This is a genomic window from Nostoc sp. DedQUE05 (assembly GCF_034530955.1).
GTDB lineage: Bacteria > Cyanobacteriota > Cyanobacteriia > Cyanobacteriales > Nostocaceae > Nostoc.
In genome coordinates this window covers 1-57,671 of record NZ_JAVRCB010000024.1, presented here as the reverse complement: position 1 = coordinate 57,671, position 57,671 = coordinate 1, and the positions used below count along the sequence as shown (strand labels likewise).

27 protein-coding genes and 3 pseudogenes (1 of these 30 running past the window's edge) are annotated in these 57,671 nt (G+C 41.4%); 21 read left to right on the top strand and 9 right to left on the bottom strand.

Annotation, left to right across the window (positions count from 1 at the left end):
* Together RMZ42_RS18720 and RMZ42_RS18715 are read right to left on the bottom strand one after the other, a co-directional pair.
* On the bottom strand, nucleotides 1-424 hold the 5' portion of the coding sequence (locus RMZ42_RS18720; RefSeq protein ID WP_322672796.1) for a DUF928 domain-containing protein. It extends 314 nt beyond the left edge of the window; only the first 424 of its 738 coding nucleotides appear in the window; its start codon is at nucleotides 422-424; its stop codon lies beyond the left edge, outside the window.
* Nucleotides 425-666: 242 nt separating this feature from the next.
* Nucleotides 667-5,649, bottom strand: a complete 4,983-nt coding sequence (locus RMZ42_RS18715; protein ID WP_322672795.1) for a CHAT domain-containing protein — start codon at nucleotides 5,647-5,649, stop codon at nucleotides 667-669.
* Between the two features lie 620 nt (nucleotides 5,650-6,269).
* Between RMZ42_RS18715 and RMZ42_RS18710 the strand changes: the two genes are divergently transcribed.
* Nucleotides 6,270-6,590: a hypothetical protein gene (locus RMZ42_RS18710; protein WP_322672794.1), complete on the top strand. Its 321-nt coding sequence runs from the start codon at nucleotides 6,270-6,272 to the stop codon at nucleotides 6,588-6,590.
* Nucleotides 6,591-6,703: 113 nt separating this feature from the next.
* Here RMZ42_RS18710 and RMZ42_RS18705 read toward each other — a convergent pair whose 3' ends face one another.
* Both RMZ42_RS18705 and RMZ42_RS18700 read right to left on the bottom strand, forming a co-directional pair.
* On the bottom strand, nucleotides 6,704-7,030 hold the full coding sequence (locus tag RMZ42_RS18705) for an anti-sigma factor antagonist (RefSeq protein WP_322672793.1): 327 nt from the start codon (nucleotides 7,028-7,030) through the stop codon (nucleotides 6,704-6,706).
* A gap of 226 nt (nucleotides 7,031-7,256) precedes the next feature.
* Nucleotides 7,257-9,479, bottom strand: a complete 2,223-nt coding sequence (locus tag RMZ42_RS18700) for a sensor histidine kinase (RefSeq protein ID WP_322672792.1) — start codon at nucleotides 9,477-9,479, stop codon at nucleotides 7,257-7,259.
* A gap of 851 nt (nucleotides 9,480-10,330) precedes the next feature.
* Here RMZ42_RS18700 and RMZ42_RS18695 point away from each other — a divergent pair.
* The 4 genes from RMZ42_RS18695 to RMZ42_RS18680 are packed head-to-tail and all read left to right on the top strand — an operon-like array spanning nucleotide 10,331 to nucleotide 13,026.
* Nucleotides 10,331-11,065: a DUF3865 domain-containing protein gene (locus RMZ42_RS18695; RefSeq protein WP_322672791.1), complete on the top strand. Its 735-nt coding sequence runs from the start codon at nucleotides 10,331-10,333 to the stop codon at nucleotides 11,063-11,065.
* A 19-nt stretch (nucleotides 11,066-11,084) separates the two neighbouring features.
* Nucleotides 11,085-12,179, top strand: a complete 1,095-nt coding sequence (locus tag RMZ42_RS18690; protein ID WP_322672790.1) for an aromatic ring-hydroxylating dioxygenase subunit alpha — start codon at nucleotides 11,085-11,087, stop codon at nucleotides 12,177-12,179.
* 51 nt (nucleotides 12,180-12,230) lie between these two features.
* On the top strand, nucleotides 12,231-12,437 hold the full coding sequence (locus tag RMZ42_RS18685) for a hypothetical protein (protein ID WP_322672789.1): 207 nt from the start codon (nucleotides 12,231-12,233) through the stop codon (nucleotides 12,435-12,437).
* Nucleotides 12,415-13,026, top strand: a complete 612-nt coding sequence (locus RMZ42_RS18680; protein ID WP_322672788.1) for a hypothetical protein — start codon at nucleotides 12,415-12,417, stop codon at nucleotides 13,024-13,026. Before RMZ42_RS18685 ends, RMZ42_RS18680 begins: the two co-directional genes overlap by 23 nt.
* 106 nt (nucleotides 13,027-13,132) lie before the next feature.
* On the opposite strand, the gene RMZ42_RS18675 is transcribed toward RMZ42_RS18680, so the two are convergent.
* Nucleotides 13,133-13,501 carry a Dethiobiotin synthetase gene (locus RMZ42_RS18675; RefSeq protein WP_322672787.1) on the bottom strand — a complete coding sequence of 123 codons (369 nt, stop codon included), beginning with the start codon at nucleotides 13,499-13,501 and terminating at the stop codon, nucleotides 13,133-13,135.
* A 209-nt stretch (nucleotides 13,502-13,710) separates the two neighbouring features.
* Between RMZ42_RS18675 and RMZ42_RS18670 the strand changes: the two genes are divergently transcribed.
* From RMZ42_RS18670 to RMZ42_RS18625, 10 genes are all read left to right on the top strand, one after another.
* Nucleotides 13,711-13,947 carry a hypothetical protein gene (locus tag RMZ42_RS18670; RefSeq protein ID WP_322672786.1) on the top strand — a complete coding sequence of 79 codons (237 nt, stop codon included), beginning with the start codon at nucleotides 13,711-13,713 and terminating at the stop codon, nucleotides 13,945-13,947.
* A gap of 526 nt (nucleotides 13,948-14,473) precedes the next feature.
* Nucleotides 14,474-14,719 carry a photosystem I iron-sulfur center protein PsaC gene (gene psaC / locus RMZ42_RS18665; protein WP_012411495.1) on the top strand — a complete coding sequence of 82 codons (246 nt, stop codon included), beginning with the start codon at nucleotides 14,474-14,476 and terminating at the stop codon, nucleotides 14,717-14,719.
* A 565-nt stretch (nucleotides 14,720-15,284) separates the two neighbouring features.
* Nucleotides 15,285-17,156, top strand: coding sequence for a glutamine--fructose-6-phosphate transaminase (isomerizing) (gene glmS, locus RMZ42_RS18660; protein ID WP_322672785.1), 1,872 nt, complete (start codon nucleotides 15,285-15,287; stop codon nucleotides 17,154-17,156).
* A 264-nt stretch (nucleotides 17,157-17,420) separates the two neighbouring features.
* Nucleotides 17,421-19,094, top strand: coding sequence for an AIPR family protein (locus RMZ42_RS18655; RefSeq protein ID WP_322672784.1), 1,674 nt, complete (start codon nucleotides 17,421-17,423; stop codon nucleotides 19,092-19,094).
* Between the two features lie 32 nt (nucleotides 19,095-19,126).
* A complete protein-coding gene (gene cas6 / locus RMZ42_RS18650) occupies nucleotides 19,127-19,471 on the top strand; it encodes a type I-MYXAN CRISPR-associated protein Cas6/Cmx6 (protein WP_322672783.1) in 345 nt (114 codons plus the stop codon).
* Nucleotides 19,449-20,573: a type I-MYXAN CRISPR-associated Cas8a1/Cmx1 gene (gene cas8a1 / locus RMZ42_RS18645; protein WP_322672841.1), complete on the top strand. Its 1,125-nt coding sequence runs from the start codon at nucleotides 19,449-19,451 to the stop codon at nucleotides 20,571-20,573. The genes cas6 and cas8a1 overlap by 23 nt, the downstream gene beginning before the upstream one ends.
* A 56-nt stretch (nucleotides 20,574-20,629) precedes the next feature.
* Nucleotides 20,630-21,076, top strand: coding sequence for a hypothetical protein (locus RMZ42_RS18640; RefSeq protein WP_322672782.1), 447 nt, complete (start codon nucleotides 20,630-20,632; stop codon nucleotides 21,074-21,076).
* 35 nt (nucleotides 21,077-21,111) lie between these two features.
* Nucleotides 21,112-21,612 (top strand): hypothetical protein, encoded by a 501-nt coding sequence (locus RMZ42_RS18635; RefSeq protein WP_322672781.1) that lies wholly within the window; start codon nucleotides 21,112-21,114, stop codon nucleotides 21,610-21,612.
* Between the two features lies 1 nt (nucleotide 21,613).
* Complete coding sequence (cas5, locus tag RMZ42_RS18630; protein WP_322672780.1) at nucleotides 21,614-22,255, top strand: type I-MYXAN CRISPR-associated protein Cas5/Cmx5/DevS; 642 nt, start codon at nucleotides 21,614-21,616, stop codon at nucleotides 22,253-22,255.
* Nucleotides 22,256-22,302: 47 nt separating this feature from the next.
* Nucleotides 22,303-23,525, top strand: a protein-coding gene (locus RMZ42_RS18625) for an ISAzo13 family transposase (protein WP_322672840.1) whose coding sequence is annotated in 2 segments (ribosomal slippage) — nucleotides 22,303-22,783 and nucleotides 22,783-23,525 — 1,224 coding nt in all. Because the reading frame shifts where the segments join, the coding sequence is not laid out codon by codon here.
* 709 nt (nucleotides 23,526-24,234) lie between these two features.
* On the opposite strand, the gene RMZ42_RS18620 is transcribed toward RMZ42_RS18625, so the two are convergent.
* Both RMZ42_RS18620 and RMZ42_RS18615 read right to left on the bottom strand, forming a co-directional pair.
* Nucleotides 24,235-24,399: a hypothetical protein gene (locus RMZ42_RS18620; RefSeq protein WP_322672779.1), complete on the bottom strand. Its 165-nt coding sequence runs from the start codon at nucleotides 24,397-24,399 to the stop codon at nucleotides 24,235-24,237.
* Entirely contained in the window at nucleotides 24,396-24,635 is a 240-nt protein-coding gene (locus RMZ42_RS18615) for a hypothetical protein (RefSeq protein WP_322672778.1), read from the bottom strand. Before RMZ42_RS18615 ends, RMZ42_RS18620 begins: the two co-directional genes overlap by 4 nt.
* Nucleotides 24,636-24,913: 278 nt before the next feature.
* Here RMZ42_RS18615 and RMZ42_RS18610 point away from each other — a divergent pair, with 278 nt between their 5' ends.
* Nucleotides 24,914-26,815 (top strand): TnsD family transposase, encoded by a 1,902-nt coding sequence (locus tag RMZ42_RS18610; RefSeq protein ID WP_322672777.1) that lies wholly within the window; start codon nucleotides 24,914-24,916, stop codon nucleotides 26,813-26,815.
* A 103-nt stretch (nucleotides 26,816-26,918) separates the two neighbouring features.
* Here the strand turns inward: RMZ42_RS18610 and RMZ42_RS18605 are convergent, their stop codons facing one another.
* Nucleotides 26,919-27,113, bottom strand: a complete 195-nt coding sequence (locus RMZ42_RS18605; RefSeq protein WP_322672776.1) for a hypothetical protein — start codon at nucleotides 27,111-27,113, stop codon at nucleotides 26,919-26,921.
* A 144-nt stretch (nucleotides 27,114-27,257) separates the two neighbouring features.
* Between RMZ42_RS18605 and RMZ42_RS18600 the strand changes: the two are divergent.
* The 5 genes and pseudogenes from RMZ42_RS18600 to RMZ42_RS18580 all read left to right on the top strand — a co-directional run.
* Nucleotides 27,258-27,395, top strand: a pseudogene (locus tag RMZ42_RS18600) (transposase); the annotation flags it as partial.
* 1,562 nt (nucleotides 27,396-28,957) lie between these two features.
* Complete coding sequence (locus tag RMZ42_RS18595) at nucleotides 28,958-40,288, top strand: non-ribosomal peptide synthetase (protein ID WP_322672775.1); 11,331 nt, start codon at nucleotides 28,958-28,960, stop codon at nucleotides 40,286-40,288.
* Nucleotides 40,285-54,471, top strand: a complete 14,187-nt coding sequence (locus RMZ42_RS18590; protein ID WP_322672774.1) for a non-ribosomal peptide synthase/polyketide synthase — start codon at nucleotides 40,285-40,287, stop codon at nucleotides 54,469-54,471. The genes RMZ42_RS18595 and RMZ42_RS18590 overlap by 4 nt, the downstream gene beginning before the upstream one ends.
* A 113-nt stretch (nucleotides 54,472-54,584) precedes the next feature.
* Nucleotides 54,585-54,872 (top strand): annotated as a pseudogene (locus RMZ42_RS18585) (pyrroline-5-carboxylate reductase family protein); the annotation flags it as partial.
* A gap of 104 nt (nucleotides 54,873-54,976) precedes the next feature.
* Nucleotides 54,977-56,986 carry an ABC transporter ATP-binding protein/permease gene (locus RMZ42_RS18580; RefSeq protein WP_322672773.1) on the top strand — a complete coding sequence of 670 codons (2,010 nt, stop codon included), beginning with the start codon at nucleotides 54,977-54,979 and terminating at the stop codon, nucleotides 56,984-56,986.
* 223 nt (nucleotides 56,987-57,209) lie between these two features.
* Here the strand turns inward: RMZ42_RS18580 and RMZ42_RS18575 are convergent.
* A pseudogene (locus tag RMZ42_RS18575) lies at nucleotides 57,210-57,431 on the bottom strand (transposase); the annotation flags it as partial.
* Between the last annotated feature and the right edge of the window lie 240 nt (nucleotides 57,432-57,671).

The following is a 57,671-nucleotide window of genomic DNA, read 5'->3' as shown; positions in this document are numbered from 1 at the left end:
GAGAAACATTTGCTGGTAATTCCAGTTTAATGATGCCAGGAGTACTAGGCAGTTTAAAAGTTGTCAGATAAACCTGATTTCCGGCTTCATCTGTCAAAGCCAATTCTCCAGATTGGGCAGTATTTTCAGGAATGTACCAATATAGTGTTGGATTGGCTGCAACCGTTTTCCCAAAATTATTTTTTGACGGCATCAAAGGCGTTATCGGTATTCCTCTCTCATCGATACAAGAAGAGCCACGCGTTCCTCCACCCAATGTTTGAGAGGGCGCTCCTCGGTCATCTACAGGTGGGAATTTGAGACTGACTTTCCACTCCACGTTGGATGGCGATCGCCGTGATGGCAAGCCAGCAAAAGTGACAATGGTGGGAGAAAGTGCGCTAACAAGGATCGCTAAAAACAGAAAAGATTTTGGTAAATTCATGATCCACGTAAAGACTTCTATTGAATGTAAATCTTTGAAGCAGTAAATCAGTCTTTTCAGAAGTATACTTGAGTGCTGTTAGCGGATAGCTAAAGTTTAGCCCGTGCTGAGTCAAGAGGCAGAGCCTCTTGGAACTCGTTCCCAGCCTTCAGGCTGGGAACGAGGGTACAATAAGTCTTTGGGCTTTACAAGCGTGCCATTCCGCTCCCAGTTAATTGGATAATTTATTTTCTGGAAGTCCCTTACCAGGGATTGCCGACGAGCGTGAAACCGCTCCAATAATAAGGATGAGCAAATTCTTTGTCTCCTATCTGTCTTAACTCCTGCGGTAAAGGAAAACTCTGACTCGCTGTTACCAACTGACCCTTCTCTAGTCGCACCTGGCCCTTGAGCATCGCTACCTGTGCTTGCCGTAGAGCCTCGGCTTTGATGGGAGTTTCTTTCAATTTCTCGTAGAAACTTGTCATTAGTCCCATTGTGCTTTCATCGTTGACAGACCATAGACTGCCCATCGCTGATTTCACTCCTGCTAACACCGCCAAACCTGCAAATCCCAACTCCGCTTCTGGGTTGCCTAATGCTGTACGACAGGCACTCAAAACCAATAGTTCCACTGGTGGCTGACTTAACTTCAACTGCTGCAATTGGCTAATTAGTAATTTGCTATACCAAAACTCAATATAGGATTTATTGATATTACCAGGCTGAAAGTTGGCATGGGTAGAGAAATGGACAATACCAAACGTCTGTAAAGCGCGGGCTTGTTTGAGCTTTTCCACTGTGAAGTTTTCGTTGAGGAAAGACTTACCAGACCACAATTGACTAACGATTAAAGACAACTCTACTGAAGCTGCTGGTAAGGGCTTTTGATCGGGGAAGCGATCGGCTCCCATCGCTAAGACTTGCTGATTTCTCACATCCGCATAGCGAGTGTCAGTAAGTGATAGGCTGGGCATAAGACCAACGCTGTATCTTTCCACAATAAACCCTTGTCCGTCATGCAGGGCGGCGATCGGCAGGGAGCGTAAACCCGCGTCCATCAAAAAGCTGAGATTCGTGATTTTTTGAGCTTGTAAATCCTTTTCCAAAGGCCCAAGCAGCCACTTATAGAGCTTTTGAGCCAAAGCTAGATATGGGGGAGAGCGTTGAATGTTAGTGATAGCTGCTTGGAATTCTTGAGCGTTTTTGAGGACTTGCTCTCGCGTCGCTCCCTTAATCTGCCGTCTGATTGGTGTTCCAGAGGAAGTGACCATCACTAGTTCGAGCTGGTAGTTACCTTGAGCTTGTTGCGTAGTGGGTTGTACTTGCTGTCGGCGCTGCTCCAAACTTTGAGAATTGAACTCCCAGATAGGTTGTGGTTGCTTAACAGTCTCCTCTTGTTGAGATTTGGAGTCTTGCTCGGTTTTGGGTTGAAATAAGACATAAATCAGGGCAGGTTTAATGCCAGTGGCTTGTTCAATTCGGCGCAATATAGCCTGAGCCTCTTTTAGGGTTTTGATGCGGGCATTGCTGATGCCCAAATGGTTCTCAAAGGTCTTGGTGAAGGCTTCCTCCAGTTCTGGTAGGTTGGTGTCAGTTGCTGGTGTGGAGGCAAAGGTTACTTGTAGTGGCTGCGTAACAGGGAAGGGATTGCTGAGATCGACGGGATTAAAATTAACAAGTGGAGTCTCAGTTGCAGGTGGAGGGGGGATAATAGAGATTTTCCCGCCAACGATCGCACCAGCTGTACCATTTACCGAGGCATTGCCAATCTGAAACGGATTTAAGTTGCCTCCCCCATGCCGGATCGTGATGTCTCCGCCACTGTTACCGCCAAGGCTGGAAATGCTAGCCAGACTGCTGTTGCTGTCGGTGAAGGTGTCTGTGACTCGGAAAAATTGTCTAGCGGTAATATCTATGTCACCGCCTCTACCGTTTTTCCCACCTTGGGCGTTAATCTGGGTAGCTTGAATGTCACGGCTGGAGTCAAGGGTGATATTGCCACCGTTGCCGAAACTACTGCTGGAATCAATTGCGCCAGTGGTAATATTGGTGGCAGCTTTGGCGATGATGGCACCACCGTTAACTCCTGAACTGTTCAGGTTGCCCGTAGAAATGGCATCGCCGCTTTCGAGAGCGATCGCTCCTCCATTCCCAGTTGTAGAACTAGTATTGAGAGTTCCTGCACTGGTATTGATATTGCCATTGATACTGCTTATTCTAATCTCTCGACCTTGATTTACCACATCGCCAGTGGTAATGTTTTGGTTGGCTTGCAGGTTAAGGGTGGCATTGTCGGCTCCTGTGAGTTGAAATCCACTAGTGTTGATGGAACCTGAGCCAAAGGGCGATCGCAAAGTAACCGGATCGTTGAAAGTCACATCACCTGCCAAGGTAATGCTACCGCTGCTGTTATCTCGCCCGATCGATATTTGAGAAAAGCCATTTTGCCAGGTGTTTAATTTACTGGCATTTAGATTTAAACGGGCATCGTTAATGTTGCCACCCAAGGTAATGCCTAAGCTAGGAGTACGAGGCTGCAACTGAAGGATACCAGTACCTTTGATTTGGGTGGAGCCAAGAAAGTTCATTTCATCAGCAGTGAGGGCGATCGTACCACTGCCTGTTCCAGTGGGGTTAATCGAACTGTTCTTAATGCTAATTCCTTCTGTGCTGTTTCTACTAGCACCTTCTAAGGTTATATTTCCTGTTGCCGTCGATTCCACTTCTGCGCCGTCTTCCAGTAAAATGCCGAAGTTACGATTTCCCTCTCCATTACCGCCAGTACCCATGAAGCTGATATTTCCATTGGTTGAACTGACTCTGGAATTGCGACCGATATATATCCCCTCACTAATATCAGTCCCGACTCCGGCAATCCCCTCTAGAGCAATTGTCCCCGTTTTAATCGCGGTGATGGCGCTACTGTTTACTTCAATACCGTCGTTGTCCCTACCTCCTCTGGCGTTACTAGTACCTTGGAGTGTAATCTTCCCAGTACCCGTGGAACTTACCAGGCTATTGTTAAGCTGAATCCCGTTGTTGTTGTTTCCATTCCCGTAGCCTATGCCTGTTAAGCTGATATCTCCATTTTCAGCCATGATGCTGCTATTATTCAGCAAAATGCCTTTCTGCTCGCTAGCATCAGCGTTGTTTCCCTGACCTTTAATTGAAATATTGCCACTTCCAGAATTGAGAGTAGCTCCATTAAGGCTGACTCCAATGGGATTTGCTGCTGTTCCTTGTGCCGGTTCGTTTAAGGGGTTACTACTACCGCCCAGAACTATATTGCCTCCATTAGAATTGATCGCAGCACCGCTTTTGAGGGCGATCGCTCCTCCATTGATACCGTCTCGATTTGCATTGAGGGTGACATCCAACTTCCCCACACCACTGGCTGTTAGCTTGGCATTTGAGTTGATAAAAATACTGTTATTAGCTTCTAGCGTTAGATTTGTATTGGCAGTACCCGTTGTGCCGATGTTGGCATTTATGTTGATATTGCGATCGGCAGCTAATTTCAACGAAGAACCGCTACTCCATGAGATTGGATTGCTGACTGTAATATCTCCTTTACCAGCCAAGCCCGATGTTGTCGAAACGGTAACATTACTCAAAGCTAGTTGATTTTGTAGCCTAGTCGAGTTGAGATTAGAAGAGGTTGTGGTGGTGTCAGCAAATATACCACTACCGAAGGTCATACTGGCGGTATCTGTTGCGCTGCTGATGGTGATATCAGTCGGATCTAGCAGAAGCGTGCCGACTTCTCCCGCAGGCGAGCGCAAATCAACTAAGCCTTGAAATAAGAGCAATCCCTTGCTAGATACTTCTACTAACCCGCCATTGCCATTAAGCCCGCCGATGGCGTCGATCTTACCAAAGAACTGAGTGTTATTATCTGACCAAACGATCGCCCGACCGCCATCACCGTTTCGCAGGGCGTTAGCATTAATTACCGAATCACTGCTAACAAACGTCTGTGAGGCATTGGGCAAAATACCTTGACCTTTGTAGTCTCCCCCAATCCGAACGATGCCGCCACCAGATGTGCCAGAGGCATTAATGTTAGCACCAATCAATCCGACGCGATCGCCCAAGACGTTTACTGTACCACCTGTCTGCATAACTCCTGTATTAGAAACATCTAGGGTTCCAGAAGCGATCGTAGTTCCTGCGGCAGTTGGGATAGTTGTACCAGATCGTGTTAACTGTACTGTGCCAGCATCTAAATTAGGTCTTACACCCAGATTTAGTCCCTTAGCCCCTTGGGTTAACAGCGTTGGCAAATCCAGAGGGTTAATTGCTAGGTGTTGGTCTGTTGTATTTCTTGGTAGTTCTAGCTCTAAACTCAGCAGGTTTCCCGCTTGAGAGATCCGAATCAGGTTTGTCCCTGGTACTGCTGCAAGAGTGATATTGCCGCCAGGTGCGCTCAATGTAGCCGTATTGATAATACTTCCACCGATTAAAGCCAGATTGTATCCTTCTAAAACTGACAAACTACCAGCATTGATAATAGTCCCAGGATTGGCGAAATCAAAGGCAAACCCGGAGGGATTACCATTTAAATTTGAGTAATCATTTTTACCGACTGCATTAAACCAAAAACGATTGTCAAAACCAATTGCTGTAGCAGTCGTTACTGTAAAATCAGCCGGAAGGTTAATTTGGGCATTCGGCCCAAAAATGACTCCTGCTGGATTCATAATGAATAAGTTGGAATTTCCTCCAGTTACCTGAATCAATCCATTGATGGTTGAAGGATCTCCACCGACAACTCGTGTGAGAATATTGTGAATATCGGGATTCGCGAGAAAATTGGCAATCTGCTCTTGATTGAGTCCAAATTTCTCTAAGCTATGAAATAGATTCGCCCGATCGCCAGAAAGTTTACCTCCTTGGATATCGATGCGATTACCCTCTTGAGTTACAACTGTCCCTGTCCCATCATTAGCTGGAACAATCGATTGTCCAAGTACGGGTTTGGCAGCAATGCTCCCTAACCAGAAGCATAGGGTGAGCGCGATCGGCAATGCAGCATTCTGACTTCTAAACACCAGTTGCTTTTGCTGACAAAGACGCTGTAAGTAGCTTGTTTCCCTAAAAAAGTACAAGTGCGCAATTACCGACGCTCGATGACTCGCTACCGCTGACGCTCGATGACTCGCTAACGCTGCGCTAACGCTAACGCCAACGTACTGCCTTACCAACGGACTATTTCCTTTTGACTTTTGATTTTTTCTGTTCACTGCCAATTCCCCAAGCTTAAAGTTGATAATTCACTTGGAATAAAAGCCATCATCTATGAGCATTATTGCTATGTGCGATCGCCATAATTCTAGTGGTGCGCTACACAAACTTTTCCTCGTAGCCAGCAGAGGGGAAAGAACACTTGCGAACTATCTTCTTTTTGTCCAAAGTCCAAACAGTAGATATCTTTAAAATAGTATCATTCTAATATATAAAAATATTAGAGAATCTTTTTACACAAAAATATGAGCAACATACTGAATTATCTTGAAGACAATCCTAAAAAACAAAGTTTTTGATTAGTTGGGAGTATGAACAATTACAACAATTAATTTTAAATACCCAATGATTGTATCATGAAAAACAAGCTTTATTAGAATTGAAAAAAGTGAAAATTATTGTTATACGAGGAGGTCGTAAACCAAAACTATCTATTAAATAACAAATTATTTTAAAAGGCTCGACCTTAACTTCTCACGACGAATACATACTGCGTTGTCTTGTAGTTTAAAAATTTACTTTATAAATTGTCTCTTAATTAACGTAACCAATAATTAGTGATGAGCAGATGGGGTCATTAGCTTCATCCACTGTTACATTTCATACCTTAAAACCAAGTATGTCTTTTTGGAATTTAGCACGCGATGTGAAACAACAAATCGCTACGAATATCCAGCGCAACGATCTATTTAGTATGATGCTAGCGTTTGGACTGGCAGTGGCAACAAAGGGGATGCTCTTAAATCAAGTACTGGCAAGTGTTGGAGTCACTAAGCTTGGTTTAGTTAACATTTTTGATCGCTATGGGGTATTTCAACTCGAAGAAATTAATGCTGTAGCTTCAGCATCGGTGTTTCCAGGTGTTTTTATGGTTGAGGCATTAAGGTTTCAGAAAAACATGTTTTTGAATTTTATATTTTCTGAGCCTTCACTCAGTTAGGAAACGATCGCGGCACTTGCAGACGATGCTATTGCCTACCTAGTTGATGCTTGTGCAGATTAGAGTTTTTGCCAGCGTAAATTTGTTTTTTTGGTAGTAACTAGTTGAGTTTCTCAGGAAGCAGCATCATATTCATCAACTACAAGTAGGCTTTGGTCAAGTCCAGTTTTTTTGAGTGTATCCAAGACCATTTCTTGCGGAGCAACTATGTAAATATTTGCATTAGCATCTATTGTTTGTTTAGCAAAAATGAGTACCCGCAGACCCGCACTGGCCATATATTCTAAGTCTTGCATCAACAACACGAGGTGTTTTGGATGCTCAACTGCTGCTTTCTCTACCTCTGTCTTGAAAATGGGTGCAGTCATTGCATCTAATTCTCCAGACAAAGTGATTTTAGCAACATCATTGCCGATCTCTAGTGTGACGCTCAAAGCCATAACTTTTTCCTCTATGCTTATTTATTTGAATCTATTCGTAAGATTTTAATGTCGGAGATAATTTATCAACAAGCAATTATACTTAAATATTGCTGAAAATTGGCGTTGTAAACATAATCTTTGAACAGGTGATGCCTACTTTGGGCTATGTTTACGCGTAAGGGACTTCCAACTCAAAAAAAATCCCATCGCTTTGTAGGCAGAGGGGCAGGGAGATATTAACAGTCTATACTTTGACGACGCCTTCAGGAGCTTGTTGGCGGATAGGCACTTGAATTATGAAATTAGTGCCTTGCCCAAGGCTAGAAAAACATAGCAATTTCCCACCATGCTTTTCTGTAATGATTTGGTAGCTGATTGCCATACCCATACCTGTTCCTTTGCCTACGGGTTTGGTAGTAAAAAATGGATCGAAGATCCGGTTTTGAACCGATTCTGGCATTCCTTGTGCATTATCAGCGATCGCAATTTCTATTGATTGTGAATCAACCACTGAAGTGCGGATAGTAATTTGACTGGGATTTTCTTGTATCTGTTGAGAGGTACGCTTGATGTCTGCTTCATCAAGGGCATCGATTGCATTTACCAAAATATTCATCAATACTTGATTGAGTTGACCAGGATAGCATTCTACTTGCGGCAAGTTGCCATAATCTTTAATAACTTCAATTGCTGAACGGTCTGGTTTATCTTTAAGGCGATGTTGCAGAATCAAGAGCGTACTTTCGATACCTTCATGAATATCAACTGTCTTAAATTCCGCTTCATCCATACGCGAAAAATTTCGCAGCGATAGCACAATATTACGAATTCTTTCAGTCCCCATTTTCATCGAAGACAGCATCTTTTGTAAATCTTCCACAAGAAATTCTAGATCGATTTTCTCTGCTAATGCTTGAATTTCTGGGTCATGACTAGAATGGCGTTCTTGGTAGAGATAAATCATCTGTAACAAGTTTTCAGTATATTCATCCAAGTAAGTAAGATTACCGTGAATAAAGTTGACTGGGTTATTGATTTCATGGGCAATACCTGCTACCAGTTGACCCAGACTAGACATTTTTTCACTTTGAACTACTTGTGCTTGGGTACGTTGCAATTCACTCAAGGCTGTTTTCAGTTCAACAGTCCGTTGTTCGACTCGCGCTTCTAGTTCTGCATTACTATTTTCTAAAGCCACAAAGGATTCGCGCAATTGTCCTGCCATGTGATTAAAAGAGTGAGCAAGAGTGTTGAGTTCATTGATATTCCCTTCTTCGAGTGTCTGTTGTAAATCACCAAATGCTATTGCCTGAGTAGTCTGATTCAAGCGCAAGATAGGATGGGCAATCCAACGCGAGGTAAATATGCCAATCGTTGTTGCGACTATCAGCGCCCCAAAACACAGCAGGATACTAATTTGGGTGTTGGCATGGATTTGCGCCATGTAAGTTTTTTCCGGAATACCAACTACCACTAACCAGTCCAAACCATGTTGGTCTCGCCAAGGTACAATATGCACATAGAAATTTTCCCCTTGAACATTAACTTTCAGTTTTTGGGTATTGGTAATCGACTGGAAATTTGGAATGCGCTGCTGAAGCTGCTTGGCAATGTTTTGTACCGCCGGATTGGGGCTGTCGATCGCTTTCAGGCGTTTAATTTGGTTATTGACTACAGTAAAAGGCTTTTCTTGAGCAGAATTGGCAACCAACATACCATCACGCTCCATAATAAAAACTTGTCCAAAGTGGCTGACATTTAATTTTTGTAAAAATTCACTGAGTTTCAACAGGTGAATTTCAGCCCCGACAACACCAATCAGTTTTTTGCTGGCATCATAAATCGGACGACCTGCCGATGCCACAATATAGGGGGGATAAGCAGGATCGTAATAAGTATAAATGCGAACCCAGATAGGTTTTCCGGCTTTCACAGGTTCAGTATAGGCAAGTTCATTGACGGTATCCCAAGTACTGGTTGTCATCACTTTGGTTGGGTTGCCATGATTATCTGTTAAGTAAGTTTTCGTATTTTTCGGCAGACTTGGAGTTTTGATTGCATTATCATCGATTGTCACCGTTTTGCCATCGTAGCGGCCGGCTCCAGTTCCTTCTCCAGTTGCTAGGTTCAAGCTGATAAAGGTTAGGTCATAAGCTTGCATTTCGTGCCAGAAATACTTACCAACCTTGAGGCGATCGCGCACATCCAGCAATCCCATATTAATTGCATCCGCATTTAACTGGATAACTTTATGGGGAATCGACAGGTAAGCATCCAAATGTTGATTTACTTCACCACTAGTTCGTTCCATCAACTGATCCGCCAGATCGTTCACCGCTTTCTCGCCATTTTTAAATGACACATATCCAACCAGTCCCACGATGGCAAAAACTTGCAATACGAAAGGAACGATCAGAACAAGGTGTAATGAAAATGCACGGACTTTGCTAGATGGATGTATCTTCATAAGTGGTAAATCTTGGTTCGCTCAAGTCTTGGCTTAACCTAGATTACCCATCACAAACTTCATACTATCAAATACCAGGAATATCACTTAGTTGTATTTATACTATTTTTCAGATAATTTGTGTTTCATCTTCCCGAACTTTATCCTCAATCAAGCTCATTCCTTGCTTCTGCGAACAAGATAAATACATCTTTGTCCTGCTATTTGGGATATTTAATGTGATTTACTAAATATTAATACTTAGTAATTAAGTTTACTTTAATAATGCGATTTGAAAAATGTTTCAGTAGCTAAACATTACTTTAATAATCTTAATGAAGTATTAATGTTTATAATGATTTAATATTTGTAGAAATAAAAATTCAAGGTTTTTGAATTCCAAAAACCAAATCTGGCAATCAAGAATGCCAAAAACTTCATAAATTAACTGTTTGCAATTTCAGACCTGATATCGGTATTCAGAAATCTTTGGTAATCAACCAAGCTAACTGAGTATCAATTTTGTCTTAGCTGTATTCAGAAATACTTGGCGATCGGGCTAGTGAAATGCGTATTAATTTTACGTATCAATTTTGCTTGGTTTTGATATGCCGCTAGTATCACCGTTTGCAAATTTAGTCCTGATATCAGTATTCAGAAATCTTTGGTAATCAACCAAGCTAACTGAGTATCAATTTTGCCTTGCCTGTATTCAGAAATACTTGGCGATCGGGCTAGTGAAATGCGTATTAATTTTACGCATCAATTTTGCTTGGTTTTGATATTGCCGCTAGTATCACCTTTTTTATATTTACACCAACTTTTGAGACAAATCGACCGACACTACTTCAACTTTTGAAAGGACTAAAATTGTGAACACATTCGATTGCCTAACTCAGCAGCTAAATCAACTGCTCGCTCAGGATTACCTGGCATTTAGTATTACAAAAAATCCTGTTGCACAAATGCTGAGTCAAGCAAGCTTTGCTCAGATTGCTTATATCATGCAGCAATATTCGATTTTTCCAAAGGAGTTGGTGGGTTTCACTGAATTAGCAAGACAGAAAGCGCTGGTAGCAGAATGGGACATTGTAGCCCAAGAACTCAAAGAAAACATTGCCGAAGAGATGGGCAAAAGTACACAAGGAATTTCTCATTACACGCTTTTAGCTGAAGGGTTAGAACAAGGACTGAGTGTTCCTGTGAAGAACGCAACGCCATCGATCGCTACATCCAAATTGTTAAGAACTGTGCAATCGATATTTGAGCAACAACTACCTAATGTGCTGGGAGCAACCTATGCGATCGAGGCAACCTCAATTCCAGAATTAACTCTGATCGTGCAACTTGTAGAGTGGTTGCTAGAAGGAGCAATGCCCAAAGATTTGCAATATTTCTTTAGCAAACATTTAGATGAGTGGGAAATTGAACATGAAGCAGGCTTGAGAATATCTCTGGCAGCATATATCCAACCCGAACAATTTGGAGAGTTTGCAGCAGGGTTTCGGGCAACGATCGATGCGATGGAAGCTTGGTGGCAGGAATTAGCACAAGAGGCAATCTCATCTGAGGTTGTTCTGACTACAGCGATCGCTCAACACCACTGATTAAATAGAACTTAACACTATGAATATCTTCACCCATTCATCATTTGTAGATGAAACTCCTAATAGTAATAAACCAAAATTTGGACTACCTGGTGATTACTACTTTAGCGAGCAAATTTTTGCTTACGAGCAGCAAACTATCTGGCGTAACACCTGGCAGTTTGTAGGACGTGAATCCGATCTACCTAATCCTGGGGATTATTTAACTTGCCAAGTTGGCGATCAACCCATGTTCGTGATTCGAGATAATAATGGTGAATTGCAAGCAATGCACAATGTTTGTCCGCATCGCGGAGCGCAGATGTTGCAAGGGCAGGGTCATTGTCAACGGGTGCGTTGTCCGTATCATGGTTGGAACTTCAATTATGAAGGCAATCTTAAAGGTTTACCTCGCGCTGAGTGTTTTCCCAATTTAGAGAAGTCGGCTGTCTATCTAGCTAAGGGACGAGTAGAGACATGGGGCGGCTTTATCTTTATTTGCTCAGAAGCAGAAGGCGAATCGTTAGTCAGTTATTTAGCCGGATTCTCAGCCTATTTAGAGCAATATCAGCACTCTTGGCAGGAACTTCAGCAGGTCGATCGTTGGTTTTATGAAGAGCCAGCCAATTGGAAATTTCCCATTGAAAATTATCTAGAGTGTTATCATTTGTCAGTTGTTCATGCCCAAAGTTTAAAGTGTTTCGATCCGAAGAATATTATTTACACTTCAACTGGGCGACACTATCAGATATTTGTTCCTTTTACAGATGATGAATTTGTCAAAGATCACCCCGCTTTTTCAGGAGAACCAAGGGGACAATCGTATCAGGGCTTCATCTTTCCTAATATGATGGTGAATACTGCAAGAGACAAAGTTTCAGTTTTTCGGCTGACTCCTTTATCTCCCACAAGAACTAAGTTTGAGGTTTTCATTTATCAAACAAAAGCACAGATTGAAGCATTTCCTTATAAGCAGGATGAATTTAGACCGGAATTTGAGCGGGTGTTAAATGAAGACTTTGGGGTGGTGCGATCGCTACAAGCAAGCGTTCATTCTAAAGCTTATGGTGTACTTCAGTTTGCAGATATTGAATATGGAATTTCTCACTTCCATCAAGTTTTGTCGAAGTACTAATTTGTCATCAATAGTCATCTTCTTTAAAGGCAGAATCCAATACCCAATATAATGAGTTCTGAATCTCCCAGTCCCAAAATTTATCTTCTTGTCCGTACAATCTTAGCCCCTACGGCGATCCATAAAGGCTTAGATGCGCGATCGCTACAATCCATTGAAGTAATTTTGCTGAAAAACGGGAAGACTATGGTTAATCCCAAATGGGGAAATTTCTATAAAAATCCTGAACAGCAAAATGCTCAAAAAATCTCTACTTAACTGTTTAATTTTGCCTTTTTCTCTAGTGCCCTGGCTCTGTATGGGAACGCTTTTTGATTCCCAAGCCAATGCTTTACCAGGACAAAGTACAGAAGAGGTAGGCACTTGGATTAAAGCACATCCGACACTCCGCCCCAGGAGAGGGGAGCAATTATTTGTGCAAAAGACTGATACTGCTGCCCAACGATTCACTTTTCAAGCGTCGGTATTGCCTCCTGGTAGGGTGGAGTTTTCCAAAGACCGGGGCACAATTCGGACTGAGCGCATTACTATGTATGATGCTATTAACGGCATGACATTTGCGCGTCTCCAAGAATCCTTGCGGGTGATTTATGGCTTGGAGATTTATCAAGATTACGATCGCGCCCAAGTTGTGTATCAATATCCCAACCAGAAGGTAGTTAATTCCGCACGTCTGGCTAAAACTCCGATTCGGGAAGCCTTAAAGGGAGAATTACGAGTAGGCGATCGCTATGTATATTGGGTGGAAGTTGCCCAACCCAAGAATGGCAAAGCTTTTACCGGTCAAATGACCGTTTTGCTCAAAACTGATTTAGGCAAGTTAGAAAATGAACTGCAAATTCGTTAGTGGGCGACAAGAGGAGGCAGGAGGCGGAAGTTCTTTAATTTTGAATTTTGAATTTTGAATTTTGAATTTTGAATTTTGAATTTTGAATTTTGAATTGATTTCTCCCTCATCTCTTCCCCAACTCCATAGTCGCTAAGGTTTGCCATATACCCGAAAAGATACTTTCAGCTGCTAAGGAAATTCGTAGTAAATCTTCTTTGAGTAGTGGTGGCCAATCAACCCCGGCTTTACGCCCTGCACCAAATAGTTGTTGCGCCTTAATGCTTAACTGATAAAGGGCTAAAGCCAGTTCTCGGTCTACGTTCTTTGCATCTTTGAGGGCTTCAAACACCACTTTCAATGCCAACAAAATCGAAGTGATCTGACCGGGTACCGGCGGTTTGCCCTGTTTCATACGCGTTAACAGCGCATCTGGGTTTTCCTCGGTTGTGATTGTCTGATCTATGAGGAGTTTCCTAGCTGTTTCGTAATTCATGTAGTCAGTTTAGCGTACATTTTGCTTCAGCAGTAATACTTAATTAAAAAGTAATAAAACGGCTTTATAGTTATTTATAGCAATCTCTGATGATTTGTGAAATGATAGGCGTGGGGAAAATGATGAGGAATTGGCCATGCTCTAGGTTAACCAGATAGACTGAATATAATATCTTTGAAAAATACATCTGACTAGGAATCAAAAGTAAAATGATCTCATTGAATTTACTAGAAATTGAGCGCTCTATCCTTGCCTTGTCTGTGGAAGAACAACTTTGGTTGTTAGAAAGTATTGTTCGACAAATCCGAGAAAGGGAATATGTAAAAGATAATTTTAATGATGCTAAAAATCTAGATGAACAACTGCAAGTAACCGCTACCCTGCCAAATATTCAAACACAAATTGCTACTATAAATGATGAGTTTGCAATTTCTGAAATCCTCTGATGATATGTAGGAAAAAATATTATGAAATTACCAGGCCTAAAAAATTAAATATACAAGTTATTAGTGAGCGATCGCAAAAAAATTGCTGAGTGCGATCGCAATCTCGAAATTAATCATTTACATCGCACTCAGCAGTTTTATTCAGTAATGAAAACAAGTTTTTGCGTAATGTAGATTGCCAAATTGTTTTCATTTACACGGAGATGTGGCGATCGCAAAATCAAATTATTAACCAAAATCCCCATAGTTAAAATTATGGAGATGTCCCTATTTACTTTTAATTTTGTTTCATTTGTCTTTACGATTAAACCCTATTATGGTATGTAACTGTGGGAAATACGCTCTGATGATGTTGCTGATTATCAGTCAATAGGGATAATCTCGCAAAAGCAAATTTTAACGGTGCTTATTACATTGTTTAAAGTTATGTAGCCTTTTGATTACGGCCTATCAACCACTGCGGTAGACTATGCGTTGATTATGATTCTTTCGCAGAAAAGAACACTCGAAAGGAGCCGTTTTTTCAATGTCTCATACCGTAAAAATCTACGATACCTGCATTGGCTGCACCCAATGCGTCCGCGCTTGCCCTACTGATGTACTTGAGATGGTTCCTTGGGATGGCTGTAAAGCTGCTCAAATTGCCTCTTCACCCCGTACAGAAGACTGCGTGGGCTGTAAGCGCTGCGAAACTGCTTGTCCCACCGACTTTTTGAGCATCCGGGTTTACCTGGGCGCTGAAACAACTCGCAGTATGGGTCTAGCTTACTAAAAAGCTGAGTGCTGAGTGCCCAGTGCTGAGTGCTGAGACAAAAAGAAGTAAATCAGAAACACAATTTCTTGATTCTTCACTCGGAACCCAGAACTCGGAACTCAGCACTCAAGACTTTTAATTGTCTCAATAGCAAGCACCTTTACGATCGTAGAGGGGACACTGCCCGCCTTACGAAATCGCAATTTTAGATTGGGGATATAATCTCTGGGTATCTAAATCCTAGAAGTTGTATTTGTACCGTCAGGTCAAAAGCTGACGGCGAATCCGCTGTAAAAAAACCTAAAATCCATAACAATAGCTAGTAGTCTGCCAACCTAAAAATGTTAGGTGGAGGTTGGGTAAAGGTTAAAGGGACTCATGGTAAGGGATAAAAAACCTTTTCCCTTGCCCCTTATCCCCAGAGGGGACCCCACTTTCCCCCTTACCCTTTTCCCCGCTTGCGTTGCCAAGGCGAACTACTAGTGGTAGGGGAGTAAATCACTCCCTTTTTCTTTGCAAAACGTCCACTTTATGCTACCTACTATACTGGATTTAATCATCCTGAAAAAAAGTGGCGTGAAGAATGTGCGGAATTGTTGGATATATAGGCACTCAAGCAGCGACAGACATTTTACTAGCTGGACTGGAGAAACTAGAGTACAGGGGCTACGATTCGGCTGGAATCGCCACTGTTTGGGAAGGTGAGGTAAATTGTGTGCGGGCAAAGGGTAAACTCCATAACCTGCGTTCTAAACTGGAACAAATAGAAACCCCTGCCCAAATTGGTATTGGTCATACACGCTGGGCAACTCATGGCAAACCAGAAGAGTATAATGCCCATCCCCATTTGGATACAGCAAAGCGAGTGGCAGTGGTGCAAAATGGCATTATCGAAAACTACCGCGAGTTACGCGAGGAACTCAAAGCAAAAGGACACGAATTTCGTTCTGAAACCGATACCGAAGTCATTCCCCATCTGATAGCCGAATTTTTAAAGAATCTTCCCCCTTCATCTCCCTTCATCGACGCAGTTCGCCAAGCCGTTAACCATTTGCGTGGAGCGTTTGCACTTGCAGTTATTTCTGCTGATTTCCCCGATGAATTGATTGTTGTTCGCCAACAAGCACCTTTAGTAATTGGTTTTGGTCAAGGGGAGTTATTTTGTGCCTCTGACACACCTGCGATCGTTGCTTACACCCGTGCAGTGCTACCTCTGGAAAATGGCGAAATTGCCCGCCTCACACCTTTGGGCGTTGAGATTTACAATTTTGCTGGCGACAGGTTGAAAAAACAACCCCGGCTGCTCAACTTCAATCCGGCAATGGTAGAAAAGCAGGGATTCAAACATTTCATGCTCAAAGAAATTCATGAGCAACCAGGAGTAGTAAGAGCGAGTTTAGACGCATACTTTAACCCAACCGAATCTACCGAATCACCAATCAATCTTGGTTTACCTGAAGATTTATATACCGATTTAGAACAAATTCAGATCGTCGCCTGTGGTACCAGTTGGCACGCAGCATTAATTGGAAAATATTTAATTGAACAATTAGCAGGAATTTCAACTCAGGTGCATTACGCTTCTGAGTATCGCTATGCACCATCACCCGTGACGGCTAACACCTTGATCGTTGGTGTTACCCAATCAGGTGAAACAGCCGATACCCTAGCAGCTTTGACGATGGAAAAAGAACGTCGCCAAGGGAAAGAACCCAAATATCAAGCGCGACTACTGGGCATTACCAATCGTCCTGAAAGCAGCCTTGGTCATCTAGTACCTCATGTCATCAGTACCCTAGCAGGAATTGAAATTGGGGTGGCGGCGACAAAAACTTTTACTGCTCAACTGATGGCGTTTTATGCTTTGGCATTGGATTTAGCAGCTCGTCGTCAGACAGTTTCAAAAGATACACTAGATCAAATTATTAATGGGTTGCGACAGATTCCCAAAGAAATTGAAGCGACTTTGGCAAATCAGGAAAGTTTAACTGAACAGCTAGCCCATGAATTTGCTGAAACTCAAGATTTCATTTTTGTGGGTAGAGGAATTAACTTTCCCATTGCTTTGGAAGGGGCATTGAAATTAAAAGAAATCAGCTATATTCATGCTGAAGGGTATCCGGCTGGAGAGATGAAACATGGCCCGATCGCACTTTTAGATGCGAAAGTACCAGTAGTTGCGATCGCAATCCCTGGTAGTATTTACGAAAAAGTTATTTCTAATGCCCAAGAAGCCAAAGCCAGAGATTCTCGCTTAATTGGCGTGACTCCCGTCAACGATAGCGAAGCTGCGGAAATATTTAACGATCTTCTTCCCGTCTCTCATGTAGAAGAGTTACTTTCTCCCATCCTTACAGTAGTTCCCCTGCAATTATTGGCTTATCATATTGCCGCCCGTCGCGGTTTAGATGTCGATCAACCAAGGAATTTGGCAAAAAGTGTCACGGTAGAATAGTATAATTTTATACTTCAATTTAAAGTGTAATGGCTTCTGAAGAAGTTCTATGGCTTGCAGAAGCCATTTTTATGGCAATGATTATAAGTATAATATATTTATTAATACTTAAGTAACTATTCGCTGGATTTGCAGTAAAGGGTAAAATTATCCAAATGCGATCGCAAAAACCTGAATGTATATTTTTACAACGTCTTTATACTACAGACAAGTCTGTAAAAATTTGAGCCTATAACATACAAGTTAATTACATCTACCAACATTATGAGTGAAATCCATCTACGTCAAATAAAGTCATACCTTCAAAAAACATTTAATGGTTTGATTGACTTATCAGATTATCAAAATAAATCTGAAACAGACAGAGAGTTAATTTTCTTAACAAGAAGTCTAGCTGCATTTACTTTGATGGTTTTAGCTAATATCTCTCCTCAAGAAGCATCAAAATCGATAGTTGATGGTGGACAGGATAATGGAATAGATTCGCTTTATTTTGACAGGCGGGAAAAAATAATGTATGTATTACAGTCCAAATGGAAACAAGACAGTAAAGGTAGTGTTAAAACAGATGAGGTAATGAAATTTACTAGAGGTTTTAAAGACTTGGTAAATGCTAGATATGACAGATTCAACTCAAAATTTAATAATAAAACTCCAGATATTGAAGAAGCGCTGAATGACGCAGGAACAAGATTTGAAATAATTCTTGTCTATTCAGGTCAAACTCCCTTAGCAGATGAACCAAAAAGAGAATTGGATGATTTATTAGGTGAGATGAACGATTCATCAGATATTCTTAGTATGAGAGTTTATAACCAGGCATATATATATAACATAATATCTCAAGGAGCATCTGGCAATCCTATAAATTTAGATGTTTGCCTATTTGAGTGGGGACAAACAAAAGAACCCTATCAATCATATTATGGGCAAGTGTCTGCTAGGGAAGTAGCTGATTGGTGGACTAAACATTCTCCTAAATTGTTCTCTTCAAATATTAGGCTTTTTGTAAAAGATAGTGAAGTTAATGAAGGTATTATCAATACACTAAAAAAAGAACCGGAAAAATTTTGGTATTATAACAATGGCATAACAGCTTTGTGTTCTAGTATTGGGAAAAAACCGCTTGGCGGTAGTGGAAGAGACACGGGTATATTTGAATGTAAAGATGTCAAAGTAGTTAATGGCGCTCAGACTGTTGGATCGATAGCAAGAGCATATCAAAATTCTCCTGAGCAAGTTGAAAAAGCAAGAGTTCTTATTCGTTTTATTTCCTTAGAAAATTGTCCTGAAGAATTTGCTACAGAAATTACTCGATTCAACAATACTCAGAACCGAATTGATCGTCGAGAATTTGTAGCTCTCGATCCAGAGCAAGAAAGAATAAAAAATGAACTTCACTTAGAAGGAATTATTTATACTTATAAGTCAGGTGAATCAATCCCAGATGGAGAAAAAGGTTTTGATTTAAATGAAGCTACAATTAGTCGAGCGTGCAAACAGAATGAGGTTTCTTTCGCCACGCGAGTTAAAGATAAAATTGGTGTTTTATGGGAAGATATAGAAAAACCTCCATACAAAACTCTCTTTAATAGATCAGTAAATGGTTCTAACCTTTGGAAATTAGTTCAAATCTTAAGAGTAGTAGAGAATAAATTATCAGAAGTACAAAAACAACGAGATGGAAGAGAAAAGTTATTTGCTACTCATAGTAATCGTCTCATACTACACCTGGTTTACAAAGCCTTACCAGAGAATTTTTTTAGCATATCATCTGATTTAACCCCAGTACAAATTGATGATATTCAATCTATGACCTCAAAGTTCTTGGGTAGTATTATGAGTGAAAGTAGCAACCTATTTCCAACTTCCTATCCGGCAAATATCTTCAGAAATGTCACAAAATGCCAGGAAATTGTGGAAAAAATTTTAAATTAAGTACAATATTGTAAGAGTCCCAGTAATTCGAGTTGGTACAATTTAACCTGATTGGTGAGACAGTACCTCTTGACCACGGCCATGAGTTATTTTCTACGATCGCCCACTTTGAATCTGAACTTCATAAGTTAAATACAGTTGGAATTCATACTATTGCAGGTATTCCGAAGGAAGGTGTAATTCAGCTAACTAAAAATTCTAGGCTTCGGATTCGGCTACCAGTAGATCAAGTGCGTTTGGTTTATCCGTTAGCAGGTAAGTCGCTGAAAATTGGCAAACATACAATTCGCTTGGGGATTCCTGAAATTTATTTGCTTGAGCCTGCTGAGAGATTGCGATCGCGTATGTTGATGTATAGAAATCGATGTCGAGTATAAGAAAGCAGTTTCCTATGCTCATCAACATTTTGCTAAACAACTCTGTGATAAACAAGGTCAATTATTAGGAAAATCAATTGGTGTAGCAGGGTGGCTATATCCAGGATCTGTAGTTCGTCATGTCGCTTTTACAAAAGAAACTAGGTTTGAAGAGAAACCACAATTGGCTTTTGCTCTTTTATATGCTCTTGTTGCTTGCCACTATTTTGTTTTGCGATCGCATACCAAACTGGAACATATACAATATGCCCTAGTTATACCTGAAGTGGTTGACTTAGAAGTTTATGCCCAGGAATACTGGAATTTGAGAAACTTAGATTACAAGAATTTTCATGTATCTAGCTTAGGAGATGCTGCATTAAAATACCTTACTTACGAAACAATTATAAAACTGCCTACACCCGCTCAAGTAAAACGATGCCAAGTAATATTGTTTGGAACGGTAATTTGGTCAAAGCAGCAAAAAACTCGCATAGAAATAGCAGTGGTAGAAGCGACTGAAATAATAGATTTTATCTATAAGCTTAGTCGTATTTATTTTCCCAAGTACCAAATTATTAAATATAAAAATAAAAATATTATCATTAGCGATGTGTTTACGGGAACAATTGCCGATAACTTAGTAAAAGGCTTTCCTTGGTGGGCTAATTTATATACAATCTTTAAAAATAAAAGTTTATTTAAATTTATTACTAATGATGGAGTTTATAAAATGATTCAAAACGCTGAATGGAATCTAGAAAGTCAAAAACTCTTCATTAAAGCTTGTCATGAGGCATTGAAGAAAATATACGCTAAAATTTATGGACGAACAAATGAAGGTCAATATGCTCAAATCGAGCGAGAAAATATACGTATTTTATCGCAACTAGGACGTTGTACAAATGCTGAAAATTTTCGGAAATTTATTGCGGAGTTTTGGGGAAGAGCAGGTCAACTTTCCATTTTAGAAAAACACTGGGAAGAATTACTGCCATTAACTTCTGGGATAATGGATTGGAAAGTAACCAGAGATTTAACTTTTATTGCTCTTGCTAGTTATCCAAAAAGCAATATGGTTGAGAAACAAATATCGGAAATCTCTGATTCTAATAGTGAATAATTACACATCTTTTGACTTAATCAAATACAAAACAGGAACTTAATCGGCAATTTTAAATGCTTCATTTATTCGGCAATATTTTGACTAGCTATGGAACCGCAGCTAATAATCGTGGGGAAAATGAAGGTAATATAACTCCCTTACAAAAATTAATTTGGAAAGGTGAAGTTCATACTACCATTTCATCTGAGGCTATTCGTTGGGCATTACGGTACTACTGGCAAAATGTTGGCTATCCGGTGAATCGACGTTGGGATGAGAACGCTCAACCAGTAGCGGATCATGTTTGGCAAGACCCCAACTTTGATGATATTCACTTCATTGATGATGATGTTTTGGGATTTATGCAGGCAGAAGCAGCAAAAGTGGAAGCGTCAGATGAGTCTGAAGGTGAGACCCAGGAAGCATCTCAGCCTCTCAAGATGAGAACAAAAAAAGTTCTAAAGGTAGGGATAAACAAACTTCTCCACGTAAGGGAAAGCAAAAGCCTAAAGGAAAAATAACTGCTAGACGAGGTGTATTAGAAGTTACCCGTGCAGTGTCAATGATACCCTTTACGGGAGACATTACCTTTAATGCTGTCAGTGGAGTCAAAGGACGAAATTCCCTTTATGCCACAGAAATTCATGCTACTCGTTATCAATATGGTTTTGCATTGACACCTGATAGCCTCAAAGATAAATCTCGCATCCATCCTGTTCTAGATGGTTTGATTTCGATTGGTGAAGTGGCGGGAAATCATGCCCGTTTTTTGTATGATTTCTCCCCTGAAAGTATTGTACTGCGGTGGACACATGATTTTTCCCCTCGTTTTCTATATTGCTTTGAGCAAGACGAACTGGGAAATTTGTCAGTATCCAACTTAGTACGACAGGTAGAGGTAGGAGATATTGATCCCAAAGAATTATGGATTGGAGGCTTAATTTCTCAGGGTTTAGAAGATTTGGGAGCAAATGTGTTTCCTGGAGTGAAGTCGGCAGTCAAAGCATTAAAACAGGTCATAGCTGAAGATTTGCAGTTGTCATCGGGGAGCGATTAAGATGACAACAATTGCTTTGAAAGTTGAAGTAGCTATTGCTTGTTTTCGTCACTCCCGTGCTAGAGAATATGCTGAAACGTATCCAGTACCTCCACCTTCTACGGTGTACGGGATGTTACTTTCTCTGATTGGTGAGACAGATCGTTATAAACATTGTGGAACTCAATTAGCGATCGCGCTCTTGTCTAAACCAGAAAAATCTATTGTAATTCGGACTTTTCGCAGGTTTAAAACGAAAGATATCCACCACCCTAAGAATGCTAAACCTGATTACCAAGAGTTGCTAACGAACGTTGAGTTTGTAGTTTGGGTGAAAACAGACAAAGCAAAGCCTACTTTAGCAGAACTTTTGCAGCAGGCATTTGCGAACCCAGCTTCTATCAATCGATTTGGTGGACTGTGTTTAGGTGAAAGTCGGGATCTAATCAATACTGTTACCCTTTTACCTGAGAACTATCATGCTGAGTCGCTGTGGTGGTTAGTTACAGATGAAGATGGTTCGCTAACCCTACCTTACTGGGTTGACCATGTTGGGTCTAAGGGACTTCCAAAAAATAAAACATCCCAGCAAAAGATAATGATAATCATTGTAGGAGAGGGAGAAAGCGGCAGCCGATGGCTGCCGCTTTCTCCCTTTTTGTAGTAAATTCAGTAATAATAATTGAAATTTCGGGTGCAGCAGGGGTGTCTATAGTATTAACTTCTTCACTGAAACAACTATTGAAACAAACAGCATCTCAATTAAAAGGAGCTGCAAAACGCAAATTTCTAGCGTCAACAGTACAGGGTTTAGGTCTAGGAGGGCAGAGACTTGCAGAAATAGAATTGGGCTGGAATCGAGCTACTATCCGTAAAGGGATGAAAGAATTAACAAGCGGCATTACTTGTGTTGATAATATGAGTGCTAAAGGACGCTATCAAGCAGAATTACACTTACCAAATCTTTTAACAGACATAGAAAATATAGTAGATTCCCAAAGTCAGACAGACCCAACTTTTAAAAGTCAAAGACTATATACTCGTTTAGGAGCGACTGAAGTTAAAAAGCAGCTAATAGAAAGATATGGTTATAGTGATGAAGATTTACCTACGTCAGAAACGATTCGTTTAAAACTTAATGAATTGGGCTATAACTTGAGAAGAGTAGCAAAAGTTCAACCTCAAAAAAAATTCCCCAAACCGACGCAATCTTCAAGCAACTAGAGATAGTAAATCAAAATGCGTCTGAAGACAAAAGTATTTTACGTCTCTCGCTGGATGGGAAAGCTCGCGTCAAAATTGGTTCATTTGACCGAGGAGGTAAAAGCCGGGCTTCGGTTAAAGCTGATGACCATGATTATCATCCCAAAACAACCGTAACTCCTTACGGAATATTCCTTCCAGAACTAGATGAGCTTTTTTTATATTTTACCGAATCGAAAGTTACAAGCGATTTTATAGTTGATGTTTTAGAGGATTTTTGGTTAAAAGAAAAATCTCGTTTTTCGCATATTCAAACTCTACTGCTTAATCAAGATAATGGCCCAGAGAATAGTTCTCGGCGTACCCAATTCATGAAACGGATAGTAGAGTTCGCCCAAAAACACTCATTGAATATACGTTTAGCCTATTATCCTCCTTACCATAGCAAATATAATCCGATAGAGAGGACATGGGCAGTATTAGAAAATCATTGGAATGGTAGCATTTTAGATGAAATAGAAACGGCTTTAAACTTCGCTGCTAGTATGACATGGAAGGGTAAACATCCAATTGTTAAGTTAGTTACGGGGACTTATGCCACCGGAGTGAAACTCACAAAAAAATCTATGTCGGAAATTGAGAAACAAATTGAGCGTTTGACTCATTCTCAAAACGAACTTTTCCCTAATTTAGGTAATTGGTTTATTGATATTAATTTTGCCAAAACGTAAGTTATAAATAGTAATTTATAGCTTTATAGTCTTAAATAAACATAACTTCACTTTGCGATTTGCTCCCGCGAGTGTAGATTTTTTCATGCTTACAAAGGGGGAGGAGAGCGGCAGCCGTCGGCTGCCGCTCTCCTCCCTAATAATGATTATCATTATTGTTTAACTGCTAAAAGATTAGTTTTTTGGGACAATTTATTCTTTGGAAGTCCCTAAGAAAACGCGCTGGCAGTGTTATGAGCTTCAAGAGTCCCAACTATGGCAACCACCGGATTTATCGTGGACTACAATTCAAACTAGTTGAAAAAAGAGGATATTTAGATTTTGACAAGGATATCTGCTTGTTGAGCCGACATAAAGAGATAAAAAGTCGGTATTCTTTACTGAATCAGCAATTCAGCGTTTTCATTATGATTGGCGAAAATATAAGTTCTTTAACATTAGATGTCGTCAGACGTTGAGCAGGACAGAAATGATGGGGGTCGCACCAAGCAGCAAGCAGTTCTTTAACATTAGATGTCGTCAGACGTTGAGCAGTTTGCCTGTTTGAATGGGGACAAACAAAAGAACCCTGTTCTTTAACATTAGATGTCGTCAGACGTTGAGCAGTCCTCGGCTGCTCAATTGGTGCAGGAGGCGATCGCGGTTCTTTAACATTAGATGTCGTCAGGCGTTAAACAAGATCCTACTTCTCGTTGCCATAGTTTATGCTTCAAAAATTTCCTTCAAGCCTCTCCTCTTCATGCGAAATTTTTGTGCGAATTTGTTCCCATTGCTCAATCTGCTTCTGTAGTTGCAATTTGCGATCGCCCTCAACTGCACCAAGACCAGTAAACAAACCCTGACCGTTCAACTGATCGCTGTAAATAGCAATCAATTCAGCCAGTGCTTTTTTATGCCTTCCATCTCCTCCTCAGTGAAGGAATTTACATCTAGGCAAATCAGTCGTCTGCCAATTCTCTCCACAAGCTCCGATCTGCTTATATCAAAATTGGAAGCGATCGCATCTAATCCTTCAATACCAGTGGGAGTAAGGGCTAGGTTGACCCTTTTCTTCACCTCGTCGTACATCTCTGGTACGTCTTTTTGTCCTTTCTGCCCTTTCTTTCCCATTAGTACCCAGCTATTACACACCTCCTAAATCATAGTCAACAGCAAGCACTACGGGTAGATTCTATAAATTGCTCAAAGATATTTAGTTATTGTGTAATACCTGAATTATTAATAATATAGGCGTTGTGTAATACCTAAATTTTTGATGATAGAGGACAAAAATCCTCATAATTTTGTTTGCTGTAGAGAGAAAGGTGTGGAAGGCGATCGCCACAAACTTGAAACACTTTGGAATTTACAAAAATATTCTTTTCAGGTTTCAACATAAGAAAGAATCTATGCTTGGCTTTTTCCCAGCCCCTTATCCAGATGAAATTTTATACAGTATCTTGGCTCGCTACCACATTAGGAGTGGTAACACAAGTCCAAAAATAACTCTAAGAGAGCTATTTAATTCTCAAGATGTAATAGCTACTGTTGACTTACCTTCTAACCTTAATTCGTTGATTGAGAATCTACAATTTATCTCGAATTATCAAGTAGAAGATTTGATATATAAATATACCCTCTATCCTTTCTACAGTGTTTTCCTACCACCAAAAAGAGCCAGCCAGGTGATGGAGTCTATGAAAGCAGATTTCGGAGGAGATATTCATACCAGAACCGGAATTATGGCAAGTTCGTTGAAGATGCAGAGGTATCTACGATTTTGCCCAAAATGTTTGGAAGAAGATTTGCAAAACTATGGTGAGTCCTACTGGCATAGACTACACCAAACACCAGGGGTTCTAGTTTGCCCAGTTCATGGTGTGACTTTGCAAGATAGTACAATTTTTATGCAAGGTTTTAACAGGCATGAATACTATGCTACAAGCCAAGAAAACTGTCCTGTTGTACCGATACAACAGACTTACAGTCAAGAGACTTTAAAGAAGTTACGACTGCTGGCTCAAGATATTTCATGGTTGATAACTAGTAATCTTTTCTCTAAAGAACTAGAGTGGTTTCAAAGAAAATATATAGCTTTATTGATTGAAAAAAATTTTGCAACGGCAACCGGGCGAGTAAACCAGAAGAGGCTACTAGATAATTTCTTGTTCTTTTATGGTGCTGAAATGCTTGAGGCTGTTAACTCAATGGTGAATTACGAAAATGAGCAAAACTGGCTATTCAGCATTGTTAGGAAGCATAGAAAGTCATTTCATTCCATCAGACATCTACTGGTAATTAGATTTTTGACGAATTCTATCGAGGAATTTTTCAATACGGATTATCAGTATAAACCTTTTGGTGAGGGGTCTTGGCTGTGTCTAAATGCTGCGGTAGACCACTACCTCAAGCCAGTGATAACTAATCTTGTTGTCACTCACTGTTTGGATAATAAAAAGTACCTAACGGCTTTTTATTGTTCCTGTGGGATGGTTTATTGCAGAACTGGCCCTGATGAAACTGATGAAGATAAGCAGCGAATTGGCAAAGTCTTGACATACGGTCAATTCTGGGAGCAAAAGCTAAAAGAACTGGTAGAAATCCAAAAGTTAGGTCTACGGGAGACAGCAAGACAACTCAAGGTCGATTCCAGAACAGTAAAACGCTATACTGCCATACTTAAGCTAAAAACTTTTTGGAAATCTTCACAGGAAAATCAGCTAGTAGACTTAGAGGAAGTTTTAGACTCAAATCTAAATTTAGCCAGCGATCGCAAAGTAAAATACAGGGAAGCTTGGAAAGCTTTACAAAAGCAGTACCCAGAGACATCGAAAACTACTCTCAGGGCATTAGCTAAGGCAACATATATTTGGCTATACAGAAACGATAAAGAGTGGCTCAACAAAAATTCGCCTTCTTTAAAAATGCCTTTCCCTTCCGTCGGTAAAGTTGACTGGGTAGAAAGAGACAAGCAAGTTCTCGAAAAGGTAAAAAATGCTGTGCGATCGCTTCTGAGTGCAGAAAAACCTGCGAGAATAACTATTGGCAAGATAGGGAAAAATATTGGCTTACTAGCACTACTCGAAAAACATTTGGCAGAAATGCCACTGACTAAGGTTTATTTAGAATCAGTCACAGAAACTGTAGAGGATTTTCAGATTCGGCGTATTAAATGGGCAATTAAGCGGCTTGATGATTGCGGAGAAGAAATTCAGCCTTGGAAGGTGATTAGGCTGGCTGCGCTACGAGGAAATTGCTCTGAGAGAGTACAAGCAGCTCTAGAAAATGAGCTTTATAAGCAACCGTATTAAGTTAATAATATTTTCTTGATCATAGTTCTGTTGATCAAAAGCTTCAAACAAGAAAGAGACGTGTTAAATCCACGTCTCTAAGTGATGACAAAAATATTGAGTTCTAAGCTACATCCGCGACCAGTAAGCCGTTGACAGCAATAATCAAAAGCAGCGCTGAATCAGAAGTGTCACAGCAATGTCTTTTATCGCTATTACAGGGTTGCGCTATCCATTTGCCTTCAAGATTCTGGTAAAAAGTTCCCAGAAGTTGGGAACCGTTCCAAACTCGATACAGTTCTCCCAAATCGTCTGGCACTGAGTCAATTTCAATTTCTGGCGCTACTGCGTGCGTCAGCTAAGTGGTCAACATATTCCTCAAACTCTGCTTGAGCCGAGGCTTGGTTGTCAAACTCATCTTGTACAATCATCTGAGTAACCTCATTGATGGGGTTATGAGTTTATGAGTGACCTAATTCCAGAACCCAAACCCGGTGGTCGCAAACGTGAAGTTGATATGTGGGAAGTCTTAAACGCGATTTTTTATGTTTTGGTCGAAGGAGTGAGATGGCGAGCGTTGCCTGGGGACTTTCCCGCTTGGCAGGCAAGTGATGATTTTCGTTTGGTCGCACCTTGAAAGGGCTAGTCTAGCTCTCTCTCACAAAGGAAACGTGTTTGTCGGGCGAAAGTTTGGCTTCAGGAGACTTCCAAAGAATAATTATCAAAACAGAATCTAGGAGCCAGAAAACAGGTATGAATTCTGTACGAGTGGCGGATGAATAAACGGGTTTAAACCCCCACGAAATCGTAAATTTGGTGGTCTTCAATCAGCGGTGGGTCAGAATCAATCTTCGTGAGGGATTCTGACTTCTGAATTTTTGTTCAATATTCACTAACTATTTTAAATATCTTTATTATTTGTTTAACTGTCTTAACTGTCTTAACTGTCTTAACTGTCTTAACTGCCTGCTTAACTACCTGCTTAATTTTCTTAAGTAGTATTGCATTTTATTGGCAAATCTGAGATGATTTATAGATTAAAGTAAAAGTTTACCTTTAAATAAGCTTACCTCTGGTTATTTAAAGGTAAACTTTTACTTCACTTCTAAAGATCATCAGGTAAGTAAGTCTCTGTACTACTAAATATCAGGGATTGCCGTCAATATTCACTTTATTCCTTAACTAATACTGTAAGAATTTGAGGTAAGTTCAATAGATGAAACCGTAAAAACTGGCTGGGTTAGATGGTATTTCTGGCATAATCTTAATCACATCAGGAGGGTAGTTATGCCACAGTTGCAGCTACTATCACAGCCTGCTGAAACCCTTTGGAGCGTAGAAATCCCTGCTAGTCTGATAACAATTGTCGAGAAATATTGTAGCCCAATATAAAATTGAAGCGATTTTCAAGGACATTTATGCAGAACGGAGTAAAAAGCAATTCGTAATAGCGGGACTTAAACATTTTTGAGGCAGAAACAAGCTTCAAGCCTATACAGGGCAAGGGAAATACACCATTAGCTCAAAAATGGCTCAAACCTAGATATATCAATAAACCAAGCAAAACGATGTCAAAATATCTCTGTATATAGATTTGAGACTATTTTATGGGTGTTTTTTGTCTAAGTCCCAATAGTTATTCAGTAATTCAATATTTATCCATTACAGAGGAGCTAAAAAGTCTATTTAGCATAGAAACAATTAGTGATGTTCAAAAAGTGGAAACCCAAAAAATAGTTGAAATAGTTGAGTAAGAATATTTGATATATAGCTGTAATTTCCGAAAAATATAACTAAATAATTGTAATTCTTAAAAAATCTACTTTAAGTAGGGTGGGCTAATGCAGTTAAATAACATACCAAATATTTAAAAAATTCAAATCAGCAAAAAGAGTTAACCCAATGAAACAGAAGGATGCGATTAATTAAATACCATTAATTAAAGTTTAATCATAGACAATTGCGTAGTAATAGAGATACAGATAAAAAGTTAAAAGATGAGTTCACTCACTTATGTTGTACTAACACGAATATTTGCTCGAAAAAATTATTATCTAATTTCTAAACAACCACGCTTAGTGAAGCTATTAAAAGTAACAGGGTTAGAGAAAAATTATTACTTTGTTTCCTGTAAAAAAAGCATTCATTAAAGGATAGTAAACTATGAATTTAACAGAGCTTTTAGAAAACCTTTCAGCAAATAATGTTGAACTCTGGATTGATGGAGGAAAACTGCGCTACCGATCGCCTAAAAAGTCACTAACCTCTGAATTATTGGGGGAAATTGAACAATATAAACCGGAAATTATCCGAATTTTATCCCAGAGTATTAATCAGGCTGCAACTTATCCCCTCTCCCACGGTCAACAGGCACTCTGGTCTTTATATCAATTAGCACCTAGCAATACCGCTTATAACGCCACTTATGCAGCAAAATTAGTCACAAATTTGGATATTCCAGCCCTGAAGCAGGCAGCACAAGCCTTATTTGAAAGACATCCAGGTTTGAGGACTACCTTTGCGACCATTGATGGGGAATCTGTGCAAACAGTTCATGAAAACCAGCAAGTTGACTTTAGCATCCAAGAAACTTTCGATCTTGGCCAAGATGATGTAAATAAATGGCTTTCTCCAAAGAGCGATCGCTCCTTCGATTTAGAACAGGGTTCGATATTGCGCTTTGATTTATTAATTAACCATAAAACTGATAAATTACCAACAAAAGAACATATTCTCTTAATAACGCTACATCAGATAGTAGGGGATTTCTGGTCTTTAGAAATTATGATCGGTGAACTGAGAGCCTTATATAAAGCAATTATCACAGGTGTAGCAGCCCAACTACCAGCACAAAACTATCAGTATCAAGATTACGTCAATTGGTCGGAGCAAATGCTCGGTAGTTCAGAAGGTGAGCGTTTGTGGACTTATTGGCAGCAACAACTATCTGGTGAGTTGCCATTGCTAAATTTGCCAACAGATCGCCCAAGACCTCAGACCCAAACCTATAATGGTGCTTCCAGCTTTTTTACTGTTGAAGAAAAACTGCGGCAAAAGCTTGCAGAATTAGCAAAGAGAGAAGATACGTCTCTTTACATAATTTTATTAACAGCATTACAAATACTATTACTGCGTTATACCAATCAAGAAGATATTTTAATTGGCTCTCTAATGGGGAATTGGAGCCGTTCAGAGTTTGAAAAGATTGTGGATCACTTTACTAATCCTGTGGTTTTGCGAGGAGACCTTTCAGGAAAACCGACTTTTCAAGAGTTGCTGGGGCGATCGCGCTCTTGTGTGTTAGATGCCCTAGAGCATCAGGATTATCCCTTTCCCCTGCTGGTGGAGCGACTGCAACCTGTCCGCAACCCCAGTTTTTCGCCACTCTATCAGGTAGCCTTTGCTTGGGATAGCTACCATCAGAATGACACAGAAGTGTCACTTATGGATAGTGATGGTTTGATTGTGGAATCGATGATTCCAGAGACTAAAGGGGCTGCATTTGATTTAACCTTAAGCATTCTTGAGGCCCCAGGCTCACTAAAAGGTACATGGAATTACAACACCGACTTGTTTAATGACAGCACCATTGAGCGGATGATGGGGCATTTTGTAACAATGCTTGAAGCAGTTGTAGCAAATCCTCAGCAACGAATTGACCAATTACCTTTGTTGACACAATCTGAGCAACAGCAGTTATTAGTTGAGTGGAATGATACCCAAGTAGACTATCCCCAGGATAAATGTATCCATCAATTGTTTGAAGAGCAGGTAGAGCGTACACCAAATGCAGTGGCAGTGGTGTTTGAGAATCAACAATTGACGTACCATGAATTGAATTGTCAGGCTAACTCTTTGGCGCATTATTTGCGGTCTTTGGGAGTGGGAACGGATGTGCTGGTGGGGATTTGTGTAGAGCGTTCTTTAGAGATGGTCGTGGGACTGTTGAGTATCCTCAAGGCGGGTGGGGCTTACGTACCACTTGACTCTGAGTATCCCAAAGACCGCCTCTCGTTCATGCTTGAAGACGCTCAAGTTTCCGTATTACTGAGTCAAAAGCGACTCCTCGATAAACTACCTGAGTATCAGGCAAAATTGGTTTGCTTAGATGAAGTCTGCTCAGAAATTCTGCAAAACAAACAGGATAACCTTATTAAGGTAGTGACGGCTACTCATTTAGCGAATGTGATTTACACATCCGGCTCCACAGGCAAACCTAAAGGAGTAATGCTTGAGCATAGTGGATTGTGCAATTTAGCTCAAGCTCAGATTCAGACTTTTGGCTTGTCTGGTGATAGTCGAGTTCTCCAGTTTGCCTCCTTCAGTTTTGATGCTTGCATATCAGAAATATTGATGGCTTTTGGATCGGGGGCAACACTTTACTTAGGAACAAAAGACTCTCTCATGCCGGGTATGCCTTTAATTGACCGATTAAAGAATGATGGCATTACCCATGTCACCCTACCACCATCAGCACTGGCAGTCCTGCCACAAGAAGAACTGCCAACATTGCAAACAATCATTGTCGCCGGAGAAGCCTGTCCTATTGAACTGATGCGACAATGGGCTACAGGAAGAAACTTCTTCAATGCCTATGGGCCGACAGAAGCGAGTGTTTGTGCAGCGATCGCTAAATGCACTACTCAAGACCAAAAAATTTCCATCGGTCGTCCAATTTCTAATACCCAGATATACATACTCGATCAAAACTTACAACCAGTACCTGTAGGTGTGCCAGGAGAACTGCACATAGGTGGTGCAGGATTAGCAAGAGGCTACTTGAACCGACCAGAGTTAACACAAGAAAAATTCATTCCTAATCCCTTCGGTGGAGGCAGGGGGCAGGGGAGCAGGGGAGCAGGGGAGCAGGGGGGCAGGGGGGCAATTCAGCACTCAGCACGGGCTAAACGCCCCGCTACCGCTAACAGCACTCAGCACTCAGCACTTTTATATAAAACAGGGGACTTGGCTCGTTATTTACCAGATGGTAATATCGAATACCTGGGGCGTATCGATAACCAAGTAAAAATCCGGGGATTCCGCATTGAGTTGGGAGAAATCGAAGCAGCACTGAGCCAACATCCCCATGTGCAAGCATCATGTGTCATAGCCCGTGAAGATACCAGGGGTGATAAGCGCCTAGTAGCCTATATCGTACCGCAGCCACAGGTGACACCTAAAATCAGCGTTCTGCGTAGCTTCCTCAAAGAAAAGCTACCAGAATACATGGTACCAAGTGCCTTCGTTATCTTAGAATCTTTACCCCTAACCCCCAACGGCAAAATAGATCGTCGTGCCCTACCGGCACCAGAGCCAAGTAGTGAATTATTAGAGAAATATGTAGCTCCGCGCACCCCCATTGAAGAAATTCTGGCATCAATTTGGCAACAAGTCCTGAAAGTAGAGCTTGTAGGCAGACATGACGACTTCTTTGAACTAGGGGGACACTCCCTACTGGCAACGCAATTCATCTCTCGTGTACGTAGCAGATTGAAAGTAGAAATACCATTGCGAAGCTTATTTGCTGCACCAACAATTGCCGAGTTAGCACCATCGATTCAGCAGTTACAGCAGCAAGATATAGAACTGTCAGCACCACCCATCTTAAGGCGGGTAGAGAATGCAGAAATACCACTGTCTTATGCTCAACAGCGTTTGTGGTTTTTAGATCAGTTAGAGTCGAACAGTGCTTTATATAGTATCGTCATTGGTTTGCGTCTAGTAGGAACTCTTAATGTTGCAGCCTTAGAACAAAGTTTAAAAGAAATTATCGATCGCCATGAAGCCTTACGTACCAACTTTGTTACTGTTGATGGACAAGCTGCTCAAATCATTCAAACTCAAACGAATTGGACAGTAACAGTAATTGACTTGCAGCATTTACCCACACTTGTACTGAGCGAAGCCGTTGGCGCAGCCTCTACCTCAGCAGATGTAACAGAACAAAAAACGGTTGCACAGAAATTACTGGAACAAAAAGCAATTGAGCCTTTTGACTTAGCTAATAATTCATTAATCACAGCGACATTAGTGATGCTGTCTCCTACAGAACAGTGGTTATTAGTGTGTATGCACCATGTTGTCAGTGATGGCTGGTCAATCGGTGTGTTTGTCCAGGAGTTACAAGCGCTGTACAATGCTTATTCTCAGGGTCAACCGTCACCCCTGTTGCCACTACCAATTCAGTATGCAGATTTCTCTATTTGGCAAAGACAATGGTTGCAAGGGGAAGTACTACAAAACCACTTGAATTACTGGCAACAACAATTGGCAAATGCACCCACATTCTTGCCACTACCCACAGATAGACCCAGACCTGCTGTGCAGACTTTCAATGGCTCATATCATGTGTTTACTCTGTCTGTTGAACTCACTCAAAAGTTGTTGCAGCTCAGTCAACAGCAAGGGGTAACTTTGTTTATGACTTTGTTAGCGGCTTATAATACCCTGCTTTACCGCTACACAGGACAAGAAGATATTTTGGTAGGGACACCAATTGCCAACCGCGATCGCACCGAGCTAGAAGGTCTAATTGGCTTTTTTGTCAATACTTTGGTGATGCGGACTGATTTAGCAGGAAACCCCAGTTTTAACGAATTACTCCCGCGCCTGAGAGAAATGGCATTATCCGCATACGCTCATCAAGATTTGCCCTTTGAAATGTTGGTGGAAGCATTGCAGCCAGAACGGGATCTCAGCCATACACCATTGTTCCAAGTGATGTTCGTTCTCCTGAACGCTCCCATGTCTGAAATAGAGTTGACTGGGTTAAGTGTCAGTGGATTGCCGATAGGAATTACTACGGCAAAGTTTGATTTAACTTTAACAATGGAAAACACTCCTAATGGACTCTTTGGGTGGTGGGAGTACAACACTGACTTGTTTGATAGCAGCACCATTGAGCGCATAACTGGTCATTTTCTGACACTGCTTGAGGCAATTGTGGCAAATCCCAGCGAGCGGATTTCCCAATTGCCAATATTAACAGCATCTGAGCAGCAACAGTTATTAGTGGAGTGGAATGATACTCAAGTAGATTATCCCCAAGATAAATGTATTCATCAGTTGTTTGAGGAACAGGTAGAACGAACACCCGATGCAATAGCAGTGGTGTTTGAAAATCAACAACTGACATACCAAGAGTTGAACACTCGTGCTAACCAATTGGCGCATTATTTACAGTCCTTGGGTGTGAGAGCAGATGCGCTGGTTGGGATTTGTGTGGAGCGCTCTTTAGAGATGGTCGTAGGACTATTGGGCATTCTCAAGGCAGGTGGGACTTACGTACCACTTGACCCAGAATATCCCCAAGAGCGTTTGCGCTTTATCTTGGAAGATGCTCAAGTCTCAGTCCTGCTGAGTCAACACCATTTAGTTGAGAAATTACCTGAGTGTCAGGCGCAGCTTGTAAACTTGGATACTGACTGGCAGTTGATTTCTCAGTTGGCTCAAGAAAATGCGTTAGTGCAGCTTACCGTAGGTATTGCTAATGCCCAAGCTAGTAACTTAGCTTATGTGATTTATACTTCTGGTTCTACTGGTCAGCCCAAAGGCGTGCAGATTTCACATAAATCTGTGAACAATTTTCTATCTGCCATGCAGCAGCGTCCAGGAATCACAAAACAAGATACACTGCTTGCAATCACTACTATTGCCTTTGATATTGCTGCTTTAGAAATTTTTCTGCCCATAACTGTAGGTGCGTGTTTGGTCATAGCCAGTCGTGACGTGACCCTTGATGGAAGAGAGTTATTTGACTTGCTAGTTAAGTCTAAGGCAACAATTATGCAAGCAACTCCAGCTACTTGGAGATTGCTTTTAGACTCCAACTACCAATTTAGCGATCTAAAAATACTTTGCGGCGGCGAAGCTTTACCTTGGGATCTAGTTAATCAATTACTTGCCAAAAGCGCCTCTTTGTGGAACCTTTATGGGCCAACAGAAGCTACTATTTGGTCATCGGTATCTCAACTCGAATCCAATGAGAGCTTGATTTCTATTGGCCGTCCAATTGATAATACCCAAATATACATACTTGACCAAAACTTACAACCAGTACCTGTGGGTGTACCAGGAGAGTTACATATCGGTGGTGCAGGATTAGCAAGAGGCTACTTCAACCGTCCAGAGTTAACACAAGAAAAATTTATCCCCAATCCCTTCAGTGGAGGCAGCACTTCGGCTACGCTCAGTGACCAGGGGCAGGGAGCTCTTAGCAGGGAGAGAGAACGGTTGTACAAAACAGGGGACTTGGCGCGTTATCTACCGGATGGCAAAATAGAATACCTGGGGCGTATCGATAATCAGGTGAAAATCCGGGGATTCCGCATCGAATTGGGAGAAATTGAAGCAGTACTAAGCCAACATCCCAATGTGCAAGCATCATGTGTCATAGCCCGTGAAGATATCAGGGATGACAAGCGCCTAGTAGCATACATAGTACCGCAGCCACAAGTAACACTCACAATTAGCGAACTGCGTAGCGTCCTTAAGGAAAAGTTACCAGACTACATGGTTCCTTCGGCAATAGTCATCCTGGAGTCTTTACCCCTAACCCCCAACGGCAAAATAGATCGTCGCGCTTTACCAGCACCAGAGCCAAGTAGTGAATTATCAGATAAATATGTAGCTCCGCGCACCCCCGTCGAAGAAATACTAGCATTGATTTGGCAACAAGTCCTAAAAGTAGAGCTTGTAGGTAGACATGATAACTTCTTTGAGCTAGGAGGACACTCACTACTAGCAACGCAACTCATTTCCCGTGTGCGTAACAGCTTGAAAATAGAACTACCATTGCGTTCGTTATTTGCTGCACCAACAATTGCCCAATTAGCACCATCAATTCAGCAATTACAGCAACAAAACTTAGAACTTGCTGCACCACCCATATTACCTAGGACAGGAAATACCGAATTAGTACTATCGTTCGCTCAACAGCGTTTGTGGTTTTTAGACCAGTTTGAACCGAACAGTGCCTCATACAATATCCCTGTCGGGTTGCGTTTAGTAGGAACTACTAATGTTGTTGCGCTACAACAAAGCTTAATTGAAATTGTTCATCGCCACGAAGCATTACGCACCAACTTTGTTACCGTTGATGGACAAGCTGCTCAAATCATTCAAACTCAAACGAATTGGACAGTTACAGTTGTTGACTTACAGCATTTATCGACAATAGAACAAGAAATTGCTGCACTCAAATTAGTGCAACAACAAGCTATTGAACCTTTTGATTTAGCTGATGATGTATTAATCAGAGCAACATTAGTGGTACTGTCCGAGACAGAACAGTGGTTATTAGTGTGTATGCACCACGTTGTCTCTGATGGCTGGTCAATAGGTGTGTTTGTCCAAGAGTTAAAAGCACTGTATAATGCTTATTCTCAAGGTGATCTGTCCCCTTTAATACCACTGACGATTCAGTACGCAGATTTTGCTATTTGGCAAAGACAATGGTTGCAAGGCTCGGTACTGAACAGCCAATTGAGTTACTGGCAAGAACAATTGGCAAATGCATCTACATTTTTGCCACTACCCACAGACAGACCTAGACCTGCTGTGCAGACTTTTAATGGCGCAAATATGGAGTTTGCCTTGTCTGCTGAACTCACTCAACAACTGACAAAACTAAGTCAAGAGCAAGGGGTGACTTTGTTTATGACTTTGTTAGCGGCATACAATACATTACTTTACCGCTATACGGGACAAACAGATATTTTGGTGGGGACACCAATTGCTAACCGCGATCGCACCGAGCTAGAAGGTCTAATTGGCTTTTTTGTCAATACTTTGGTGATGCGGACTGATTTATCTGAAAATCCCAGTTTTAACGAATTACTCCCCCGCATTCGAGAAATGGCGCTGTCAGCTTATGCTCATCAAGATTTGCCATTTGAAATGTTGGTGGAAGCATTGCAGCCAGAACGAGACTTGAGCCATACACCACTGTTCCAAGTGATGTTCGTCCTCCAGAATGCTCCCATAGAAGTAGAGTTGACTGGGTTAACTGTCAGTTCATTACCAATAGAAGGTGCGATCGCCAAGTTTGATTTAACTTTAGCAATAGAGAATACTACCACTGGACTCGTGGGAGGATGGGAATATAACACAGACTTGTTTGATGCGTCCACTATTGAACGGATGACGGGGCATTTTGTGACACTGCTAGAAGGTATTGTTGCTAATCCCAAACAGCGCATTTCTCAATTACCAATGCTCACAGTATCTGAGCAACAGCAGTTATTAGTTGAGTGGAATAATACTCAAGTAGATTATCCAATAGATAAATGTGTACATCAGTTGTTTGAGGAGCAGGTTGAGCGCACACCCAATGCAGTTGCAGTGGTGTTTGAAAATCAAAAATTGACGTACCACGAGTTGAATTGTCGTGCTAACCAATTAGCCCATTACTTGCAGTCTTTGGGTGTAGGGGCGGATGTGCTGGTTGGGATATGTGTAGAACGCTCCTTAGAAATGGTGGTGGGATTACTTGGTATTCTCAAGGCGGGTGGTGCTTACGTGCCACTTGACCCTGAGTATCCCCAAGACCGTCTCTCGTTCACGCTTGCAGACGCTCAAGTTTCCGTGCTACTTACCCAACAGCATTTAGTTGAGTCTCTTCCTCAACATCAGGCGCGTGTAGTCCACTTAGATCAAGACTGGATTGCGATCGCTAAGTTTAGCCAGGAGAATCCAAGTGCTGACGTGCAAGCTAGTAACGTAGCTTATGTGATTTATACTTCTGGGTCTACTGGTCAACCCAAGGGGGTAATGCTATCTCACAGTAACCTTTGCAACCACATGTTCTGGATGCAAGCAACATTCCCTTTAACTAAAAAAGACAAAGTACTACAAAAAACTCCCTTTGGTTTTGATGCCTCAGTTTGGGAATTCTACGCTCCATTGTTAGCAGGTGGACAGTTGTTAATAGCTGAACCGGGAGGTCATACTGACAGTGCTTATCTCATAAAGTTAATTGTCCAGCAGCAGGTAACTACTATTCAACTTGTTCCATCTTTGCTGCAAATGCTTTTAGAACAAGGAGGAATCGAAACTTGTCACTCCCTCAAACACGTATTCTGTGGTGGTGAAGTCTTACCCGTTACTCTGCAAGAAGGCTTGTTAAGTAAGCTAGATGTAAATTTACATAATCTCTACGGCCCAACAGAGGCTTGTATTGATGTAACTTTCTGGAATTGCCAGCGTGAAATTCATCCACAACTTGTCCCTATTGGTCGCCCAATTGACAATACACAAATCTACATACTCGACCAAAACTTACAACCAGTACCTGTGGGCATACCAGGGGAACTGCACATTGGTGGTGCAGGATTAGCAAGAGGCTACCTCAACCGCCCAGAATTAACACAAGAGAAATTTATCTCCAACCCTTTTGAGAAGGCAGCGGTTCGGCTTCGCTCACCGATCGGAGGGAGTAAATTATATAAAACTGGGGATTTAGGACGTTATCTACCAGATGGCAATATCGAATACTTGGGACGCATCGACAATCAGGTGAAAATCCGGGGATTCCGCATTGAGTTAGGAGAAATAGAAGCAGCACTGAGCCAATATGAAGATGTGCAAGTATGTTGTGTCATCGTTAGCGAAGATATTCCCGGAAATAAACGCCTAGTCGCCTACATAGTACCCCAGTCACAGATAACACCCACAGTTAGCGAACTGCGTAGCTTCCTCAAAGAAAAGCTACCAGAATATATGATACCAAGTGCCTTTGTTATCCTAGAATCTCTACCCCTAACCCCCAACGGCAAAATAGACCGTCGCGCCCTACCAGAACCAGAAGCACGCACAGGAATAGAAATCGATATAGTGCAACCGCGCACCCCCATTGAAGAAAAATTAACGCAAATTTGGGCGCAAGTATTAAGAGTAGAGAAAATAGGCATACACGATAACTTTTTTGAACTAGGTGGAGATTCGATCCTTAGCATTCAAATCATCACCAGAGCAAAACTAGCCGGAATAGAACTAACAGTCAAACAACTATTTGCCAATCAAACGATCGCTCAATTAGCCACAGTCGCAGGCACAACAAAAACGTTGCAAATAGAACAAGAATTAGTTACAGGGACATTACCCCTAACACCAATTCAACACTGGTTTTTTGAACAAAAGTTATCAGAAAAGCACCATTTTAATCAATCATTTCTACTCACAGTACCATCCAATCTCAACTTAGAAATATTAGAGAAAGTATGGCAGCAACTACTAAAACATCATGATGCTCTACGCCTAAGATTCACCCAAACAGATACAATATGGCAGCAAACTCATGCCGACCCAACAGATAATATTACTATCTCCCGTTTTGACCTATCGACAGTTCCAGAAACAGAGATAGAAACTGTCATTGAAACCAAAGCCAGTGAATTACAGGCGAGTTTAAATCTGTCAGAAAATATCGTGCAAATAGCATTTTTCTGGCTGGGTATTGACAAAAAAGCACGATTACTCATAGTAATTCACCACCTAGTAGTAGATGGTGTGTCCTGGCGGATATTGTTAGAAGATTTGCAGACAGCTTACCAACAGCTAAGTCAAGGCAAAGCTATTCAACTACCTGCCAAAACCACATCCTTCAAAGATTGGGCGCAACAGCTGACAGAGTATGCTCAATCAGAAGTTTTGAAAACAGAACTAGATTATTGGTTGAGTGCATCTTACGATGCAGTTGATTTCCTCCCAGTAGATTATGGACAAGGAATAAATACTACTGCATCGGCTAAGACAATATCACTGTCATTAAACGAAGCAGAAACCCAAGCACTCCTGCAAGATGTACCGAAAGCTTATAAAACACAAATTAACGATATCTTGTTAACTGCCCTAACGCTGGTGTTGAGCAGATGGACTAACTCTGAATCAGTGTTATTCAACTTAGAAGGTCATGGGCGGGAAGAGATCATCGATGGTGTAGACTTATCACGCACCGTTGGTTGGTTTACAACGATTTTCCCAGTAGTTGTGGAACTGGAAATCATAGATGATCTGGGTACTGCTTTAAAATCTGTCAAGGAACAATTACGTGAAATTCCTAATAAAGGCATTGGCTATGGCTTATTACGTTATTTGAATGTTGATGCAGAAATTAGCGCCCAACTAGAGAGAATTCCTCAAGCAGAAATTAGCTTCAATTATTTGGGGCAATTTGCTCAAGTTGTTAATACATCCTCTCTGATGCAAATAGCTAATGAGCCTAGCGGAAACAGCCAGAGTTTAGAAGGTCAGCGCCATTATTTGCTAGACATTAATGCCATCATTACCAACGAACAACTGCAAATAGATTGGACATATAGCAGCAATATCCATCAGCACGAAACGATTGAGAATATTGCCCAAGAATTTGTCGAAATATTGCAGGAGTTAATTGCTCATTGTTTATCACCAGAAAATGCAGGTTATACACCAACAGATTTTCCATTAATCAACCTTAATCAACTAGAACTCGATCAAATATTACAAAATTTATGAAACTAGAACTTAGCAAAACTAATCGGCAAAATATTGAAGATATTTATCCCTTATCTCCTATGCAAGAAGGGATGCTGTTTGAAAGCTTGTATGCTCCAGACTCAGGTGTATATTTTGAGCAGATAACTTGCATTTTGACGGGAAACCTAAATGTAAAAATCTTTGAGCAAGCTTGGCAGCAAGTGGTAGCTCGGCATCCCGTCTTCCGCACAGCTTTCCTGTGGGAGTCTTTGAGCCAGCCAGTTCAAGTGGTGTATCGACAGGTGAATGTGACGGTCGAAACATACAACTGGCGAGATTTATCTACGCAAGAGCAGCAACAGCAATTAGAAATTTTTCTAGATTCTGAGCGACAACAGGGGTTCCAAGTATCGCAAGCGCCATTAATGCGCCTACATCTAATCCAGTTGGATGGGAATACTTATCAGTTTGTTTGGTGTCATCATCATTTATTACTTGATGGCTGGTCGTCACCTTTAGTTTTCAAAGACCTGTTAGATTTTTATCAAGCAATTTCTCACGGTGAAAGTTTATCCAACATCGGAACTGTCAGCTACCGCAACTATATTTCTTGGTTACAGCAACAAAATCGAGATTTAGCTGAGAAATTTTGGCGGCAAAAATTCCAAGGTTTTACTACACCAACTCCTTTGACAGTGGATAAACCATTGTCAATGCGAGAGCAGCATTCTGGCTATGGTGAACAACAAATTGAATTAACTGTGCCAGCGACAGCAGCAGTGGTGTCTTTTGTCAGACAGCATCAATTGACGATGAGTAATTTGGTGCAGGCGACTTGGGGATTGTTACTGTCTCGCTATAGCCAAGAAACAGATGTGGTTTTTGGTGCAACTGTGTCTGGTCGTCCGCCTGAACTTGCTGGTGTAGAGTCGATAGTGGGGTTATTTATCAATACTCTGCCAGTGCGGGTACAAATCTCCGAGCAGACTGAATTGCTCAGTTTGTTAAAAGATTTACAGGCACAACAGATTGAGTCTGAGCAATTTTCCTATAGCTCATTGGTAGAGATTCAGGGGCTGAGTGATGTTCCCAGGGGTACATCTTTGTTTGAGAGTATTGTTGTTTTTGAGAATTATCCTGTTGATGCTGATGTTCTACAAGGCAATAAAGATTTTTCCCTCTCAAATTTTAGGTGGATTGAACAAACAAATTATCCATTGACGGTTTTAGTTTCCCCTGGTGAGCAATTGTCGCTGAGGGTGATGTATGATGCTAGTCGATTTGAAGATGGAACGATTAGCCGGATGCTTGGCCATTTTAGAACAATGCTTGAGGCGATCGCTACTAATCCTCAGCAACAAATTTCCCAGTTGCCAATACTAACAAAATCTGAGCAGCAACAGCTATTAGTTGACTGGAATGATACCCAGATAGATTACCCCCAAGATAAATGTATCCATAAGTTATTTGAGGCGCAGGTAGAACTTACACCCAATGCTGTGGCGGTGGTCTTTGAGAATCAACAACTGACATATCATGAGTTAAATTGTCGTGCTAACCAGTTGGCGCATTATTTGCAGTCCTTGGGTGTAAAACCAGATGTGCTAGTGGGGATATGTGTAGAACGCTCCTTAGAAATGTTAATAGGAATATTAGGAATTCTCAAAGCAGGTGGCGCTTATGTACCACTTGACCCAGCGTATCCCCAAGACCGTTTGCGCTTCATGTTAGAAGATGCGGCTGTGTCAGTGCTACTTACCCAACAACAATTGGTTGAGAAATTACCCCAGCATCAGGCGCGTGTCGTCTACTTAGACACCGACTGGCAACTTATTTCCCAGTTAAATCAGGATAATCTGATCCCTAGCGTGCAAGAGAATAACTTGGGTTACGTAATTTACACCTCTGGTTCTACGGGTCAACCAAAGGGTGTAGCCATGAATCAGCTTGCTCTTTGCAATCTTATATTATGGCAACTGCAAAATTCGCCCATTTCTCCTAGTGGAGTAAAAACCCTACAATTTGCTCCTGTCAGCTTTGATGTCTCCTTCCAAGAAATGTTTTCTACTTGGTGTTCTGGTGGCACATTGCTGTTGATTGGAGAGGAATTACGCCGGGAACCCTTGGCTTTATTAGGTTTACTCCAAGAACAAGCTATTGAAAGACTGTTTGTTCCTTTTGTTGCTTTACAGCAACTAGCGGAGGTAGCTGTTAGTAGTGAATTAGTGACTAGTAATTTGAGGGAAATCATTACTGCTGGGGAACAGTTACAGATTACTCCCGCCATTTCTAAATGGCTAAGTCAGCTAAGTGACTGTACTCTGCACAATCATTATGGGCCATCGGAGAGCCATGTGATCGTCACTTTTACTTTGACTAATTCGGTGGACACTTGGTCGCTACTTCCTCCGATTGGCCGTCCCATTGCCAACACGCAAATCTACATCCTGGATAAGTATTTACAGCCTGTACCTTTGGGTATACCAGGGGAACTGCACATCGGTGGTGTTTCCTTAGCGCGAGGCTACTTGAATCGACCAGAGTTAACAGAAGAAAAATTTATCCCCAACCCCTTCAGTGGAGGCAGGGGGCAGGGAGCAGGGAGCAGGGAGAGAGAACGGTTATACAAAACAGGGGATTTAGCACGTTATTTATCAGATGGCAATATCGAATACTTGGGACGTATCGATAGCCAAGTAAAAATACGGGGATTTCGCATTGAATTGGGAGAGATAGAAGCAGTACTGAGCCAATATAAGCATATACAAGCATCTTGTGCGATCGCCCGCGAAGATACTCCTGGTGATAAACGTCTAGTTGCTTACATCGTTCCCCAACCAGAGCAGACTTGTACTGAGCGACTCGTGCCGAGCGGAGCCGAGGTAAGTCGAAGTACACCCACAGTAAGCGTTCTGCGGCAATTCCTCAAGTCCAAGCTACCAGAATACATGGTTCCTTCGGCAATAGTCATCTTGGAGTCTTTACCCCTAACCCCTAATGGCAAAGTAGACCGTCGCGCCCTACCTGCACCAGAGCCAAGTAGTGAATTATTAGAGAAATATGTAGCTCCACGCACCCCAATTGAAGAAATACTGGCGCTGATTTGGCGACAAGTCCTGAAAGTAGAGCTTGTAGGCAGACATGATAATTTCTTTGAACTAGGGGGACATTCTCTACTAGCAACGCAACTCATTTCCCGTGTGCGTACCAGCTTGAAAGTAGAATTACCATTGCGGAGCTTATTTGCCACACCAACTGTTGCTGAATTAGCATCATCGATTCAGCAATTACAGCAACAAAATATAGAACTATCAGCACCACCCATATTTCCAAGGGCAGAGAATGCAGAAATACCACTGTCATTCGCGCAACAACGGTTGTGGTTTTTAGACCAGTTAGAGCCGAACAGTGCTTTATACAACATCCACTTCGGGTTGCGTTTAGTGGGAACTCTTAATGTTGCAGCATTAGAACAAAGCTTACAAGAAATCATTCATCGCCACGAACCATTACGCACCAACTTTGTTACCGTTGATGGACAAGCTGCTCAAATCATTCAAACACAACCAAATTGGACAGTTCCAGTTGTTGACTTGCAGCATTTATCGATAACAGAACAAAAAACTGCTGCACAGAAATTGGTGCAACAACAGGGGATTCAACCTTTTAACTTGGCTGAGGAAACATTAATTAGAGCGACATTAGTACTATTGTCGGAGACGGAACACTGGTTACTAGTGTGTATGCACCACGTTGTCTCTGATGGCTGGTCAATGGGTGTGTTTGTCCAAGAATTAATAGCGCTGTACAATGCTTATTCTCAAGGTCAACGCTCACCCTTATTACCACTGCCGATTCAGTATGCAGATTTCGCTATTTGGCAAAAGCAATGGTTGCAAGGCTCGGTACTGAACAGCCAATTGAGTTACTGGCAAGAACAATTGGCAAATGCATCTACATTTTTGCCACTACCCACAGACAGACCTAGACCTGCTGTGCAGACTTTTAATGGCGCAAATATGGAGTTTGCCTTGTCTGCTGAACTCACTCAACAACTGACAAAACTAAGTCAAGAGCAAGGGGTGACTTTGTTTATGACTTTGTTAGCGGCATACAATACATTACTTTACCGCTATACGGGACAAACAGATATTTTGGTGGGGACACCAATTGCTAACCGCGATCGCGCCGAAACAGAAGGTCTAATTGGCTTTTTTGTCAACACTTTAGTTATGCGGACTAACTTGGCAGAAAATCCCAGCTTTAGCGAATTACTCCCGCGCCTGAGAGAAATGGCTCTATCCGCCTATGCTCATCAAGATTTGCCCTTTGAAATGTTGGTGGAAGCATTGCAACCAGAACGAGACTTGAGCCATACACCACTTTTCCAGGTGATGTTTGTTCTCAATAATGCTCTTATGTCTGAAATAGAGTTGACTGGGTTAACTGTCAGTTCGTTGCCATCAGAAAGTTCCACGGCAAAGTTTGATTTGACCTTAGGAATGGAAAACACTACTACTGGATTAGTGGGGTGGTGGGAATACAATACTGACTTGTTTGATAGCAACACCATTGAGCGGATGACTGGTCATTTGGTGACATTGCTGTCAAGTATTATCGCCAATCCACAACAGCGAATTGACCAATTACCAATGCTCACAGCATCTGAGCAACAGCAGTTATTAGTTGAGTGGAATAATACTCAAGTAGATTATCCCCAAGATAAATTTATTCATCAGTTGTTTGAAGAACAGGTGCAGCGCACGCCCGATGCAGTGGCAGTGGTGTTTGAGAATCAACAATTGACGTACCACGAATTGAATTGTCAGGCTAACCAGTTGGCGCATTATTTGCGCTATTTGGGAGTGGGAGCCGACGTGCTGGTGGGGATATGTGTGGAACGCTCCTTGGAGATGGTAGTGGGATTACTTGGTATTCTCAAGGCGGGTGGGGCTTACGTACCACTTGACCCTGAGTATCCCCAAGACCGTCTGAGTTTTATGCTTGAAGACGCTCAAGTTTCCGTGCTACTGAGTCAACAGCATCTAGTTGAGAAATTACCTGAACATCAAGCGCGTGTTGTTTGCTTAGATAGCGAGTGGCAAATCATTCCCCAGTCGAATCAGCACAATCCCATCACTGGTATACAAACTAGTAACTTGGCTTATGTGATTTACACTTCGGGTTCCACCGGAAAGCCTAAAGGAGTGCTAAATACGCATCTAGGGATTTGCAATCGCCTCCTGTGGATGCAGCAAGCTTATGAATTAACAGAAATAGATTGCGTTTTACAGAAAACTCCTTTCAGCTTCGATGTCTCCGTTTGGGAGTTTTTCTGGCCATTACTGACTGGAGCGCGTTTAGTTGTAGCTAAACCAGGTGGACATAAAGATAGTAATTACTTGGTCAAGCTAATACTAGAGCAACAAGTTACTACACTGCATTTTGTCCCTTCAATGCTTCAGATTTTCGTAGAAGAAGAAAGTATTAAAAATTGCAGTAGCTTGAAGCGAGTTATTTGTAGTGGCGAAGCACTGCCTTTAGAACTTCAGGAACGCTTTTTTGCTTCTTTAAAATGTCAATTACATAATCTCTACGGGCCAACAGAAGCGGCAATTGATGTCACCTTCTGGGAATGTCAACCAGAGAGCAATTTGAAGACTGTGCCTATTGGTCGCCCAATTGACAATACGCAAATCTACATACTCGACCAAAACTTACAACCAGTACCCGTGGGTGTGCCAGGAGAGTTACACATCGGTGGTGCAGGATTAGCAAGAGGCTATCTCAACCGACCAGAGTTAACACAAGAAAAATTTATCCCCAACCCTTTTGAGAAGGCAGGAGGCAGTACTTTGGCTTCTCTACGAGACAGGAGACGAACGCTCAGTAACCGGAGACAGGATCTCACTGAGCGACTTGCCTTGAGCGGAGCCGAAAGGAGCCGAAGTAGGGCAGGAGGGAGTAAATTATATAAAAGCGGAGATTTGGCTCGTTATCTACCAGATGGCAATATCGAATACCTGGGACGCATCGACAACCAAGTAAAAATCCGGGGTTTCCGCATCGAATTGGGAGAAATCGAGGCAGCACTAAGCCAACATAAAGATGTGCAAACATCTGTAGTCATCGTCTGCGAAGACATCAGGAGTGACAAGCGCATAGTAGCCTACATCGTACCGGAACCACAGATAACACCGACAATCAACCAACTGCGTAGCTTCCTCAAGGAAAAGTTACCAGAATACATGGTACCAAGTAACTTTGTCGCCCTAGATTCTCTACCCCTAACACCCAACGGCAAAATAGACCGTCGCGCCCTACCAGTACCAGAGACAAGTAGTAAATTATCAAATAAATACGTAGCTCCACGTACACCCATAGAAGAAATCCTGGCACAAATTTGGGTGCAAGTGCTGAAAGTAGAGCTTGTAGGCAGACATGATAACTTCTTTGAACTAGGGGGACACTCACTACTAGCAACGCAACTTATCTCCCGCATCCGCACTAATTTCCAAGTAGAATTACCATTGCGAAGCTTATTTGCTGCACCAACAATTGCGGAATTAGCGCCAAACATTCAACGGTTACAGCAACAAGACTTAGAACTTTCTGCACCAGCCATATTACCAAGGGCAAACAATGCAGAACTACGCCTGTCTTATGCTCAACAGCGTTTGTGGTTTATAGACCAGTTGGAGCCGAACAGTCCTTCATATAACATTCCCATTGGTTTGCGCTTAGTCGGAATTCTGAACGTTGCCGCCTTAGAACAAAGCTTAATTGAAATTATTCATCGCCACGAAGCATTACGCACCAACTTCATCACAGTAGATGGACAAGCTGCTCAAATCATCCAAACAGAAACGAATTGGTCAGTTACTGTTGTTGAGTTGCAAAATCTGCCAACAATTGAACAAGAAATAGCTGCACAGAATTTAGTGCAACAACAAGCAATTCAACCTTTTGACTTGTTAAATGAAGCCCTGTTCAGAGCGACATTAGTGATACTGTCCGAGACAGAACAGTGGCTATTAGTGTGTATGCACCACGTTGTCAGTGATGGCTGGTCAATAAGTGTGTTTGTCCAGGAGCTACAAGCACTATACAATGCTTATTCTCAAGGTGAATCATCTCTACGAGACGCTACGCGTAGCTTGCTTCCCCAGAGGGGTACACCCCTGTTGCCACTGCCAATTCAGTATGCAGATTTCGCCTTATGGCAAAGGCAATGGTTACAAGGGGAAGTACTCAACAGTCAATTGAATTACTGGAAACAACAATTGGCAAATGCGCCCACATTCTTGCCATTACCCACAGACAGACCCAGACCTGCTGTGCAGACTTTCAATGGCGCAAATCTGGAGTTTGCCCTGTCTGTTGAACTCACTCAACAACTGACAAAACTGAGTCAGGAGCAAGGGGTGACTTTGTTTATGACGCTGTTAGCGGCATACAATACATTACTTTACCGCTATACGGGACAAACAGATATTTTGGTGGGGACACCAATTGCTAACCGCGATCGCACTGAAATAGAAGGTCTAATTGGCTTTTTTGTCAACACTTTGGTGATGCGGACTGAAGTTTTGGGCGATCGCAGTTTTAAAGAACTACTCACTCATGTTCGGGAAATGGCACTGTCCGCCTACGCTCATCAAGATTTGCCTTTTGAAATGCTGGTGGAAGCATTGCAGCCAGAACGAGACATGAGCCATACACCACTGTTCCAAGTGATGTTTGTCCTCCAGAATACTCCTATGTCTGAAATAGAGTTAACTGGGTTAACTGTCAGTTCATTGCCAATAGAAAGTTCTACGGCAAAGTTTGATTTGACCTTAATAATGGAGAATACCGCTACTGGACTAGTAGGATGGTGGGAGTATAACACTGACTTGTTTAATAGCAGCACTATTGAGCGAATGACAGGTCATTTTGTGACAATGCTTGAGGCAATTGTGGCGAATCCTCAAGAGCGGATTTCCAAATTGCCAATATTAACAGAATCTGAGCAACGGCAGTTATTGGTTGAGTGGAATGATACATGGGTGGATTATCCCCAGGATAAATGTATTCATCAATTGTTTGAAGAGCAGTGTTTGAGTACACCGGATGCAGTGGCGGTGGTGTTTGAGAATCAACAACTGACATACCACGAATTAAATTGTCGTGCTAACCAGTTAGCCCATTACTTGCGATCGTTGGGAGTTGGAGCAGATGTGCTGGTGGGGATATGTGTGGAGCGTTCTTTAGAAATGCTTGTAGGAATACTTGGGATTCTCAAGGCGGGTGGAGTTTATGTACCTCTCGACCCAGAGTATCCTGAAGAGCGTCTAAATTTTATGCTAGAAGACGCTCAAGTTTCATTGCTGTTGACTCAAGAAAAATTAGTAGAATCTCTTGTGCAACATCAGGTGCGTCTCGTCTCCTTAGACAGCAACTGGCAGAGCATATCCCTCGCAAATCAAGATAATTTCAACAGTACAGTCAGTCCTGAAAACCTATGTTATGTGATTTACACCTCTGGTTCTACAGGAACACCCAAGGGAGTAGCAGTAACCCATCAGGCTGTAAATCGACTAGTCTTCAACACTAATTATGTACAATTATCTCCTAGCGATCGCGTTGCTCAAGCGGCAAATATTGCCTTTGATGCTGCGACCTTTGAAATTTGGGGAGCATTGCTTCACGGAGCCAAGCTAGTCATCATCAATAAATCTGTATTGCTCACCCCGAAAGAATTTGCTGCAAATATGCGCTACCACGAGGTTAGTGTCTTATTCTTAACCACAGCTTTATTCAATCAGTTAGCCAATTTTGTACCGCAAGCGTTTAGTTCTTTAAGATATCTACTATTTGGTGGTGAAGCGGTTGACCCCAGATGGGTGCAAGAAGTACTCGAAAAAGGCGCTCCACAGCAATTGCTTCATGTCTATGGGCCAACAGAAAATACCACCTTTTCTTCTTGGTATTTAGTAGAAAACTTACCAACCACAGCCACAACTATCCCTATCGGTCGCCCAATTTCCAATACACAAATCTATATATTCGACCAAAACTTACAACCAGTACCTGTGGGTGTACCAGGAGAGTTATATATCGGTGGTGTAGGATTAGCACAAGGCTACTTCAACGCAAAAGAGTTAACACAAGAAAAATTCATCCCAAACCCCTTCAGTGGAAGGAGAGGAGGAGAACGCTTATATAAAACTGGGGACTTAGCCCGTTATCTGCCAGATGGTAATATCGAATACTTAGTACGCATCGATAACCAAGTAAAAATCCGGGGATTCCGCATCGAATTAGGAGAAATTGAAGCAGTACTGAGCCAACATGAAGATGTGCAAGTATGTTGCGTCATTGCCCGCGAAGATATGAGGGGTGATAAGCGCCTAGTAGCCTATATCGTACCGCAGCCACAGATGACACCCAAAATCAGCGTTCTGCGTAGCTTCCTAAAAGAAAAGCTATCAGAATACATGATACCAAGCGCCTTCGTCATACTGGAGTTCCTACCCCTTACCCCCAACGGCAAAATAGACCGTCGCGCCCTACCAGCACCAGAGACAAGTAGTGAATTATCAGAAAAATATGTCGCCCCACGCAGCCCCATCGAAGAAATTCTGTCACTGATTTGGACACAAGTCCTGAAAGTAGAGCTTGTAGGCAGACATGATAACTTTTTTGAACTAGGAGGACACTCACTACTAGCAACGCAACTCATTTCCCGCATCCGCACTAACTTCCAAGTAGAAATCCCCTTGCGAAGCTTATTTGCTGCACCAACAATTGCCCAATTAGCGTTAAACATCCAAAGGTTACAGCAACAAGACTTAGAACTTTCAGCACCACCCATATTGTCAAGAGCAGAAAATGTAGAGATACCACTGTCTTATGCTCAACAGCGTTTGTGGTTTTTAGACCAGTTGGAGCCGAACAGTGCCTCATACAATATCCCCATCGGGTTGCGTTTAGTGGGAACTCTTGAAGTTACAGCCTTAGAACAAAGCTTAATTGAAATTATTCATCGCCACGAAGCATTACGCACTAACTTCATCACAGTAGATGGACAAGCTGCTCAAATCATTCAAACACCACCAAATTGGACATTTTCAGTAGTTGACTTGCAGCATTTATCGACAACCGAAATTGAACTAGCTGCACAGCAACTAGTTCAACAACAAGCAATTCAACCTTTTGACTTGGCTGAACAAGCCCTATTCAGAGCAAAATTACTGGTGCTGTCTCCTACAGAACAGTGGTTATTAGTGTGTATGCACCACGTTGTCAGTGATGGCTGGTCAATAGGTGTGTTTGTCCAAGAGTTACAAGCGCTGTACAATGCTTATTCTCAAGGTCAACCGTCACCCTTGTTACCACTACCAATCCAGTATGCAGATTTCGCTATTTGGCAAAAGCAATGGTTGCAAGGCTCGGTACTGAACAGCCAATTGAGTTACTGGCAAGAACAATTGGCAAATGCATCTACATTTTTGCCACTACCCACAGACAGACCTAGACCTGCTGTGCAGACTTTTAATGGCGCAAATATGGAGTTTGCCTTGTCTGCTGAACTCACTCAACAACTGACAAAACTAAGTCAAGAGCAAGGGGTGACTTTGTTTATGACTTTGTTAGCGGCATACAATACATTACTTTACCGCTATACGGGACAAACAGATATTTTGGTGGGGACACCAATTGCTAACCGCGATCGCACCGAAATAGAAGGGTTAATTGGCTTTTTTGTCAATACTTTGGTGATGCGGACTGATTTGTCTGAAAATCCCAGCTTTAACGAATTACTCCCGCGCCTGAGAGAAATGGCACTGTCAGCTTATGCTCATCAAGATTTGCCCTTTGAAATGCTGGTAGAAACTCTGCAACCAGAACGAGACATGAGTCATACACCACTGTTTCAGGTAATGTTTGTTCTTCAGAATACTCCCATGTCTGAAATAGAGTTGACTGGGTTAACTGTTAGTTCCTTACCAATAGAAAGTTCCACAGCAAAGTTTGATCTTACCTTATCAATGGAAAACACTCCCACTGGACTAGTGGGAGTGTGGGAATACAACACTAATTTGTTTGATAGCTGCACCATTGAGCGGATGACAGGTAATTTTGTGACTCTACTTGAGGGAATTGTGGCGAATCCCAGCGAGCGGATTTCGCAATTGCCAATGTTAACAGCATCTGAGCAACAGCAGTTATTAATTGAGTGGAATGATACTCAAACAGATTATCCAATAGATAAATGTATTCATCAGTTATTTGAAGAGCAGGTGCAGCGTACACCCGATGCAGTGGCAGTGGTGTTTGAGAATCAACAATTGACGTACCACGAGTTGAATTCTCGTGCTAACCAGTTGGCCCATTACTTGCAGTCTTTAGGTGTAAGACCCGACACGCTTGTAGCGATATGTGTGGAACGCTCCTTAGAAATGGTGGTGGGATTACTTGGTATTCTCAAGGCAGGTGCGGCTTACGTGCCACTTGACCCAGCGTATCCCCAAGACCGTCTGAGCTTTATGCTTGAAAATGCTCAAGCTTCCGTGCTGCTAACCCAACAGCAATTAGTTGAGAAATTCCAAAAGAATCAGGCACAGGTTGTTTGTTTAGATACTGATTGGCACTTTATTTCTCAATTAAATCGAGATAATTTAATCACAGAAGTACAAGCAACTAACTTGGCTTATGTGATTTATACCTCTGGTTCTACAGGAACACCAAAGGGAGTACTGATTGCCCATCAAGGATTGCTAAATTTAGTGTTGTGGCATCAGCGTACTTTTAAAATCACGACCTTAGACAAAGCCACCCAACTGGCAGGAACAGGATTTGACGCGGCTGCATGGGAATTATGGCCTTACTTAACAGCAGGAGCAAGTATCTACTTAGTCAAATCTGATATTCTTGCCTCGCCAGTAAATTTACGAGATTGGTTGATATCACAGAAGATTACTATCAGTTTTGTGCCAACACCAGTAACACAGGAGTTATTGTCTTTAGAATGGACTACGGAAAGTTTAGCTTTGCGTTACATCCTGACTGGAGGGGATAAGCTTAATCAGTATCCACCAGCGTCAGTTCCCTTCCAAGTAGTGAATAATTATGGGCCAACAGAGAATACTGTTGTTACAACTTCTGGGCTGGTAGTTGCTAAGGATCAAGAGCAGATATCACCAAGCATTGGTCGCCCAATTGACAACACCCATATTTACATTTTAGATAAGTATTTACAACCAGTACCCATTGGTGTGCCAGGAGAGTTACACATCGGTGGTGCAGGATTAGCACGCGGTTATCTCAACCGACCAGAATTAACACAAGAGAAATTCATCCCCAACCCTTTTGAGAAGGCAGAAGGCAGTAAATTATACAAAACTGGTGACTTAGCGCGTTATCTACCAGATGGAAACATAGAATACCTGGGGCGCATCGACAATCAGATAAAAATCCGAGGTTTCCGAATTGAGTTAGGGGAAATTGAGGCAATACTGAGTCAGCATCCAGGAGTTAGAGAAAATACGGTAGTGGCGAGAGAAGATATTCCAGGAGAGAAACGCTTAGTAGCTTATTTTGTGCCGCAGTTGGAGCAAACACCAACCATCAATGAGTTACGTATTTTCTTGAAAGAAAAATTACCACAATACATGGTGCCCTCTGCTTTTGTCAGGTTAGAGTTTTTACCTTTAACTCCCAATGGCAAGGTAGACCGCAAAGCCTTACCTATTCCTGATTCCCATAATACCCAGGCAGTGAGTTTTGTGGCACCACGTACCTCTGTAGAGAAGGTATTGGCAGATATTTGGGCTAATGTACTGCATCTAAAGCAGGTGGGTGTTCTGGATAATTTCTTTGAGTTAGGAGGTCATTCACTCTCCACAATTCGGGTGATGTCCCAGGTAAATGAGACTTTCCAGATTAAGTTACCCTTGCGCCACCTATTTACTGCCCCAACTGTCGCTGAACTTGCTCAGACTATTGAATTCGCCTCTGAGGTAGACTCTAATGTCACTGCAAATAAAATTACTACCGTAGACTTACAAGCTGAAGTTGTCTTAGACCAGACAATTAACCGTGGAAACCTAGTTTATCAACCTGTAAGTGAACCTTGGGCTATTTTCCTAACAGGTGCAACAGGCTTTGTAGGTGCTTTTTTGCTGGCTGAATTATTACAACAAACTCAAGCAGATATCTATTGTCTGGTGCGTGCTGCCAATGTTACCGCAGGTAAACAACGGCTCCAAGAAACCCTGAAATCTTATTTACTTTGGGAGGCATCTTTTAACTCGCGGATTATTCCAGTATTAGGAGATTTATCTCAACCGCTTCTTGGTCTTTCAGATGAGCAGTTTCACCTCATGGCTGGGAAAATTGATTCAATCTACCATAATGGCGCTTTGGTGAATCATGTTTATCCATACGCTTTGTTAAAAGCAGCAAATATTCGGGGAACTGAGGAAGTCTTGAGATTAGCTAGTCAAATCAAAATCAAGCCTGTGCATTTCATTTCTACTGTTAGCGTTTTCGCCTCAGATGAGTATTTCAAATTAGAGGTTGTTCAAGAAAATGATCCTCTGGAATCCTGTCAAGGACTTCCGGGAGGCTATGCCCAAAGTAAATGGGTTGCAGAAAAGATGGTAATGATGGCACGCGATCGCGGTTTGCCTTGCAGTATCTACAGGCTTGGTAGAATAACATGGCACAGTCAAACCGGCGTTTGGAATTTAAATGATATGTTTTACAGATTCATCAAAAGCTGCATTCAACTAAAAAGTGCGCCAGAGATGAACAGCATGGTAGAAATTACACCTGTAGACTATCTCACCAAAGCTTTAATCCACCTGTCGCAGCAGCCAGAATCTTTGGGCAAAGCCTTTCATTTAATTAATTCCGATTCTACTCCTTGGAGTCAATTTATTGACTGCATCCGTTCTTTGGGCTACCCACTGCAACAGCTTTCCTATGAAGATTGGCAAGCTGAACTACTTCGCAGTACCCAAATTTCTACTGATAACGCTTTGTATTCAGTTGTATCGCTGGCTGGAGACAATACATCTTCAGAGTCCAATGCAACATCTAGCTTAAAATTTGATTGCCAAAATACCCTCAATGGACTTGCAGATACCGATATTCGCTGGCCGGAAGTAGATGAAAAACTACTCCAAGCTTTCTTTGCCAACTTCACCAATTTACAGCTATTTTCAGGTAAATAGACCACGCAGTAGGGGCGCAAGACCTTGCGCCCCTACGACAGATGTGGTTCACTTGAATTCTGCTGTAACTATTGAAAGCTTGTATTGAGCAAGCACAAGAAGTTACGAATGATAGTGATTCTAGAAAAAACATTGCTTGGGAAAAACTAATTAGTCGTTCATACACACTAGAAGAAATTAATCAAGCCCAAGAACCAACATTGCACGCGATCGCTGGTAGTGTAGAACTAATATTTCAGACTCATGAACATCCAGCAGTCTTACGAAACAAAGTCACGAGTCCTGGAGGAATAACGGCAGCTGGTCTTTACGAGTTAGAAAAAGGTGGTATGAGTACTGTTATCTCTAATGTAGTGCTTACTGCTTTGAACCACACTCAACAATTAGGTCACATGAGTTGAAAAATTAATAGGAAGTGCGATTTATATTAGTAATTATTACTAGTTATTCAACACAAAAAAGTCTTCAATATCATTCTAAAAAAAAGTCAATTTATTTCTAAAATATGCCAACCCAAGTTATTCAAGCTCAACCTTCAACAAATGCTTTTTCAGGTTTTATTCAATTTTGGAAAGACGTAAAAGCGGTCGCCCAACCTTACTGGTATCCAAACGACTCAGGAGACAGGGCATTCTCAGACGTGATTCGCTCATGGGGAATGCTCTTTCTTTTGATCTTATTAATAATTGCACTTGTAAGTGCAAATCTTTTTAATAGCTTTATTACTCGCTATTTACTAGATATCATAATTGAAGAGAAGAATCCTTCTAAGTTTTCTGATACTTTAGTGCTTTTCGGTTCAGCTTTGGTATTAGTAACCCTCTTGGCAGGGTTCTCAAAACTTCTGAGAAAAAAAATTGCTCTAGATTGGTATCAATGGCTAAATAGTAAGATTTTATCAAAATATTTAAACAGTCGAGCTTATTACAAAATTAACTTTCAATCTAATATTGATAATCCAGATCAACGTTTATCTCAAGAAATCGAACCCATTGCTAGCAATGCTTTAAGTCTTTCAGCTAATCTACTGGAAAAAATCCTGGAGATGGCAGGTTTTTTGATAATTCTTTGGTCAATCTCTCAGTCTGTTGCGCTGATTTTAGTTACTTATACGGTTATAGGCAATTTGATTGCTGTTTACTTGACCCAAGAATTAAATAAAATTAATCGAGAAGAACTAGAGGCAAAAGCTGACTATACCTATTGTTTGACTCATTTCCGCACTCATGCTGAATCAGTAGCTTTCTTTCGAGGAGAGAAGCAAGAATCAAATATTATTGACCGCAGATTTAGTAATTTGATAAAAAATGCTAAACGCAAAATTGATTGGGAGAAGAACAATGAGATTTTTAATAGAGGTTATCAGGCTGTAATTCAAATATTTCCATATATAGTATTTGGTCCTTTACAGATTAAAGGTGAAATTGATTTTGGAGAAATTAGCCAAGCGTCTATATGTTGCTATTTTTTTGCTAATGCTTTAGGAGATTTAATCAATGAATTTGGGAACTCTGGGAGATTTTCTAGCTATGTTGAGAGATTATCTGAGTTTTCAGATGCTTTAAAATCAGTAACTAAACAACCGGAAAATGTCAGTACTATTAAAACAATAGAAGAAAATCATCTTGCTTTTGAGAGTGTCACTTTACAAACGCCCAACTATGAGCAGGTAATTGTTGAAAATTTATCACTATCTGTTCAACCAGGAGAAGGTTTATTGATTGTTGGGCCGAGTGGTCGAGGTAAAAGTTCTCTATTGAGAGCGATCGCCGGTTTGTGGAATGCGGGGACTGGTCGTCTGGTGCGACCTCCATTAGAAGAAGTTTTATTTTTACCTCAACGCCCTTATATAATCTTGGGGACTTTGCGTGAACAGTTGCTTTATCCTAATACAAATCGTCAAATAACCGATGCAGAACTCAAAGACTTTTTACAACAAGTTAATCTGCAAAACTTACTAAGTCGAGTTGATGGCTTCGATACAGAAGTTCCTTGGGAGAATATATTATCAGTGGGGGAACAACAACGCCTTGCCTTTGCACGACTGCTAGTTACTCGTCCCAGCTTTACTATATTAGATGAAGCAACTAGTGCTTTGGATTTGAAAAATGAAGGAAGTCTATATCAACAGTTACAAGAGACGAAAACAACGTTTATTAGTGTTGGGCATAGGGAAAGTCTATTTGATTATCATCAATGGGTTTTAGAACTTTCACAAGATTCTAGTTGGCAACTTGTGACCGTGCAAGATTATCGAAATCAAAATACAAGCACTACTAAAACTACCGGAAATACTCCACTCAAAATAGATAGTTTTTTTAAAGATAAATTCCAAACCAAATTAGAGAACAGTACAGGCGAAGGGCTTTCCCATAAGGAAATGAATGCACTAACATCCTATTCCCTTAGCACTATTAGAAGTAAGGCAAGCAAAGGAGAGTTTATCACTACTAATGACGGCTTGATCTATCGCTACAACAAAGACCCTAAAGTATTGAAATGGGTTATGGATTAGCCCTCACTCATACTTTTTAGAACTCCCAACTAAAGGGTAAGAAAGCCGAAACAGCCCAAACCACATAAAACGAAGTTGCAGCCATTATCCAACAGTACGAATTGTCCTGGGAACATTGCACAACTTTAGATCAGTTATATCATGTTCGGTAAATCACTTACGATTAAGCTCCGATTTTAATCCACCAGTGAAAACCCGTTAACCCTTGAATCATATCTTGCTGTTAAAGTAAATATTGACAGCGATGAAATAAAACTTCTTCCAAATCATTTAGGGTGCCAAACGATTGATTGACAATTGGTTCGTCAACCAAAGTCCACAATCTTTCAGCAGGTTGTAATTCAGGTGAATGAGAGGGCAAAAATGTTAAATGTAACCCTTCAGGAATTTTTAAATTATGGCTAATATGCCAGCCAGCACGGTCAACAGCTAGAAGAATGTGTTTTTTAGTAAGTAAGTTAATCGTCATTCATTTTTCCAGACTGATTCCCTGGTAGTAAGGGCTACTCTACGGGTTCTGCAAAGCAGTACAGCCCTAGTTTTATACCACTGAAATGCTCATTAGCTTAATTGCGATCGCATCTTTGTCGCACAGCAGAACTTTCCAAAATAATTTTGAATTTATGAAATTAGGACTTACGCATTGACAGAATCATGATTATGTATATTAAAGTCCAACTTCTGT

What these genes read in the sequence shown, in the direction of transcription:
- RMZ42_RS18710 (WP_322672794.1), top strand. Translation starts at nt 6,270, where the DNA reads ATGTCTTTTTGGAATTTAGCACGCGATGTGAAACAACAAATCGCTACG.
- RMZ42_RS18705 (WP_322672793.1), bottom strand. Translation starts at nt 7,030, where the DNA reads ATGGCTTTGAGCGTCACACTAGAGATCGGCAATGATGTTGCTAAAATC.
- RMZ42_RS18700 (WP_322672792.1), bottom strand. Translation starts at nt 9,479, where the DNA reads ATGAAGATACATCCATCTAGCAAAGTCCGTGCATTTTCATTACACCTT.
- RMZ42_RS18690 (WP_322672790.1), top strand. Translation starts at nt 11,085, where the DNA reads ATGAATATCTTCACCCATTCATCATTTGTAGATGAAACTCCTAATAGT.
- RMZ42_RS18685 (WP_322672789.1), top strand. Translation starts at nt 12,231, where the DNA reads ATGAGTTCTGAATCTCCCAGTCCCAAAATTTATCTTCTTGTCCGTACA.
- RMZ42_RS18680 (WP_322672788.1), top strand. Translation starts at nt 12,415, where the DNA reads ATGCTCAAAAAATCTCTACTTAACTGTTTAATTTTGCCTTTTTCTCTA.
- RMZ42_RS18675 (WP_322672787.1), bottom strand. Translation starts at nt 13,501, where the DNA reads ATGAATTACGAAACAGCTAGGAAACTCCTCATAGATCAGACAATCACA.
- RMZ42_RS18670 (WP_322672786.1), top strand. Translation starts at nt 13,711, where the DNA reads ATGATCTCATTGAATTTACTAGAAATTGAGCGCTCTATCCTTGCCTTG.
- psaC (WP_012411495.1), top strand. Translation starts at nt 14,474, where the DNA reads ATGTCTCATACCGTAAAAATCTACGATACCTGCATTGGCTGCACCCAA.
- glmS (WP_322672785.1), top strand. Translation starts at nt 15,285, where the DNA reads ATGTGCGGAATTGTTGGATATATAGGCACTCAAGCAGCGACAGACATT.
- RMZ42_RS18655 (WP_322672784.1), top strand. Translation starts at nt 17,421, where the DNA reads ATGAGTGAAATCCATCTACGTCAAATAAAGTCATACCTTCAAAAAACA.
- RMZ42_RS18640 (WP_322672782.1), top strand. Translation starts at nt 20,630, where the DNA reads ATGCTTCATTTATTCGGCAATATTTTGACTAGCTATGGAACCGCAGCT.
- cas5 (WP_322672780.1), top strand. Translation starts at nt 21,614, where the DNA reads ATGACAACAATTGCTTTGAAAGTTGAAGTAGCTATTGCTTGTTTTCGT.
- RMZ42_RS18615 (WP_322672778.1), bottom strand. Translation starts at nt 24,635, where the DNA reads ATGGGAAAGAAAGGGCAGAAAGGACAAAAAGACGTACCAGAGATGTAC.
- RMZ42_RS18610 (WP_322672777.1), top strand. Translation starts at nt 24,914, where the DNA reads ATGCTTGGCTTTTTCCCAGCCCCTTATCCAGATGAAATTTTATACAGT.
- RMZ42_RS18595 (WP_322672775.1), top strand. Translation starts at nt 28,958, where the DNA reads ATGAATTTAACAGAGCTTTTAGAAAACCTTTCAGCAAATAATGTTGAA.
- RMZ42_RS18590 (WP_322672774.1), top strand. Translation starts at nt 40,285, where the DNA reads ATGAAACTAGAACTTAGCAAAACTAATCGGCAAAATATTGAAGATATT.
- RMZ42_RS18580 (WP_322672773.1), top strand. Translation starts at nt 54,977, where the DNA reads ATGCCAACCCAAGTTATTCAAGCTCAACCTTCAACAAATGCTTTTTCA.